This is a genomic window from Pseudomonas sp. UBA6310 (genome assembly GCF_002438225.1).
In the GTDB taxonomy this organism is placed as follows: Bacteria; Pseudomonadota; Gammaproteobacteria; order Pseudomonadales; family Pseudomonadaceae; genus Pseudomonas_O; species Pseudomonas_O kuykendallii.
In genome coordinates, this window is the sequence record NZ_DJTK01000053.1 from 5971 (window position 1) to 60856 (window position 54886).

Here is a 54886-nt window from a genome sequence, read left to right on the forward strand (position 1 = left end):
GCCTTCGTGGTGCTGCTGATGAAGCTCGAGCCCGGCGACGACAAGATCAAGCGGGTCAAACCCGAGGTCACGCAGAAAGCCGCGCAGAAGGCCGCCGCCGAAGTCGCCGGCCCGGTGAAGCCGAAGTACGACTTCTACACGCTGCTGCCCGAGTCCGAAGTGATAGTGCCGCCCGACTCGATGCCGGCCACGCCGCCCGCCACCCCGGTGACGCCCGAGCAGGCGGCGAAGATCGATACCGCGCGCGCAGAGGCAGCACTCAATGGCCGGGTGCCTCCGCCCCCCCCGCCGGTCGCCGTGCCCGCGCCGAACACGCCGGCGAACGCGACGACGGTGGCCAAGGCACCGCTGACCACGCAGTACTTCCTGCAGGCCGGCTCGTTCCGCAAGCAGGCCGATGCCGACCGGGTGCGCGCGCAGATCATCCTGCTCGGCCAGGCGGTGCAGGTGGAATCCGGCACCGTTCGCGAGGAAGTCTGGTACCGCGTGCTGGTCGGCCCGTTCGCCAGCAAGGAACAACTGGCCGGCGCGCAGAAGCAGCTCTCCGCCAGCGGCTTCGGCAACCTGCTGCTGCAACAGCGCCAGGTGCGCTGAGGCCGTAACGCTTCACGCGCGCCGAGCCGGCGCGCGGGCCGCAACGCCGTTCCCGATCGCGGGACGGCTTGAAGCCGCTGTTTCGCGCCCCCATATGAATCTCCATTCGGGCAAGAATGCCCCGCTGCGTGGAGATGTTCCCCTTGACCACCATCGTTTCAATTCGCCGCAACGGCAAAGTCGTCATGGGCGGCGACGGCCAGGTTTCCCTCGGCAACACCGTGATGAAAGGCAACGCGAAGAAGGTTCGCCGCCTCTACCACGGTGAGGTGCTGGCCGGCTTCGCCGGCGCCACCGCGGACGCCTTCACCCTCTTCGAACGCTTCGAAAGCCAGCTCGAACGGCATCAGGGGCACCTGGTGCGCGCGGCCGTCGAACTGGCCAAGGACTGGCGCACCGACCGTTCGCTGAGCCGTCTGGAAGCCATGCTGGCGGTGGCCAACAAGGATGCCTCGCTGATCATCACCGGCAACGGCGACGTCGTCGAACCCGAGGAAGGCCTGATCGCCATGGGTTCGGGCGGCGGCTTCGCCCAGGCCGCGGCCATGGCGCTGCTCAGGCACAGCGAGCTGTCGGCGCGCGAGATCGCCGAAAGCGCATTGAACATTGCCGGTTCGATCTGTGTCTTCACCAATCAGAACCTCACTCTCGAAGAGCTGGATTCGGCGATCTGACGCCTCTCCACCTCCCTCCGCCGCCCGGCCCGCGCGCCGCGCGGCCAACGTCTGTAACGAGCCAACCACTATGTCCATGACGCCCCGCGAGATCGTCCACGAACTCAACCGCCACATCATCGGCCAGGAAGATGCCAAGCGCGCCGTCGCCATCGCCCTGCGCAACCGCTGGCGGCGCATGCAGCTGCCTGCCGAGCTGCGCCCCGAGGTGACGCCGAAGAACATCCTGATGATCGGCCCGACCGGCGTCGGCAAGACCGAGATCGCCCGGCGCCTGGCCAAGCTGGCCAACGCCCCGTTCATCAAGGTGGAAGCGACCAAGTTCACCGAGGTCGGCTACGTCGGCCGCGATGTCGAATCGATCATCCGCGACCTCGCCGATGCGGCGATCAAGATGCTCCGCGAGCAGGAAATGGTCCGCGTCGCCCACCGCGCCGAAGACGCCGCCGAGGAACGCATCCTCGACGCACTGCTGCCGCCGGCACGCACCGGCTTCAACGACGACGCGGTGCCCAGCGGCGACTCGAACACCCGCCAACTGTTCCGCAAGCGCCTGCGCGAAGGCCAGCTGGACGACAAGGACATCGAGATCGAAGTGGCGGAAGCCCCGGCCGGCGTGGAAATCATGGCGCCGCCCGGCATGGAGGAAATGACCATCCAGCTGCAGAACCTCTTCTCCAACATGGGCAAGGGCAAGAAGAAGAGCCGCAAGCTGAAGGTCAAGGAAGCGCTGAAACTGGTCCGCGACGAGGAAGCCGCGCGCCTGGTCAACGAGGAAGAACTCAAGGCCAAGGCGCTGGAAGCCGTGGAGCAGAACGGCATCGTCTTCATCGACGAGATCGACAAGGTCGCCAAGCGCGCCAACGCCGGTGGCGCGGACGTCTCCCGCGAGGGCGTGCAGCGCGACCTGCTGCCGCTGATCGAGGGCAGCACGGTCAACACCAAGCTGGGCATGGTCAAGACCGACCACATCCTGTTCATCGCCTCGGGTGCCTTCCACCTGTCCAAGCCCAGCGACCTGGTGCCCGAGCTGCAGGGCCGCCTGCCGATCCGCGTCGAACTCAAGGCGCTGTCGCCGCAGGACTTCAAGCGCATCCTCACCGAGCCGCACGCCTCGCTCACCGAGCAGTACCGCGAACTGCTGAAGACCGAAGGGCTGCACATCGAATTCGTCGAGGACGGCATCAAGCGCCTCGCCGAGATCGCCTGGCAGGTCAACGAGAAGACCGAGAACATCGGTGCACGGCGCCTGCACACGCTGCTCGAACGCCTGCTAGAGGAAGTCTCGTTCAGCGCCGGCGACCTCGCCTCGCAGCAGAACGGCGCGCCGATCCGCATCGACGCCGCCTACGTCAACGGCCACCTCGGCGAACTGGCGCAGGACGAAGACCTGTCGCGCTACATTCTCTGAACCTGCCCCGCGGCGAGGGCCGATCCTTCGTCGCGGGTGAATCCGCTGGAGTTCCACCGATGCGCGTCCCCACCGCGATCAAACTGCGCAAGGCGTCGAAGACCCTGGACCTGGAATACGGCGCCGAGCGTTACAGCCTGCCCGCCGAATTCCTCCGCGTGCATTCGCCGTCGGCCGAAGTGCAGGGTCACGGCACGCCGGTCCTGCAGCACGGCAAGATCGCCGTCGGCCTGAGCAAGGTCGAGCCGGCGGGCAACTACGCGTTGAAACTGACCTTCGACGACGGCCACGACAGCGGCCTGTTCAGCTGGGACTACCTGTACCAGCTGGCTACGCACCAGGAACAACTCTGGGCCGAGTACCTGGAGCAACTCTCCGCCGCCGGGCGCTCGCGCGACCCCAGCGAATCGGTGGTCAGGCTGATGCTCTGAGCGCCAGTTCGAAGCCGAGCCGGCGTCGGCAAGGGCAACGGGCGGCGCTCAGGCCTGCCCCAGCGCCTTCTCCAGGCTACGCTCGATCTTCGCCTGGATCGGCGCCTTCATCGCGGCGAGCATCAGGCCCAGTTTCAACTCGATGCGTACCCTGTCTTCCTCGACCTGAATGCGCCCATTGGCCGCCGAGTGACTCAGCTCGAGATCGTCGCCGGCCCATTGCGAGCTGACGCCGAAGTCGCTGGCGAGCCGGGAGGCGATTGCCTCGGCCTTGCCGCGGGCGGCTTCCAGGCCGAGGGAATGTTCACGTTCGATGCGGATGGAGGACATGCAGGCTCCTTGCTGCGGCAGTTGGACGCGGCACTATATCAAGCGCGACCGGCCACGCCCCACGGCGGCGCACGCAGCGCACAGCGCGTGGCGCCTGGCGTCGGCTTTTCGGTTTAGAATGGCCGCCACTTTTATCCACCGGTGCCTGCGACATGAACGATCCGCTTAACCGCCAAGACGCCGAGCCCACCACCCACTTCGGCTACAAGAGCGTGCCGGAGAGCCAGAAGGCGCAGAAAGTCGCCGAGGTGTTCCATTCGGTGGCGGCCAAGTACGACCTGATGAACGACCTGATGTCCGGTGGCGTTCATCGCCTGTGGAAGCGCTTCACCATCGAGCTCTCCGGTGTACGCACCGGCAACCGGGTGCTCGACATCGCGGGCGGCACCGGCGACCTGACCAGGCAATTCTCGCGCCTGGTCGGCCCGACCGGCGAAGTGGTGCTGGCCGACATCAACGCCTCGATGCTCGCCGTCGGCCGCGATCGACTGATGGACAAGGGCGTCTCCGGCAACGTCAAGTTCGTCCAGGCCGACGCGGAAAAGCTGCCGTTCCCGGACAATCACTTCGACGTGGTGACCATCGCCTTCGGGCTGCGCAACGTCACCCACAAGGAAGACGCCCTGCGCTCGATGCTGCGCGTGCTCAAGCCGGGCGGCCGGCTGCTGGTGCTGGAGTTCTCCAAACCTTCCAGCGCGCTGCTGTCCAAGGCCTATGACGTCTACTCGTTCAGCCTGCTGCCGATGATGGGCAAGCTGATCACCAACGATGCCGACAGCTACCGCTACCTCGCCGAGTCGATCCGCATGCACCCGGATCAGGAAACCCTCAAGGGCATGATGGCCGATGCCGGTTTCGCCGCGGTCACTTTCCACAACATGACCGGCGGCATCGTCGCCCTGCATCGGGGAATCAAGCCCTGATGATCACCCAGGCCCTGCTCGCCGCCGCCGAAAGCGGCATCAACCGCATCCTCGCGCTGGACAGCAGCGCACAGGCGCGCCTCGCCGGGCTGTCCGGCAAGGTGATCGAGGTCGATTGCGCCTCCCCCGCGGTGCGCCTGTTCATCCTGCCGCACGCGGACGGCCTGCGCCTGGCCCGGCAATGGGCGGCGCCGGCGGACTGCGTGCTGCGCGCCCCCGCCGGCACCCTGCTGCGCCTGGCCACCAGCCGGCAGAAGACCGCCGTGCTGCATCGCCCGGACGTGCAGATCGACGGCGACAGCGGCGTGCTGATGGAACTGTCGGCGGTACTCCAGGACCTCGAGCTGGACTGGGAATACGAGCTGTCGCGCTGGATCGGACCGGTGGCCAGCCATGTCCTCGGCAGCCGCCTGCGGGGCGCGTCGAACTGGGCCGAGCAGAGCCTCGACAGCCTGCGTCTCGACCTCAAGGACTACCTGGCCGAGGAAACCGCCAGCCTGGTCGGTGCCCGCGAAGCCGAAGCACGTTTCGCCGAACTCGATGCGCTGAAACTGGCTCTCGACCGTCTTGAGGCGCGTGTCGAGCGTCTCGTCCAAGGACCCAAACCCCAAGCATGAAGCTGTTCGCCGCGCTAAGCCGCCTGCTCCGCATCCTCTTCGTGGTGATCCGCTATCGCCTCGACGACCTGGTCCTCGAACTGCCGCTGCCCTGGTACCTGCGCGTCTGCGGCTACCTGCTGCCCTGGCGCTGGCTGCCGCGGCGCACCTCACCGCACAGCCGCGGGCAGCGCCTGCGCCTGGCGCTGGAAGGCCTCGGCCCGGTGTTCATCAAGTTCGGCCAGATTCTCTCCACCCGCCGCGACCTGTTGCCCGAAGATATCGCCGACGAGCTGAGCTTCCTGCAGGACAAGGTGCCGCCGTTCCCGCCCGAACAGGCCGTGGCCCTGATCGAGTCGCAGCTCGGCGCGCCGATCGCCAGGCTGTTCGCCCGCTTTGAGCAGCAACCGCTGGCGTCGGCCTCGGTGGCACAGGTGCATACCGCGCGCCTGCACAGCGGCGAGGAAGTGGTGGTCAAGGTGGTTCGTCCGGGGCTCAAGCCGGTGATCGCCCAGGATATCGCCTGGCTGTTCCTGATCGCCCGGCTTGCCGAGCGGCTGTCCAGCGAGGCACGCCGGCTGCACCCAGTGGAAGTGGTCAGCGACTACGAGCGGGTCATCTACGACGAACTCGACCTGCTTCGCGAGGCGGCCAACTCCAGCCAGTTGAAGCGCAACTTCGCCGGCTCGCCGCTGCTCTACGTGCCGCAGGTGCACTGGGATTACTGCCGGCCGAAAGTGCTGGTGATGGAGCGCATCTACGGCGTTCCGGTCACCGACCTGGCGACCCTCGCCAGCCAGCGCACCGACATGAAGCTGCTCGCCGAGCGCGGCGTGGAGATTTTCTTCACCCAGGTGTTCCGCGACAGCTTCTTCCACGCCGACATGCACCCCGGCAACATTTTCGTCAGCACCCAGCAACCGTGGAACCCGCAATACATCGCGGTGGACTGTGGCATCGTCGGCAGCCTCACCCCGGAAGACCAGGATTACCTGGCACGCAACCTGGTGGCGTTCTTCAAGCGCGACTACCGCAAGGTGGCGCAGCTGCACATCGACTCCGGCTGGATTCCCAAGGACACCAAGGTGAACGAGTTCGAGGCGGCGATCCGTACCGTCTGCGAGCCGATATTCGAGAAGCCGCTGCGCGACATTTCCTTCGGCCAGTTGCTGCTGCGCCTGTTCCAGACCGCACGGCGCTTCAACATGGAAATCCAGCCGCAGCTGGTGCTGCTGCAGAAGACCCTGCTGAACATCGAAGGCCTCGGCCGCCAGCTCTACCCGGACCTCGACCTGTGGACCACCGCGCAACCCTTCCTCGAACGCTGGATGAAGGAGCGGATGAGCCCGAAAACCCTGCTGCGCAACCTGCAGACACAACTCGAACAGGTGCCGCACCTGGCCAACATGACCCGCGACCTGCTCGAACGGATGTCGCAACCGCATGCCGAAGACCCGCCGCCGCCCTGGCGCGAACGTCGCGACGGCGGCATCTTGCGCCTGCTCGGTGCAGCCCTGCTCGGCGGCGGTGCAGTACTCGCCGCGAACGCCGGGTCGCTGAACGCGATCGAGGCCTGGCCGATGTGGATCATGGCCGCTGCGGGTCTTTACCTGGTCGTGCGCCGATAGCCAGCCGCGTCATCGGCTGGCACACTAGGTCCCCTCCATAGACACTGGCAGTACGGCGCGAGCCCTGCGAACAGGGCGCGCCGGCGCGGAAAGACACCATGAAAGACTGGCTTGACGAGATCAACTGGAACGCCGACGGCCTGGTCGCCGCCATCGCCCAGGACCACCGTACGGGCCGGGTGCTGATGATGGCCTGGATGAACCGTGAGGCGTTGAGCCTGACCGTCGCGGAAAACCGGGCGATCTACTGGTCGCGCTCGCGCAACAAGCTCTGGCGCAAGGGCGAGGACTCCGGTCACGTGCAGAAGCTCCACGAACTGCGCCTGGACTGCGACGCCGACGTGATCATCCTGATGGTCGAGCAGGTCGGCGGCATCGCCTGCCACACCGGGCGCGAAAGCTGCTTCTACCGGGTTTACCAGGAGGGCGACTGGAAGACCGTCGAGGCGCCGCTGAAAGACCCGAAAGCCATCTACGCGGCGGGCCATCAGCATGACTGACACACTCGACCGCCTGGCCGCAGTGCTGGAGGCGCGCAAGGGCGCGTCGGCCGACAGCTCCTACGTCGCCAGCCTGTACCACAAGGGCCTGAACAAGATCCTGGAAAAACTCGGCGAGGAATCGGTGGAAACCATCCTCGCCGCCAAGGACGCCGCCAATAGCGGCGACTGCAGCGACCTGATCTACGAAACCGCCGACCTGTGGTTCCACAGCCTGGTCATGCTCGCCGCCCTCGGCCAGCATCCGCAGGCCGTGCTGGACGAACTGGACCGGCGCTTCGGCCTCTCCGGGCATGCCGAAAAGGCCGCCCGCTCCGACTCCCATTAATCACACGAGGTTCTCCATGGGCATTTTCGACTGGAAACACTGGATCGTCATTCTCATCGTCGTAGTACTGGTTTTCGGCACCAAGAAGCTCAAGGGCCTGGGCGCGGATGTCGGCGAATCGATCAAGGGCTTCCGCAAGGCGATGAACGACGACGAGCGCCCGACCGAAGAGCCGAAGGCCTCGACCACGCCGCTCGAGCAGCCGCACACCATCGACGCCCAGGCGCACAAGGTCGAAGAGCCGGCGCGCAAGGATTAATCCATGTTCGGTATCAGCTTCGGCGAACTGCTGCTGATCGCCCTGGTGGCGTTGCTGGTTCTCGGACCGGAGCGCCTGCCGGGCGCGGCGCGTACCGCCGGCCTTTGGGTGGGCCGGCTCAAGCGCAGCTTCAATGCGATCAAGCAGGAAGTGGAGCGCGAAATCGGCGCCGACGAGATTCGCCGGCAGCTGCACAACGAGAACATCCTGTCGCTGGAGCGCGAGATGAAGCGCAGCATCCAGCCGCCGACGAACACCACGCCGGAGCAGCCCAGCGCCGCTTCGCCGGAGACCGTGGAGGCCGCGCTGCATGCAGAGCCGAAGAGCGATGCCCTGTCGCCGCCGGCGGTCGATACTCCCGTCACGCCAGAGCCGCCGCGTAACCCATGAGCGAGATACCGGAACAGGACCAGGAAATGCCCCTGGTTTCGCACCTCACCGAGCTACGCACGCGCCTGCTGCGCTGCGTGGCCGCGGTCTTCCTGATTTTCATCAGCCTGCTGTACTTCTCCAAGCAGATCTACGCCTACGCCTCGGAACCGCTGCGGCGCTTTCTCCCCGAAGGCGCGACGATGATCTCCATCGATCCGGCCTCGGCGTTCCTCGCGCCATTGAAGCTGACCATGATCGTCTCGGTGCTGCTGGCGATGCCCATCATCCTCGGGCAGATCTGGGGCTTCATCGCGCCAGGCCTGTACAAGCACGAGAAGCGCATCGCCGTGCCGATGCTGGCGTCGAGCATCGTGCTGTTCTACGCCGGCATGGCCTTCGCGTATTACCTGGTGTTCCCGCTGATGTTCCACTTTTTCATCAGCCAGGCGCCGGAAGGCGTCACCACGATGACCGACGTGAACAGCTATCTGGATTTCCTGACCCTGCTGTTCGCCTTCGGCCTGACCTTCGAGATTCCGGTCGCGGTGGTCCTGCTGACGCTGATCGGCGTCGTCGACGTCGCCTACCTGAAGAAGATCCGACCCTACGTGATCATCGGCTGCTTCGTGGTCGGGATGATCCTCACCCCGCCTGACCCCATGTCGCAGACCCTGCTGGCCGTGCCGATGTGGATGCTCTTCGAGGTCGGCCTGCTGTTCTCGCGCTTCGTGCGCAAGAGCCGCGACGAGCGCGAAGAAGCCGAAAGCACCAACCAGCCGCCCGCACCACTGCCGTGAACCTGCTGTTGCTGGAAAACGCCGACTTCGTCGCGGCGGACCGGGCCATCCTGCGCGATCGCCGCCTCACCCATCTGCATGACGTGCACCGCGCCGAGGCCGGCGACAGCCTTCGCGTCGGCCGCCTGGGCGGAGCGATGGGCACGGCGCGCCTGCTGCGGCTGCAAGCCGACGAAGCGGAACTGCAGGTCGATCTCGACCAGGCACCTCCGGCCAAGCTGCCGCTGACCCTGCTGCTCGCCCTGCCGCGCCCGAAGATGCTTCGCCGCGTGCTGCAGACAGTCGCCGCCATGGGCGTTCCGCGGCTGGTCCTGCTGAACAGCTACCGGGTGGAAAAGAGCTTCTGGCAGACGCCCTTCCTCGAGCCTGCCGCGATCCGCGAACAGCTGATTCTCGGTCTGGAACAGGCGCGCGACACGGTGCTGCCGGATGTGAGTATCGAGAAGCGCTTCAAGCCCTTCGTAGAGGATCGACTGGCATCGGTCGCTGCCGACAGCCTCGGTCTGATCGCCCACCCGGGCGACTACCCTGCCTGCCCGCGCGGCATCGACGCTCCGGTGACGCTGGCGATCGGCCCGGAAGGTGGCTGGATTCCCTATGAAGTCGAGAAGATGATCGCGGCGGGACTGGCGCCCGTGCAGCTCGGCGATCGCATCCTGCGGGTCGAAACCGCCGTCACCGCCCTCCTCGCACGCCTGTACTGAACCCGCGCCCTGCGGATTTTCACGGTTCGCTTCTAAAATTGTCCTACACCTTTATAGAGTCGCGACCTGCGGCCGATAAGCGCAGCATCCCGCCCCCAGGGAATGGCCTTCTTGTCGTGGAGACACGCGATGGACTGGTTCGACAACCTTAGCGTCAAACTCAAACTCGCCCTGGGCTTCGGCCTGGTGCTGCTGCTTACCCTGCTGATCACCCTAACCGGCTGGTTCAGCCTGGGACAGACCATCGAGCGAGGAGACAAACTGGGCGCGGCCGCGCGCTTCGGCGAAATGACCAAGGACCTGAACGTCTCCCGCCTGCAGTATCTGATCAAGCAAGAGCCCGCCACAGCCGAACGGCTGCGTGGCCGCCTCAAGGACATCGACAAGATCTCCGACGACCTGGGCGCGACCCTCGACCCCGACGACATGGAACTGGTTGGCGAGCAGGACGCCACCAATGACGCCTACCAGAAAGCCATCGAGCTGCTTGGCCAGGCCTACCAGACCCGCGAGGCTGCCCGCGCCAGCCTTGGCAGCAATGCCGATCACGCCGTGCAACTGATCACCGCCCTGGAGCAGCGCGTGCTCGGTGACAGCGCGCTCGACGATGCTACCCGGCTCGCCGAGTTCCGCCTCGTCGCCCAACTGCGCCTCGCTGTGCAGCAGGCGCGCTACCAGGTGCGCGGCTACACCTACAGCAACGATCCGAGCGTGCAACAGACCGCGCTCGACGCCGTCGACGCCGCCATCGGCAGCATCACCCAACTGGGCCAGCAGACCGGCGCGGCGGATGCCAGCCTGGGCGAAATCGCCACCGCCCTGCAGGCTTACCGTAATGCTGTCGTACAGTTCCGGACCGCCAGCGATGCGGCTGCCGCTCAGTTCGCCGCCATGCAGAGCGAGGGTGAGCGCTTCCTGCAGATCGCCCAGCAGCTCTACCAGATCCAGAACGAGAAGCGCACCAGCGAAACCGGGCGTACCCGCGGGCTGCTCGCGATCAGCGCCGCGCTGGCGCTGCTGATCGGCGTGTTCGCCGCGGCGTTGATCACCCGGCAGATCACCCGCCCCCTCAACCTCACCCTGGTCGCGGCGGAACGTATCGGGGTCCGGCGACCTAGGCCAGGACATTCAGGTGCGGCGCAAGGACGAACTGGGCCAGTTACAGAAGAGCATGCAGCGCATGACCCTCAACCTGCGCGAGCTGATCGGGCATATCCGCGACGGCGTCACCCAGATCGCCAGCGCCGCCGAACAGCTGTCCGCGGTCACCGAGCAGACTAGCGCCGGGGTGAACAGCCAGAAGAGCGAGACCGACCAGGTCGCCACCGCGATGAACGAGATGGCCGCCACTGTGCAGGAAGTCGCACGCAACGCCGAGGAAGCCTCGCTCGCCGCCAGCAATGCCGATCGCCAGGCTCGTGAGGGCGAAACCGCGGTGAACGACGCGGTGGGGCAGATGGATCGCCTGGCCGCCGAAGTGAGCCGCTCCAACGACGCGGTCGGCCTGCTCAAGCAGGAAAGCGAGCGCATCGGCAGCGTGCTCGACGTAATCAAGTCAGTCGCCGAGCAGACCAACCTGCTGGCGCTCAACGCCGCCATCGAGGCCGCCCGTGCCGGGGACGCCGGACGCGGTTTCGCCGTGGTCGCCGACGAAGTACGCGGCCTGGCGCAACGCACGTAGAAATCCACCGAGGAGATCGAGGAGCTGATCGCGGGCCTGCAGAGCGGCACTCAGCGCGCCGCCAGCCTGATGGACAGCAGCCGGGCACTGACCGAAAGCACGGTCGAGCTGACCCGCAGCGCCGGCAGCCGTCTCGGCGACATCGCCCGGGCGGTGTCGACCATCCAGGCGATGAACCAGCAGCCGCCGCGGCCGAACAGCAGGGGGTGGTCGCCGAGGAGATCAACCGCAGCGTCATCAACGTGCGCGACATCTCCGAGCAGACCGCCTCGTCCAGTGAGGAGACCGCGGCCTCGAGCGTCGAGCTGGCCCGCCTGGGCGCCGAACTGCAACAGCGCGTGGCGCGCTTCCGAACCTGATCGCCCCGTCGTCGGCGCCCGCGCGAAGGGCGCCGCACGGGTCGCCGTGACTATGGTCTACTGCGGGTGGAAACCCCAGGAGGCCGACGATATGCGCGTATTGACCATCGACATGCACCGCCTGGAACGCGCACTGGACGATCCGGGCCCTCTCGAGCACTACCTCGACCTGCACAGCGGCGAGTTCATCTCACTGGATGCCGACGACCCCGACGCGCAGCCCCTCAACCAGCTGGAAAGCGATCCCGAGCGCTATGCCGGCATCCCGCCGCTGGACACCGCCGACCGCATCGACATGCGCGAGGCATTCCTCTTCGACCTGCACGACCCGCACGCCCATCCGCTGCTGGCGGCGGCCCTGCAGAGCCGGCGACCGCTGCGCACCTTCGGCTACGAGCTGGAGCAGTTTCCCGCTGCACGCCAAGCCTGGCCGATCTATGAAAAGGCCCGGCTGCACGAGCTGGCGCTGAACTGGCTGATGGAACTGGGACTGGAGCCGGCCGCGGACACGGCGGCGGATTCGGCCATGCCCGAAGGCATCCGCCGGCGTCTGCTGAGGGCCTGAACCGTCGAGAAACCGGGCGGCGATGCGATCACGCATCGCCGCTTCGGTTTCAGACCGCGGGCTGGGGAAGCCCGTCGGCCTGGAGGGTGCCCGCTGGCGGGTTGGCCGAGGCGGCGGGGAGTTTTTCCCAACCGGCCAGCCAGGGTGCCACACCGTTGCGCCAGACCTGCGCATGCAGGCGCGACAGCGCGACCGGGTCGCTGAGCAGGAACATCTTGCGTGCACCGTCCAGCGCCTTCGGCCCTTCGCTGAGGGCGCGCTCGATCTGCTGCTGACGCTGCCGCTCGATGATCTCGCTGTGGCCATGGCGAGCGGTTCCCAGCGCGCAGGCCAGCGCGTTCAGCGAGGGATCGACGACCGCTTTGCGGAAGCCGTCCTTCAACTGGTTGTCGCGGTTGAGCTGGGTGTACTCGTCGGTGGCGCTCAGCTCGCGCGGCGTGTTGCTCTCCTCGGGGATCACGAACAGCTTAGCGCGGCGCGTGGCGATACCCGGACGCGAGCGGCTGGAAAGCACCGAGACCGGAATCGACAACATCAACGACAGCACGATCGGCGACAACCACCAGAGGAACTGCGGGTTCAGCCAGGCGACCAGCGCCGTCCAGGCGGCGCCGAGCAGCGTCTGCATGCCGTGGCGACGGATCGCTTCGCTCCATGGCGTGGCGTCGTCGTCACGCTGCGGCGAATTCCACTGCACCGACCAGCCGAGGAATGCCGCCGTCACGAAGATCGTGTGGTAAAGCATGCGCACCGGCGCCAGCAGCATGGAGAAGAACATCTCCAGCAGCATCGACACCGTCACCTTGAACTTGCCGCCGTACTCCCGCGCGCCCTGGAACCAGATCAGCATCACACTGAGCAGCTTGGGCAGGAACAGCATCAGCAGCGTGGTGGAGAACAGCGCAATGGCTTCCTCCGGACGCCAGCGCGGCCACACCGGGAACAGCTGGCCCGGCTGCAGGAAGTACTGCGGCTCAAGCAACTGGTGGATCGCCAGCAGCGCGGTGGACAGCACCAGGAAGAGGAACCACAGCGGTGCCGACAGGTAGGACATCACCCCGGTGAGGAACACCGCGCGGTGCACCGGGTGCATGCCCTTAACCAGGAACAGCCGGAAGTTCATCAGGTTGCCGTGGCACCAGCGGCGGTCGCGCTTGAGCTCGTCCAGCAGGTTCGGCGGCAGTTCTTCGTAGCTGCCGGGCAGGTCGTAGGCGATCCACACGCCCCAGCCGGCACGCCGCATCAGCGCCGCCTCGACGAAGTCGTGGGAGAGGATCGCCCCGGCGAAGGAGCCGGTACCGGGCAACGGCGCCAGCGCGCAGTGCTCGATGAACGGCTGCATGCGGATGATCGCGTTGTGGCCCCAGTAGTGCGATTCGCCGAGCTGCCAGAAATGCAGGCCGGCGGTGAACAGCGGGCCGTAGACGCGCGTCGCGTACTGCTGCATGCGCGCATAGAGAGTGTCCATGCCGGACGCCTTGGGCGCGGTCTGGATGATCCCGGCGCGCGGATTGGCCTCCATCAGCTGGGTCAGGCGCACCAGGCATTCGCCACTCATCACGCTGTCGGCGTCGAGCACCACCATGTAGCGGTAGTCGCTGCCCCAGCGGCGGCAGAAGTCGTCGATGTTGCCGCTTTTGCGTTTCACGCGGCGACGCCGGCGGCGGTAGAAGATGTGGCCGAAGCCCTTCACCTCGCGGCACAGCTCGAGCCAGGCGTTCTGCTCGGCGACGCAGACGTCCGGCTGGTTGCTGTCGCTGAGCACGAAGAAATCGAAGTGCTCCAGCTGCCCGGTGGCGGCCAGCGATTCGTAGGTTGCGCGAAGACCGGCGAAGACGCGCGGCACGTCTTCGTTGGCGATCGGCATGACCAGCGCGGTACGCGCCTGCGGGTCGATCGGCTCCTCGCCGGTGGAACTGGCCGAGATGCTGTACTTGTCGCGCCCGGTGAGTAGTTGCAGGAAGCCCATCAGCGCGGTCCAGAAACCCGCCGAGACCCAGCAGCAGAGCAGCGCGAAGAGCAGCAGGATGCTGGTCTGCACCACATAGGGCAGGACCTGGCGGATCGAGGCGAGCCAGCCCTGCTGGAAGACTTCCTGCAGGTCGACCATGCCCCAGCCTTGGTACGGCAGCACCTGCTTCATGTACCAGGTCGCGACCACGGTCTGCGCCAGCATCAGGATCAGCAGGATCATCCGCCGCCAGGCGCCGACGGTGCGCCAGTGCGCGTACTCGTCGGCCTCGGCGGGCGGACGCAGGCGCTTGGGCGGCGCGCCGAACAGCTTGCGCCAGCCGCGCACCAGCGGGTTGGTCATCCAGGGTTCGGGCAGCATGCGGGTACGCCGCACCGGCGGAGTCGCCTTGAGGCAGACCCGCTGCCCGGCGTCGACGCCGATCACATCGCTGTCGCGCAGATCCGGCCAGGCCAGCTCCAGGCGACGGCCGACCGAGTCCAGCGCGGCTTCGCCGGTGGCGCCGTTCACGCGTCCCCGCGTGGCCAGCCCGCCGAGCAGCACGTCGATGTCGTCCGCAGTGGCAAGATCACCGTCCTCGGCGGAAAGTCCAAGATGGTGCCGGTAGGCCTCGACGGGCGAGGCGCTTTCATGGGGTTTATTCATCGGCGGGCAACTGGTAGCTCCAGGTTTCGCTGAGGGTGCGCTCGCCATCGACCAGCGCGGCACGTATTTCCACCGGCAGCGTGGGGTCCTTGACCTTGAAGCGCAGGGTCAGGCGCCGGCCCTTGGTCACCGCGTTGTAGCGCAGGCTGTTCTCGACCAGTTCGCCGTTGTCGCCGACGCTGACCTGGCTGCTCAGCGGCTCGCCCTCGGGGCGCGCTGCCAGCGCCGGGCCGACGAAGTCGACCAGCAGGGCGACGCTGCCGTCGGCCTGACGGATCAGGTTGGATTGCTTGACGTCGCCGGTGGAGCGGCGGGTCTGGGCGACCCAGGCGCTGTCCTGCGCATGCAGCGCCGGCTCGTTCAGCGTCCAGTGCTGGCGATAGTCCAGTTCCAGCGGCTCGCCGTTCGCGGGCAGTTCCGCCGGGGTCCAGAAGGCGACGATGTTGTCGTTGGTCTCGTCCGGCGTGGGGATTTCCACCAGTTGCACCTGGCCTTTGCCCCAGTCGCCCTTGGGCTCGATCCAGGCACTTGGACGCAGGTCGTAGCGGTCGTCGAGGTCCTCGAAGCGGGCGAACTCGCGGCCGCGCTGGAGCAGGCCGAAGCCTTTGGGATTCTCGACCGAGAAGGCGCTGACGGCGAGGTGCTTCGGATTGTTCAGCGGGCGCCATAGCCACTCGCCGTCACCGGCGTGGATCGCCAGGCCGTCGGAGTCGTGCAGTTCCGGGCGGTAGTTGAGGTGCGGCGACGGCTGGTTGGAGCCGAACAGGTACATCGAGGTCAGCGGCGCCAGGCCGATGCGATTGACGGTGTCGCGCAGGTAGACCCGCGACTTCACGTCGACCACCGCATCGTCGCCCGGACGCAGGATGAAGCGATAGGCGCCGGTGGCACGCGGCGAATCGAGCAGCGCGTAGATCACCAGGTGCTTGTCACCGGCCTTCGGACGCTCGATCCAGAATTCGCGAAAGCGCGGGAATTCTTCGCCGGACGGCAGCGCGGTATCGATGGCCAGGCCGCGCGCGGACAGGCCGTAGGTCTGGCCCTTGCCGATCACGCGGAAATAGCTGGCGCCAAGCAGGGTCATCACTTCGTCCTGCTTGTCCGCCTTGTTGATCGGATAGAGCACGCGGAAGCCGGCGTAGCCCAGGTCCTTCAGCGCTTCCGGGCTGTGATCGAGCTGCAGCGAACCGAAGCTGAAGTTGTTCGGGTCGTACTGGATTTCATGGACGCTGGTGGCGGTGACTTCGTTGAGCTTCACCGGGGTGTCGAACTGCATGCCCTGGTGATAGAAGCTCAGCTTGAAGGGGGTATCGCGCTCGGCCCAGAACAGCTTGTCGGAGCGGTACTGGATCTGCTGGTAGTCGGCGAACTTGAGGTCGCGCAGCGACTTGGGCAGGTTGTTCTTCGGTGCTTCGTAGGCCTTGTCGGCCAGATTCTTCGCTTCCGTGCCAACGTCGTCGAGGCTGAAGGCCTGGACCTGCGCGGCGCCGAAGGCGGTAAACAAGGCAAAACCCAGCAGCATCGGGCGAAGCTTTTCGGGCCAGGAAGCTGCTGCAATGGAATGAGAGACCAACGTAATCCCCTTACTCGTCAGATTGCTTCTATAAGCCGCAAGCTAGACGGCGATGACCCATAAACGACCGCGTGAGTACGCAATGATTCCCCGAAGCCGCCCTGGGCAGCCTCTTGGGGTGTGAATGATGAGGGACGACGAACGGGCTCGGCAAGCGGCTGCACGCCGCTAATTACCGGACGTTGAGGCCAATTGAGCGGCATCGATGGTTTCGCGTCGCGTTGCCGTATGAAAAAGCGCCCGGCGCCTCCCGGGACCGCCTCCGCGGAGCGCCACCGGCGGCTCGCTCCTACAGCACCTGGCGCAAAAATGCCTGCGCGCGCGGGTCTTTCGGATGGGCGAAAAACTCCGCCGGAGCGGTGTCCTCGAGCAGCTTGCCGTGATCGAAGAACAGCACCCGGTCCGCCACTTCGCGGGCGAAGCCCATCTCGTGGGTCACGCAGACCATCGTCATGCCTTCCAGCGCCAGGGTCTTCATCACGTCCAGCACCTCGCCGACCATTTCCGGGTCGAGCGCCGAGGTCGGCTCGTCGAACAGCATCACCTTCGGGTCCATGCACAGCGCCCGGGCGATGGCCACGCGCTGCTGCTGGCCGCCGGAGAGGCGCGACGGGTATTCATTGACCTTCTGCCCGATGCCCACCTTCTCCAGCAACGCCCGCGCCTTGTCTTCGCGCTCGGCCTTGCCGCGCCTGCGCACCACCTTCTGCGCCAGGCAGAGGTTCTCCAGCACAGTCATGTGCGGGAACAGGTTGAAATGCTGGAAGACCATGCCGACTTCCCGGCGATAGGCGTTGATGTCGGTCTTCGGGTTGGCCAGGTCGAGCCCGTCGATGCTCACCGAACCGGAATCGATGTCCTCCAGCCCGTTGAGGCAGCGCAGGAAGGTCGACTTGCCGGAGCCGGACGGGCCGATCACCACCAGCACCTCGCCCTTGGCCACGTCGGTGGATACATCGTCGACCGCGCGCACCACGTGGCCGCGGGTGTCGAACACCTTGGTCAGGTCGCGTACTTCAATCACTTTGCGCGAGCCTCCGCTCCAGCTTGTTGGCGATTTGTGACAACGGCAGGTTGATCACCAGATACAGCGCGGCGACGCAGAACCAGATCTCGAAGGTCGAGAACGAGGTGGTGATCGCCTCGCGGCCACTCTTGGTCAGTTCGGTGATGGCGATCACCGAAACCAGCGAGGTGTCCTTGACCAGGCTGATGAACTGCCCGGCCAGCGGTGGCAGCACGCGCTTGAACGCCTGCGGCAGGATGACGTGGCGCATCGCCTGGGCACCGTTGAGGCCCAGCGAGCGCGCCGCCTCGGTCTGCCCGCGGGCGATCGACTGCACCCCGGCGCGAACGATCTCGGCGACGTAGGCGCCGGTGAACAGCGCCAGCGCCGCCACCCCGGCGAACTCGCGGGACAGGTTGAGCACGGTGCCGATGAAGAAGTAGAAGATGAAGATCTGCACCAGCAGCGGCGTGCCGCGCACCAGTTCGACATAGACGCTGGAAAGATCGCGCAGGGTCGGGTTCGGCGACAGCCTGCAGAGGCCGGTGAACAGGCCGATGACCAGCCCGGCGGCGCCGGCGGCGACGGAAATCCACAGCGTGGTCCACAACCCCCAGAGCAGCGGACCGGCAGCCCAGTGACGGTTCACGCCCAGGCTGTCGCCTTCGCTGACGTCATCGCCCTGGGCGACCAGCAGGCTGTTGCGGGCGACTTCTACGACCTGCTGCTTGCCACTCTCGGTGGCCAGGGTGACACGGGCTCGGTCGCCGTCTTCGACGACGGACTCGACACGGCCGAAGTCGGCAGCGCGCTGCGCGTCCTCGGCCTGATAAGCGAAATACTGCGGCACACGGTTCCAGCGCCACTCGTAGGAAATCAGCGAGGTGGAATACCAGATACCGGCGGCCAGCCCGACCAGGATCAGAACGGTCAGCAGGTGCCAGGGCCAGAGGGGACGTTTCTTCTTGGTCACGGGATATCTCGGGTACAACGTGGAAGCAGACACATCGTAAAAGCGCCGAGGACCGCGCGTGGCGACCCTCGGCGACCCTTACTTATTCCATATCCTTGAGCCAGTCGGTGTTCTTGAACCACTTGGCATGGATGCGATCGTAGGTGCCGTCCTTCTTGGCCTGGGCCAGGAAGTTGTTGATCCAGTTGAGGCTGTCGTAGTCGCCTTTCTTCAGACCGAACGCCAGCGGCTCGTAGGTGAAGGGCTCTTCGATGAACAGCAGCTTGCCGGCGCCGGCCTTGGTGACCGCGACGACGTTGTACGGAGCGTCATAGATGAAGGCATCGGCCTTGCCGTTGACCACGTCCATCACCGCTTCCTGCTCGTTGTCGAAGCCGTTGTACTTGGCCTGGGCGATCAGCTTCTTGGCGACCATTTCGCCGGTGGTGCCGATCTTCGAGGTGATGCGGTACTTCGGATCGTTGAGGTCCTTGTACGACTTCACGTCGTTGGCCAGTTCCTTGCGGATCAGCAGGGTCTGGCCGACCACGATGAAGGGCTCGGAGAAGTTGATCCGCAGGTTGCGTTCCTGGGTCAGGGTCATGCCCGAACCGATCATGTCGAACTTGTCGGTCAGCAGCGCCGGGATGATGCCGTCATAGCCGGTGGAGACCAGCTCCAGCTTGACGCCCATGGCCTTCGCCATGGCCTTGAGCAGGTCGACTTCGAAGCCGATGATCTCGCCCCGTTTGTTGGTCATCTCGAAGGGCATGTAGGTCGGGTCCATGCCGACGCGCAGGGTGCCGCGCTTGACCACATCGTCGACCATGCCGGCGTGGGCCAGGCCGCTCAGGGCGCAGGCGGATAACAGCAATGACGCGAGAAATCGTTTCATTTCATCTCCAGAAGGGGGCAGTTTCCATGGAAGCTCGCCGAGCGGACCGGCCGCTCGCTGGCGGCGCATGCTAACCGCAGGCGCCGCCCAAGGCGAGCCAGGATGAGGCAAGAAAGGAGCCAATCGTCGTACGACAGATCAGCTTTCGAGCAGGAAAGTCACCGGCCCGTCGTTGACCAGATGCACCTGCATGTCCGCGCCGAAGCGGCCACTGGCGACATGCGGATGACGGGCGCCGGCCTGCGCCAGCAGATGCTCGAACAGCGCACGCCCCTGCTCCGGCGGTGCCGCGCTGGAGAAGCTCGGGCGCAGGCCGCTGCGGGTGTCGGCGACCAGGGTGAACTGGGACACCAGCAGCAGTCCGCCGCCGACGTCGCTCAGCGACAGGTTCATCTTGCCGGCGGGGTCGGAGAACACGCGGTAGTTGAGCAGCTTGTGCAGCAGGCGCTCGGCGCTGGCCGCATCGTCGTGCTTTTCGACGCCAATCAGCGCCAGCAGGCCCTGGTCGATCGCGCCGACGGTTTCGCCCTGCACCTCGACGCGTGCACCAAGCACGCGCTGCAACAGTGCCTTCACGCCTCTTCCAGAGGCAGATCGAGCAGGCGCCGGGCCATCGCGTTGGTGGCACGCACCAGCGCATCGATGATGCCCGGCTCGGAGGCGGCGTGGCCGGCTTCGCGGACGATCTGCAGTTCGCTGTTCGGCCAGGCCTGGTGCAGCTCCCAGGCGTTGTCCAGGGGCGTCACCACGTCGTAGCGGCCATGCACGATGACGCCCGGCAGGTGGGCGATCTTCGGCATGTCGCGCAGTAGCTGGTTGGGCTCGAGGTAGGCGTCGTTGACGAAGTAGTGACACTCGATCCGGGCGATGGACAACGCGCGCTCGTGGAAACGCTCGACCGTCTGCGGGTTGGGTCGCAGCGTCAGGGTGCGCCCTTCCCAGCAGGCCCAGGCCTTGGCCGCACCCATCTGGGCGATCTGGTCGCTGCCGGTGAGGCGTTTGTAGAACGCCTGGACCAGGTCGCCGCGCTCTTCCTGCGGGATCGGCGCCAGGTAATCCTGCCAGTAATCGGGGAACAGCCGGCTGGCGCCTTCCTGGTAGAACCAGGAAATCTCCTGCGGCCGGCAGAGGAAGATGCCGCGCAGGATCAGCGCGTGCACGCGCTCGGCGTGGGTCTGCGCGTAGGCCAGCGACAGCGTCGAGCCCCAGGAGCCGCCGAACAGCACCCATTTGTCGATGCCCAGGTGCTCGCGGATGCGCTCCATGTCGGCCACCAGATCCCAGGTGGTGTTGTTCTCCAGGCTCGCATGCGGGGTCGAGCGCCCGCAGCCGCGCTGGTCGAAGGTGACGATGCGGTACAGCCGCGGGTCGAAGAAGCGCCGCGACAGCGAATCGCAACCGGCGCCCGGCCCCCCATGCACGAAGAGCACCGGCAGCCCATCCGGCGAGCCGCTTTCGTCGACATAGAGCTGGTGCGTGTCATCCACCGCCAGCTCATGGCGCGCGAAAGGTTTGATCTCCGGATACAACGTTTCCATTGCTGCGCTCCCGTAGTTGACGAAGGACCCCGGCGGGTACTGCTGTGCTGTCTTGGCGGGCATCATAACCATGAATGGCCGAACTCGGGATGACCGTCGGTTCATTTATCTGCCGACCGCGATCCGCGCCATCCAGGCATCAGAAAACGTAGGGAATGAACATCCGGCTGCGCTGCATGTAGAGGCGGTAGGCCTCGCCGAAATAGGCCAGGCATTCGCTCTCGTCGCGCCGCGCCGCCCGGTGCAGCAGCACGCTGGCGACGCCGGCCAGGAGCAGCGTCAGCGGACCGATCTGCTTGCAGCAGATGCCCCAGGTCAGCAGTAGGAGGGAGCAGTAAAGCGGATGGCGGATGAAGCGGTAGATCCCGCCAGTCACCAGTTGCGAGGTTCGCTCGAAGTCGAACAGTTCGGCGTCGGTGCGCCGGCCGCGGTTGGGCCGACCGTAACGCAGCAGTTGGTAGAGGCCGAGGAACAGCACCGCCAGCGAGCCGAACAGCAGGACCCAGGACACCTTCTGATGCAGCGCGAAGCGGTCCTCGAACCACACCGGCGCGTTCACCACGAACAGCGCGAGCATCGCCTCCCAGGCGAAGAAACGGTAGAACCCATGCGAGTTCGGCCGGCGCAGGGCCTGCCACGAGACGCCTGTCAGAACCAGGCTTCCCAGCAGGAATCCCAACCATTGCTGCCACATCATCCCTATTCCTTCTCCCGCCCTGATCGTCCGGGCCCGACACCACGCGGCCGCCGACCCCTCTGTTACACTGCCAGCCCCTTCGCTGCGACCGCAAGCAATGGACCGCGATCAACTGCACACGCTGCTGCCGCATCAGGGTGAAGCCCTCTGGCTGGATCGCCTGATCGAGCACGACCCCGCGCGCATCATCGGCCTCACCGCCTGGCATCACCTCGCTGCGTTCGGCGAAGAGGCCTCGCCCTGCCTGCTGTTCGAAGCCGCCGCGCAGCTGTGTGCGGCGCATGGTGCCCTATATGGCGCCGACGATTCCATCGAGATGGCGCTGGTCGGCAAGCTCTCGCACCTCCTCCTGCATCACGAACCGCAACGCCGCGACGGAGCCCTGCAGGTCAGCGCGACGCAGGAGGCCCTGAGCCCGGCCGGTGCGCTGTACGCCTTCGCCGTGCATGCCGAGGGGCGCCTGCTGCTGGACGGCAAACTGCTGCTGGTGCTGGTCCATGCTTGAACTGGAAGGGCTCGGTTTTCGCTATCCGGGCGCCGAGTCGGCGGCGCTGGAGAACATCCACCTGCAGCTGGAACCGGGCCAATGCCTGGGGCTGCTCGGCAGCAACGGCGCCGGCAAGACCACCCTGCTCTCGCTGATCAGCGGCGTGCTGCAGCCGCAACAGGGCGAGATCCGCTGGCGCGGCCCGCGTCTCCTGGCTCTGGTGCCACAGCAACTGGCGTTCTACGCCGGCCTGAAGGTGCGCGAGAACCTCGAGCTGTTCGCCGACCTCTACCGCCTGCGCGGCGCCGAACGCCGCGACCTGATGGAACGCTGCATCGCCAACACGGCGCTGGAAGACAAGCTGTCGCGCCGCGCCGAGCGACTCTCCGGCGGCGAGCAGCGCCGCCTGAACTTCGCCATCGGATTGCTGCAACCGGCCGCGCTGTACCTCTTCGACGAAGCCACCGTGGGCGTCGACGCGCGCAGCCGCCAGTTGCTCCTGGGCGCCGTGGAGGCGCTCACCGCCAGCGGCAAGGCGGTGATCTACACCAGTCACTACCTCGAGGAAGTCGAGCGCGTGGCGCAACGCATCTTCCTGCTGCACGAAGGCCGCGTGCGCCTCGATGTGGACAAGCGGGAGTTGCTCGGCGATGAACACGGCCTGTTGCTGGAGTGGCCCCGACAGGCTCCGCCCGGCCTGGATGAGCTGCTCGCCGGGTTGCAACTGACGGCGGAGACGATCCCCAACGGAATCCGCATCGCCGCGCTGGACGGCCATCAGCTCCAGGCCATCAGCGACTTCATCGCCAGGCAGGACGAGTTGCCCAGCCTGCTGCGCTTCGGTCGCCCGTCGCTCGAGCAACTGTACCTGCGCCTCAACGGAGGAAGGCTGTGAGACTGCGCGCCCTGGTCCGCAAGGAAGGGCTGCTGCTGGCCCGCGATCCGCATGCGCTGGCGGTGCTGTTCATCATGCCGGCGCTGTTCCTGCTGCTGATGGCCTTCGCCATGTCCAGCTACCTGCAGGACCGCCCGCCGCCGCTCAGCCTGGTGCTGGAGGCGCCGCAGGCCAGCGACTCGAGCCGCTTCTTCGCCGACGCCCTGCAGGCGCAGCTGCCCGACAGCCGCCTGCTCGCCGACAGCCCCGAGGCGCTGAGCCGGGTGATCCTCCCGGCGGACTTCGACAGCACATTGCTCGATACGCCGCACCAGGGGCCGACGCTGAGCTTCCCGGCGCGGGTCGACAGCCTGTCGCGCCAGCGCGTGCGCGGCGCGGTGACCATCGCCCTGGCGCAGACCCGCCTGCTCGCCTACCTGCAGGACAGCGGCGCGCTGGACGGCGACCTCACGCCGACGCAGCGCCTGCAACTGGTTCAGGAGCGCACGCAGAGCACGATCGAGGAACAGGACCAGTTGCTCAGCGGCGAGCTCAGCGGCCGCGCCAATGCCACCCAGCTGAGCGTGCCGGCCTGGCTGATCTTCGGCATGTTCTTCGTGGTGCTGCCGATGGCGGGCGGATTCCAGCGCGAACAGGCGAGTGGCACCCTGCTGCGCTTTCGCGGCCTCGGCCTGAGCCTCGCCACGCTGGCCCTGAGCAAATTGCTGCCCTACCTGGCGATCAACCTGCTGCAGTTCGCCCTGCTTCTTGCCCTCGGTCACTACGGGCTGCCGCTGCTCGGCCTGCCCGCGCTGAGCCTGCCCGGCAGCCCGTTGGCCTATGCCGTGCTGGCGCTGAGCATCGGCCTCGCCACCGGCAGCCTCGGCTTGTTGCTGGCGGCCCTGGCGCGTAGCGCCGAACAGGCGCTGTTGCTCGGCGGCGGGCTGAATATAATCCTCGCCGCGCTCGGCGGGATCATGGTCCCGAAGAGCGTGATGCCCGCCGCGATGGCCCGACTGGCCGATCTTTCGCCGATGAGCTGGGCGCTGGACGCCTTCCTGACCCTGCTGGTGGGCCACGGCTCGCTGGCCGACGTCGCCCCCTACTGCGCGCGCCTGCTGCTCTTCGCCCTGGTGCTGGGCGCTGGCGGGTTGTTCCTGTTCCGTAAACGAGTGCAGCAAACGCAATGGACAACACACAACTAGAAGAACAGCTCAAACGTCTGCTGATCGTCGAATGCGACAAGGAAGACGATATCGACTGGCAGAGCATCACCGACGACGAGCCGCTGTTCGGCCAGAAAAGCCGGGTACAGATGGACAGCCTCGACGCCCTGCAGGTCTCGCTGGCGCTCCAGCAGCACTACAACGTGCGCATCGAAGGCGCCAAGGACGGCCGGCGCATCCTCAACAGCATCGCCAGCATCGCCGCCTTCATCAGGCAGCAGCAGTGACGCCGGTCTACCTGCAGCGCGGCGCCCTGCACTGCGCGCTGGGAAACGACCTGGCCACCGCCAGCCGGGCACTGCGTGAAGGTGAGCGGGCGACTGGCCGCGAGTTCGTGCTGCATGAAGTACAGCAGCCGCGCACCTACCTGAATGTACCGGCGAGCGAGGAAAGCCTCGACCAACGCCTGGATCGGCTGCTGGGCGAAACCCTCGGCGCCGATTGCGGCGTGCTGGACGACTGCCTGCTGATTGTCGCCAGCACCGCGCTGGATATCGTCGAGCTGGAAACCCTGGCGGCGGAGCGCGGCGGGTTCGTGCCAGACGACTCCACCTCACTGGATCGGCTTGCCGGGCAGCTGCGCGAGCGCTGGGGGTTCGCCGAGGCTTACACGCTGAACACCGCCTGCACCAGCGCCGCCAACGGCCTGCTGTATGGCGCCCGTCAGTTGGCCGCCGGGCCGTTTATCCGTGTGCTGGTACTAGCCTTTGAAACGCCGAGTGCCGTGGCCATGCAAGGCTTCGGCGCCCTCAACCTGCTGAGCCCCAGCGGCCGCTACCGTCCGTTTCACCCCGGGCGCGACGGCCTGGTGCTCGGCGAAACCTACTGCGCCGCCCTGCTCGGGCTGGAACCCGGCAGCGCGCCGCTGGCCCTCCTGCTCGGCGGCTTCAGCGCCTGCGACATCACCAGCCTGACCACCACCCGCGAAGACGGCAGCCATATCGACTGGGTGATGCGAAAAGCCCTGGCCAGCGCCGGGCGCGATGCCGGCGATATCGCCCTGATCAAACTGCACGGCACCGCCACCCAGGCCAACGACCACGCCGAAACCAACGGCATGCTCAGCCTCTATCCCGAGCGCATGCCGGCGCTGTGCGTGCTCAAACCCTGGCTCGGCCACACCCTCGGCGCCTGCGGCCTGAGCGAAACGCTGCTGTTGATGCACGCCCTGCAACAGGGGCCGTTGCCGGGGCTGGACTACGCCACCGAGGCCAGCCTGCCGCTTGGCAACCAGCCCGTGCACCTGGCCGATGACGCGTTGGTGCTGGCCAACTTCTTCGGTTTTGGCGGCAACAACGCCAGCCTGGTGCTGCAAGGCTGCGGGGGTGAGCAATGACGGTCATCGCCGCCAGTGAAATCAACGGCCTGGCCACGACCGGCGACAAGGACCTGAAAGCCGCGCTGAGCCAGCACCTGAGCAACCCGCCGCGGCGCATCGACCGGCTGATCTTTCAGGCGCTGCTGGGCGGTGCGTTGATCAAGGCAGGCATCCGCAGCGACTGCGGCCTGTACCTCGCCTCCCACCACCCCGCTCGGCCGACCATGATCGCCCTGCTGGAATCGGTGTGCGTGCAGCACAAGCAGCCCAAGCCGTTCGAGTTCGTGAACAGCGTCAGCAATGCCGCCGGCTTTCATGTGGCGCAGCAGTTGGGGCTGGAAGGACCGAATCTGTTCATCGGCGCCGGGGCGAAGGTGTGGTCGCAGCTGTCGAATCTGGCGCGGCTGGATTTGCAGGATGGGGTGGTCAGCCAGGCGCTGCTCCTGGTCGTGGATGAGCGCGGGGATTTTTGTGTGCGGGGGGTGTTGCTGGAGGGGCGCGATGTTCCGGCCGCCGATAGCTTCGAAGCGCTGACGGCGGGGGTTGAAGTGCGACGCCTCGCGCTCGGCGCCACGCTCTGACCCGCCGCCCTCTCCCCTAGCCCCTCTCCCGCAAGCGGGCGAGGGGAACTGATCGCAAATCTCCCGGCCAACGCGGCCTGGCCCCCTCTCCCGCTTGCGGGAGAGGGCGGGGGAACCGACCACCTATCTCCCAGCCAACACGGACTGGCCCTCTCCCGCTTGCGGGAGAGGCCGGGGGAACCAATCACCTATCCCCCAGCCAACGCTGGCTGGCCCCCTCTCCCGCTTGCGGGAGAGGCCGGGGGAACCGATCACCTATCTCCCAGCCAACGCGGACTGGCCCTCTCCCGCTTGCGGGAGAGGCCGGGGGAACCGATCACCTATCCCCCAGCCAACGCGGACTGGCCCCCTCTCCCGCTTGCGGGAGAGGGCGGGGGAACCGATCACCTATCCCCCAGCCAACGCGGATTGGCCCCCTCTCCCGCTTGCGGGAGAGGGCGGGGGGAGAGGGCCAGCCAACGCACGATTCGCTCGGCCATACGCCGGCATCAGCCCTTGCGCTTCGCCCACGCCCCCAGTTCTTTCATCAACGCCCGCTCCTGCAAGGCAATCCCCCGCAACGAATCGGCAATCGGCGCGAAGTTCGGCGCTTCGGTTTTGCTGCGGCTGGCCCGTACACAGGCCGAGGCAAACTGGCGCCAGTCGTCACCGATGGCGGTCAGCTGTGCCGAGGCTTCACCCAGGGTCGCGTCGCCCAGCTTCTCGCCGGCCTCCTGGAGGAAGCTGGCGTACATGAAGCGAAAACCCGCACCGCCGGTGCCGATCTCTTCCTGCATGCGCACGATGTGGGTCAGGTACAGCCGGTTGTACTTGGCCTGCGCCGGATCTAGCCGGGCGACGCGATCGGCCAGGTGCTGGATGCCGCGAATGCCGATCCACGGCAGCGGCATGCCGTCGAGGATGCGCGTAGTGGCCAGCACGCTCTTGCGGATCAGGCGATCCCAGTCCTGTTCCAGCGGCACGTCGTCGAGCCAGTACATCAGGCCCTTGGCGGCCAGCGCGCCCTTGGCGAAGCGCGCCTTCTGCAGATCCTCGGCGGCGCAGCGCATCGGCTGCTCGAACACCGGGTCGCTGATCAGGTACTCGTTGCCCTCGCGGCCGTAGGCCAGCAGGTTGTGCGCATTGAAGTGAAAGCGCATTTCCGGCGGGAAGTACGGCAGCCAGAACACCGAACTCTGCAGACCGGCGAGGCGCCCGGCGTCGAGCGCCGCGTCCAGTTCGCGGCGGCCCTGCTCCGGGTTGCCGAAGGTGCGGCTGTGCAACCGCGCGCCGAGGCGCTTGCTCAGGGTTTTGATCAGGTGACGCGGCGGCATGCGGTAGGCGATCAGCGGCATGCCGCTGAGCTTGACGATCGGCAGGTAGGCGAACGCCAGCCCGGAGGCCAGGCCGAACGCCATCGGCTCGCTCATCGGCAGCCCGGCGTGGGTCAGCAGGCTGGCCATCACGCCACTTTCGCAATGGGCGCTCTGGCGGTGTTGGAAAACGGTCATGCCAAATCCTTCTGGTAGCCCAGCAGTTCCTCGAGCGGCAGACCGAACGCCTCCGCGTAACGCGCCAGGATCGATGCCGGCAGACGGCGGTACACCTCCGCACGGAAGTGCCGGCGGATGCGCCACTGCCAGAGGCCGGTGATCTGCCCCAGCGCCGGTTCGTCCAGACGATAGCGGTACATCAGGCATTTCAGCGGCGATGCCTCGCCACGCTGCCAGGCGCCCAGCGCCTCGGCCTCGTGGGCCTCCATCTCGGCGACCGCCAGTTGCGTGGCATAGGCCTCGGGCTCCCAGCCATCGCTCTGCGCGCGCTGGTAGTGGCCGCTGGCATCCACCGCGTAGACCAGCTTGCTGTGCCCGCCGTAGGTGGAGCTGTGGTCCTGCGGGACCTCGTCAAGCTTCATCGCCGACCACCGTCAGGTGCATGAAGGCGCTGGAGAAGCGCCCGCTTTCCGGCACGTAGCAGAGCAGCCGCTCGCCGCTGCGCAGGCCGCCGCCGTTGAACAGCTCCTCGAGCATGATGAAGATCGAGGCCGCGCCGGTGTTGCCCTTGCGGGTCAGGTTGGTGAACCAGCGTTCCTGGGGGATCGGCAGATCGGCGTTGGCCAGGCCGACGGCGAGGCGCTCGCGGAAGAACTGCGAGGAGTAGTGCGGGAGGAAATGCTCGATGTCGCCGACGCGCAGTTCGCGGCGCGCCATGATCCGCTGCAACGCCTGCTCGACGGTGTACTTGACGATGTTCTCGTTGAGCAGCTTGACGTTCTGCTTGATCGCCATCACCGAGCGGCGGTTGCGTTCCTCGGCGTCGAAGCGGCTCCAGCCCGTCAGTTGGTCGTCCTGCATGTCGGCGCCGGCGTACATGCACGGCGGCATCTGGTCGGCGAAGGAGTAGATGTCGATCCAGTCGACGCGCAGGCTCAGCCCGCGCGCATTCGGCTGGCCCTGCAGGAGCACCGCGCCGGCGCCGTCGGAGAGCATCCAGCGCAGGAAGTCCTTCTCGAAGGCGATCTCCGGGTGGCTTTCCAGGTCGTCGACGCGGCTTTCGTATTCGGCGTTGAAGTTGCGCGCCTGCATCAGCGTCGAGGCCACCTCCGACCCGCAGGCCACGGCGTGGCGGCTCTCGCCGCTGGCGACGCTCATCCAGGCGTATTTCAGCGCGCTCATGCCGCACAGGCAGATACCGGCGGTGGACACCACCTCACAGGGGGGATTGCCCAGTTCGCCGTGAACCATCACCGCGTGGTTGGGCATCACCTGATCGGGCGAGGAACTGCTGGCGACCAGGCAATCGAGCGCGTCCAGCTCGAAACCCTCCCCGGCCAGGCCGCGGATCGCCTCGGCGCTGAGCTGCGCGTTGCTCATGCTTGGCTCGCCCGTGGCGGGGTCGATCACGTAATGGCGCTGGGTGATGCCGTTGCTGCGCAGGACCAGCTTGCGCGCCCGCGACGGCTTGCCGCCGACCAGGCCCAGGCGCGCCTCCATCTGCTCGTTGTCGACGGCGTCGTGGGGCAGGAAGGCACTGATGCGATTGATGAATACAGGTTGAACCACGGGATTCCTCGGTCAAGTCACTCGCCGGACGGGCCGGCGAAGTAGTCCTTTTGACGCTGCGTCCGCGCCTTGAACAGCGGCGCCAGCACCTTCTTCAGCAGTGCGCCGACGGGCACCACGGTGATGATCAGGCTGATCAGAAAGACGATATAGAGCACCAGCCCGGCGCCGCGTCGACGGCTCTGTTGCGGGCCCAGCGCGCTGAGCAGGCGGCTCCACAGCTGAAAGCTGCGGTTGCCCACGGTCTCGCTGCCGATCAGTTTCTCGTCCACCTTCACCGCACCGAGCCCACGCAACATGGGTTGTTCGAGTGGCAGCGCATCGGCCGACAGGCGCCGCGCGATGGCCTCGCCAAAACGGCTGGCCGCGCTGATCTCCGCGTCCGCGATACCGGCTTCAGGCACCCAGTGATAGGGCTTGCGGCGGCCGGTGAACATCCACAGCGGCGTGGCGAGGAAGCTGGCGGCGGTACCGCATGCATCGGTGAGGGCAACGTTGTCGAGCAGACGCGCGCCCAGCTGTGCCAGCCTGGCCTTGACCTTCTCCTGCGCCATCAGCCACATGTTGCGACAGCCGATCAGCGTCACCACGGGCCGCCCGCGCAGCAGGCGCGCCGCCTCCGGTGACGCGAGGAAGCTGGTCAGCGGTAGTGACGGCGAAAGGAACCAGACCTGGTAGGCAAGGATGATCAGGTCGTAGTCTTTCCCGGCATCCACCGCCAGAGGCCGCAGCGGCTGCGGCTTCATCAGCACGGTTTCGGGAAAGATGCGGAAAAAACCGAGAAACGGCCAGGGGAACGGGTAAGGTTGGACGGGCTCGAGCGGCAGGAAATCCACCTGGATGCCGGCATCCGCCTGCAACGGCGCGCAAACCGATTGAACCAGCCGATTCAACTGGCCGGTTTGCGAGTAATGGACCACCAGCACCTGACGCATACCCTGCCAATTCCCTGCAAAATGTTGCGAATTATGCCACAGACCTTTTTTCGAACCGTAACCCGGACGACATATTGCGCGCTGCTATGGATGGCCCTGGGCGGGACGGCGTTGGCCGGCGATATCCGCCTGGTTCTCGAGGGACGACAGAAGGCCGGCGACGTGCACGTCGCGCTGCTGCCTGGCGACAACAGCCCGGACTGGGCGGAGCAGCCCCTGCGCACGCTGCAGGGCAACGAGGCGGTTCTGGTGCTGCGCGAAGTGCCCGCCGGCCACTACGCCGTGCAGGTCTACCAGGACCTCGACGGCAACGGCCAACTGAACCTCAGTCCACGCGGCCTGCCGCTGGAGCCGGTGGGGTTTTCCGGCAACCCCTCGCTGCTAGGCGGCAAGCCCCGACCCGAGCAGTGCCTGTTCACCCACGGCGAGCGGGACACCGTGCTGAGCATCCGCCTGCAAAGTCGCCGCCAGTAGGCTACGGCTGTCGCCAGATCAGCTGGCTGACGTCGTATCCCTGCTCGCGGGCCACGCCGAGCAGGCGCTCGCGGGTGGCGGCGTCGACCTCGGGCGTGCGCGAGAGCAGCCACAGGTACTTGCGGTTCGGGTGGCCGACGAGCGCGGTGCGGTAGTCGTCGTCCAGGTAGAGCACCCAGTACTCGCCGCGGGTCAGGTTGGGGAAGAGCCTGCTGAACCAGTTGTCGAAACGCACCCAGAGCTTGTCCGTGCGCCCCTCGACCTGCGGCACGGCCTCGCCGACCGCCTCCTGCCATTCGCCACTGGCGGTCTTGCAGCGGTTGCGCACGCCGACGGCGCCATCGGCCCGCAGGCTGTAGCGGGCCTCGGACTGCACGCAATTGCGCTGGAAGAACATCGGCAGGCGCGCCAGTTCGTACCAGGTGCCCTGGTAGCGCTGCAGGTCGACCGCAGCGACGGTACGCGGCGGCGATGGCGCATCGCCGGACGCGCAGGCGCTGAGCAGCAGGGCGGCGAAGACAGCGAATAGCAGGCGCATGGCGAACTCCTTTATTTGAGGCCCTGGCCGGAGAACATCACCACCTTGCCGGCGGCGTACTGCACGCTGATGAAGGTTTTCTGGTCGCCCCAGGTGCAGCTGGACACGCCCATGGCGCCTGAACATTCGGTCGGCTCGCCGAGCAGCGCCTCGACTTCGGCCTTGCTCATGCCGGGGCCGATCTTGGCGTAGTTTTCCTGGTTGATCTTGCTGCAGCCGGCTATCAGCAGGCAGGCCAGTACGGCGGAGAAGCGCAAGGACATGGTGTGATGCTCCTGATTGGAAAGACCGCGGCTCAGAAGCGCGAACCGGGCCGACGCAGAAAGTCTTTTTCCTCCTCGGTGGACAGCCGACCGAGGATCTCGTTGCGATGGGGAAAGCGACCGAAACGGGCGACGACGTCGCGATGCTTGCGGGCGAAGGCGAGGAAGTCGTCGAAGATCGCGCGCTCCTCGTCGCGGTGCAGGTCCGCGAGTGCGGCGAACGCCACCACGCCGCGTTCCTGGCGACCGAGGTCCTCGGCGTGCTCCAGCACCAGGTAGCAGAACACCTGCCGGATCGGCGCCAACGCGCCTGCCAAACCGTGCGCCAGGCCGCGATCGAGCAGCGCCTGGGCAGCGGCGTCACCGGCGAAGGCTTCGGGCTTGCCGCGATGGATCATCCGGGGAAGCTGGTCGAGCAGGATCAGCAGCGCCAGCCAGCCGTCGGGCGTCTGCGCCCAGTCGCTCAGCCCGCCCTGCAACGCCTGGGCGGCGAGCCCGCCAAAGCGTTCGCGGGCTTCGGCATCCTGAGCCTGGCGGTAGCCGAACCACAGGCGGTTCCGCTGCGCGGCGATCTGGCTCGCCGTGCCGCCCTCGCCGAACCACCACTGCAGCAGCGGTTGCCAGGGCGCAGGCGTTCCGGAGTCAGGCCTGATGGTGATACCCGGTGACGCGCTCGACCTCTTCCTTGGAGCCGAGGTAGACGGCGACACGCTGGTGCAGCGAGGTCGGCTGGATATCGAGGATGCGCTGGTGGCCGTCGGTGGACGCGCCGCCGGCCTGCTCGATCAGCATCGACATCGGGTTGGCCTCGTACATCAGGCGCAGCTTGCCGGGCTTGGACGGATCGCGCGAATCGCGCGGGTACATGAACAGGCCGCCACGGGTCAGGATGCGATGCACGTCGGCCACCATCGAGGCGATCCAGCGCATGTTGTAGTCCTTGCCCAGCGGGCCGGCCTTGCCTTCGAGCAACTCGTTCACGTAGCGCTGCACCGGGGCTTCCCAGTGGCGCTGGTTGGACATGTTGATGGCGAACTCGGCGGTGCTTTCCGGTACGCGGATGTCGTCGTGGGTGAGCACCCAGCTGCCCATCTCGCGGTCCAGGGTGAAGCCCTTCACGCCGTCGCCCAGGGTCAGGATCAGCATGGTCTGCGGACCGTAGATGGCGTAACCGGCGGCAACCTGCTTGGTGCCGGGCTGGAGGAAGGCTTCCTCGCCCAGCGGCTCGTTCTGGCTGAAGCATTCGCCCGGGCAGCGCAGCACCGAGAAGATGGTGCCGACCGAGACGTTGACGTCGATGTTAGAGGAGCCGTCCAGCGGGTCGAACGTGAGCAGGTAGGCGCCTTTCGGATACTGGCCGGGAATCTGGTAGGCGTTGTCCATTTCTTCGGACGCCATGCCGGCCAGGGTGCCGCCCCACTCGTTGGCTTCCAGGAGGATTTCGTTGGAGAGCACGTCGAGCTTTTTCTGCACTTCGCCCTGCACGTTCTCGGTGCCCATGCTGCCCAGCACGCCGCCCAGCGCGCCCTTGGAGACCGCATGGCTGATTTCCTTGCAGGCGCGCGCCACCACCTCGATGAGGAAGCGCAGGTCAGCCGGCGTGTTGTGACTGCGGGTTTGCTCGATCAGGTAGCGGCTGAGGGAAACGCGGGACATGGAGGACTCCAGGTATGAAGGGGGGGAAAACCCGCGCAGTTTAGCGCGACTCGGCAGGCAATGCTGCGTCAGACCGGGCTACCCCCGCGGAGTTCAGCGAAGCGGCGCAGGGCGTCTCGCCCGCGGGGTTCGTCCATCACGCGCCTTATGCCCGCAGCGCGCAGCGCCAGCACCTTTTCCCGCGCCCATGAAAAAGCCCCGCCGGGGCGGGGCTTCTGCTCAACTAGAAGACAGAACCAGCTCACGATCTCGCGAGCTAGAGCCAGCCAAGGCCTGGGTGGCCCCGCGGAAATGCCTGAGGACGCGGAGTTTACGAGTTGTAAATGAGCAGTACTCGTTTCACTCGCCCTCCGGACCGCGATGAAGCGCGTTAGCCGCAAGCGGCTTACCGAAAGCATTTCCAACGCCGGATGGCCGACGCGCAGCAAATCGTGGGTTGGTTCTTACAGGCCGGCGGCGGCGCGCAGTGCCTCTGCCCGGTCGGTCTTTTCCCAGGTGAAGGTGGTGAAGGTGTCGTCGCCCAGCGTGACCTGCTCCGGCGTGCGGCCGAAGTGGCCGTAGGCGGCGGTGGCCCGGTACATCGGGTGCAGCAGGTCGAGCATCTTGGTGATCGCGTAGGGACGCAGATCGAAGTGCTCGCGGACCAGGGCGATGATCTTGTCGTCGCCGATCCTGCCGGTGCCGAAGGTGTTGATCGAGATCGAGGTCGGCTGGGCCACGCCGATGGCATAGGACACCTGGATTTCGCAGCGCTCGGCGAGGCCGGCGGCCACGATGTTCTTCGCCACGTAGCGGCCGGCGTAGGCGGCCGAGCGGTCGACCTTGGACGGGTCCTTGCCGGAGAACGCGCCACCGCCGTGACGGGCCATGCCGCCGTAGGAGTCGACGATGATCTTGCGCCCGGTCAGGCCGCAGTCGCCCACCGGCCCGCCGATGACGAAGTTGCCGGTCGGGTTGATGTGGAACTGGGTGCCCTTGTGCAGCAGCTCGGCCGGCAGCACGTGCTTGATGATCAGCTCCATCACGCCGTCGCGCAGGTCGGCCAGCGTGACGTCCGGGTTGTGTTGGGTGGACAGCACCACGGCGTCGATGCCGACCACCTTGCCGTTCTCGTACTGGCAGGTGACCTGGGATTTCGCGTCCGGGCGCAGCCACGGCAGCAGGCCCGACTTGCGCGCCTCGGCCTGGCGCTGGACCAGCGCGTGGGAGAAACGGATCGGCGCCGGCATCAGCACGTCGGTTTCGTCGCTGGCGTAGCCGAACATCAGGCCCTGGTCGCCGGCGCCCTGGTCTTCCGGCTTGGCGCGGTCGACGCCCTGATTGATGTCCGGGGACTGCTTGCCGATGATGTTCATCACGCCGCAGGTGGCGCCGTCGAAGCCGACGTCGGAGCTGGTGTAGCCGATGTCGCAGATGACGTCGCGGACGATCTGCTCCAGGTCGACCCAGGCGCTGGTGGTGACTTCGCCGGCGACGATGGCCACGCCGGTCTTGACCAGGGTTTCGACGGCCACGCGGGCGTGCTTGTCCTGGGTGATGATGGCGTCGAGGACGGCATCGGAAATCTGGTCGGCGATCTTGTCCGGATGTCCTTCGGACACCGACTCGGAGGTAAACAGGGAATATTCGCTCATCGATCGGTTCCTATTCTTTACCGGTTGATGTGGGGTGATCGGGCTTGGCGAAGTGCCGAACCTGGATCTGGAAGCCGTTTCTCAGGCCAATGTAGAGACTCTCGCCGCTGGCGAGCCCCGCGGCATCGGCCCAGCGGGCCAGGTCGTCCTGCTCGAAACCCAGCCAGAGATCGCCGCAGGCCGTCCTGGCCCAGCTCTGGTCGTGGCTGCACAGCTCGGTGATCAGTAGGCTGCCGCCCGCCTTCACCAGCCCCGCCAGGTGTTTCAGTGCATCCGCCGGCGCCGCCAGGTGATGCAGTACGAGGTTCAGCACGACGCAATCGGCCGCTGGCTGGGGCTCGGCCAGCGCGTCGGCGAGGAGCAGTTCGACATTGTCGAGGCCCTCGCGCGCGCAGCGCCCGCGGGCCAGCTCGAGCATCGCCGGGCTGTTGTCCAGCGCGGTGACGCGGCTGAAGCGGCGCGCCAGCTCCGGCAGGAAACCGCCGTCACCGGGGCCGACCTCGATGGCCGTGGCCTGCGCCGGAAAGCTCAGCGCGTCGAGCAGCGCCAGCACGCTTTCGCGGTACTGCGGCAGCCCGGCGATCAGGTCCTGCTGGGCCTGGAAGGTGTCCGCCATGCGGGCGAAGAAATCGCGACTGGCCGCCGCGCGCTGCGCGTGCACCGCGGCGATCCGCGCCAGGCAGTCTTCCGGCAGCTGCAACTGATCGGCCTCTTCGAGCAGCGCCGCGTGCAGGCGCCCGCCGAAACTGTCGGCCTGCGGCAGCGCGCGCCGGTAGAAGATCGCATTGCCCTCGCGCCGGGTCGCCACGAGGCGCGCCTGGGCCAGCACCTTGAGGTGATGGCTGATGCCGGACTGGCCGATGGCGAAGATCTGCGCCAGTTCGAGCACGCCGAAGGAGTCGTTGGCCAGGGCGCGCAGCACGTTCAGCCGCAGCGGATCGCCGCCGGCCTTGCACAGGGCAGCCAGCTCGTCGCTCGGTTCGAACCGCAGGTGCGGCATGCGCAGGTTGTTCATAGGGACCGAAGTCTAGTCGGGGGATTTACATCGGGCAACGGCAATATCAAAAAGTTTTGATATTGCCTGCCACACGTCAACCCGCGTCGGCCAGTTCGAGGAACGCCGCTGGTGCCGGGCTCAGGCTGTCGGCCTTGCGCCAGAGCACGTGGAGGTCGCGAACGATGTGCAGGTCGCGCACATCCAGGCGCACCAGCTGGCCGCTGGCCAGTTCGCTGTCCACCACCCGCTCGGACAGCCAGGCGATGCCCACGCCGCCGGAAATCAGGTGCTTGAGCGCCTCGGTGCTGCCGATGGACATCCGCGCGCGCAACTCCAGGCCATGCTCGGCGTATGCCTGCTCGATGCTCGCCCGGGCACCGGAACCGGGCTCGCGCATGTACAGCGCGTGGCCGTCGAGTTCGGCCGCCAGCAGCCCGCTGCGCCGTGCCAGCGGATGGCTCGGCCCGACCACCGGCAGCAGCGCGTCGCGGGCGAGCAGGCGGTGCGCGTAGTCCGCCTGGGCGAAGGGGCCCTCGACGAAGCCCAGGCTGATGCTGGCGTCGTCCAGCTGATCGGTGACCACCTGGGTATTGCTCACCAGCAGCTCGACGAAGACCTCCGGGTAGCAGGCGCGGAACCGGTTGATCAGCGTCGGCAGCAGGTAGGTGCCCAGGGTGGCACTCGCGCCCAGGCGCAATTCACCGGTCTCCAGGCTGGCGAAATCGCGCAGGTCGCGCTCGGCCGCCTGCTCCAGGGAGAAGATGCGCTGGGCGTACTGGCGCAGGCGCTCACCGCCTTCGGTCAGGCTCACGCCGCGCGGCTGCCGGTCGAACAGGCTCAGGCCGATGCTGGCTTCCAGCTCTCGGATTTCGCGGGTCACCGCCGGCTGGCTGATGAACAACCTGGCCGCACCGGCGCTGATGCTGCCGGCTTCGGCTACGGCGAGGAACACACGGAGATGATGAAGATTCATACGGATTAGGCATGCGATGAATGCTGAATATGTATTTTTAATATGGCACGCCGATTTATAGGCTGGCGACCTTTGCTGACCCAGCCGCCCGGAGCCGCCGCAATGCCTCGCCCCTTCACCCGCCTGCCCGAACCCTGGGCCTTCGTCCGCCACTTCACGCCCAACTGGTTCGCCATGACCATGGGCACCGGCGTGCTGGCACTGGTCATCGCCAACCTGCCATGGGCCTTCGCCGGGCGCGACGACCTGGCCTTTGCCCTCTGGCTGATCAATGCGCTGCTGTTCGTGACCTTCAGCCTGCTGTTCGCCGCCCGCTGCCTGCTGTTCCGCGACACCTTCATGCCGATGCTCACGCACCCGGTGCAGTCGATGTACCTCGGCGCGATCCCGATGGGCCTGGCGACGCTGATCAGCGGCATGACGCTGTTCGGCGCGCGGCACCTGGGCAACGGCGTCTATCCGCTGGCGCAGGCGCTGTGGTGGGTCGATGCGCTGCTGGCGATGGGCACCGCGATGCTGGTGCCGTACCTGATGTTCACCCGCCAGGACCACGCGCTGGAGAAGCTGACCGGCGTCTGGCTGCTGCCGATCGTCGCACCCGAGGTGGCCGCCAGCGCAGCCGGCGTGCTGGTGCCGCACCTGTCGGCGGAAGCCGCCCGGCAGATGCTCGCGGTGGGCTACCTGATGTGGGGCATGTCGCTGAGCCTGGCGTTCTCGCTGATCACCCTGGTGCTGCTGCGCCTGGCGCTGCACAAACTGCCGGACACCGATTTCGCCGCCACCAGCTGGCTGCCCCTGGGGCCGCTGTCCACTGGTTGCCTGGGCCTGCTGAGCATGGGCCGCGATGCCCCGCTGGCGTTCGCCGGCACGCCTCTGCAGGGCGCCGCCGAACTCGCTCGCGACATCGGCCTGATCGGCGGCCTGGCGCTGTGGGGCGCGGCGCTCTGGTGGCTGGTCGCGGCGACGCTGTTCACCCGCCACTACCTGCGCGACCGCATGGCCTTCAACCTCGGCTGGTGGGGCTTCACCTTCCCGCTCGGGGTATTCAGCCTCGCCACGTTCGAGCTCTACCGGCTGACCGCGCTGTCGCTGTTCGGCGTGATCGGCTCCGCCACGGCGCTGCAACTGATCGCCGTCTGGACGCTGGTGATGCAGCGCACGCTTCGCGGCATCTGGCACGGCGAGCTGTTCAGCGCGCCCTGTCTGCGCAGAGCCGCCTGAAGCGCCGCGCACGCCCGGCTGGCCGGCTCTGGCTCGGCGGCTCGCAGGCAGGCTCCTGGGCGAGCGCGATCGGCAGATGAGGAGGCGCGGAGAATCGCCGGTCGACCGTCCGCGCTTCCGTCATTGCCCGATCACCTCCCGCTAAGCGAAAATAGCCGCCCTTTTTCGTCAGCCGTCTTTTACAAGACCCGCAGGAGATCAGCGATGCCCAGCCGTCGTGAGCGTGCCAATGCCATTCGTGCCCTGAGCATGGATGCCGTGCAGAAAGCCAACAGCGGCCACCCCGGTGCCCCCATGGGCATGGCGGACATCGCCGAAGTGCTCTGGCGCGACTATCTCAAGCACAACCCGAGCAACCCGCACTGGGCCGACCGCGACCGTTTCGTGCTGTCCAACGGCCACGGTTCGATGCTGATCTACTCGCTGCTGCACCTCACCGGCTACGACCTGTCCATCGACGACCTGAAGAACTTCCGCCAGCTGCACAGCAAGACGCCGGGCCACCCGGAGTTCGGCTACGCGCCGGGCGTCGAGACCACCACCGGCCCGCTCGGCCAGGGCATCGCCAACGCCGTCGGCTTCGCCCTGGCGGAGAAGATCATGGCCGCCCAGTTCAACCGTGACGGCCACAGCATCGTCGACCACAACACCTACGTGTTCCTCGGCGACGGCTGCATGATGGAAGGCATCAGCCACGAAGTCTGCTCGCTGGCCGGCACCCTCGGCCTGGGCAAGCTGATCGCCTTCTACGACGACAACGGCATCTCCATCGACGGCGAAGTCCACGGCTGGTTCACCGACGACACCCCCGCGCGCTTCGAAGCCTACGGCTGGCAGGTGATCCGCAACGTCGACGGGCATGACGCCGACGAAATCAAGATGGCCATCGACACCGCGCGCAAGAGCGCGCAGCCGACGCTGATCTGCTGCAAGACCATCATCGGCTTCGGCTCGCCGAACAAGCAGGGCAAGGAAGAAAGCCACGGCGCCGCCCTCGGCGTCGACGAAATCGCCCTGACCCGCGCCGCGCTGGGCTGGAACCACGCCCCCTTCGAAATTCCCGCCGACATCTACGCCGAGTGGAATGCCAAGGAAGCCGGCGTCGCCGCCGAAGCCGAGTGGAACCAGCGTTTCGCCGCCTACTCCGCCGCCTACCCGGAACTCGCCAACGAATTCGTCCGGCGCATGGCCGGCGAGCTGCCGGCGGACTTCTCGGAAAAAGCCTCCGAGTTCATCCGCGCGGTCGCCGACAAAGGCGAGACCATCGCCAGCCGCAAGGCCAGCCAGAACTGCCTGAACGCGTTCGGCCCGCTGCTGCCGGAGCTGCTCGGCGGCTCCGCCGACCTCGCCGGTTCCAACCTGACCCTGTGGAAAGGCTGCAAGCCGGTGGTTCAGGAAGACGCCTCGGGCAACTACATGTACTACGGCGTCCGCGAATTCGGCATGAGCGCGATCATGAACGGCATCGCCCTGCACGGCGGCCTGATCCCCTACGGCGCGACCTTCCTGATGTTCATGGAATACGCGCGCAACGCCGTGCGCATGGCCGCACTGATGAAACAGCGCGTGCTCTTCGTGTTCACCCACGACTCCATCGGCCTGGGCGAAGACGGCCCGACCCACCAGCCGGTCGAGCAACTGACCAGCCTGCGCACCACGCCTAACCTGGACACCTGGCGTCCGGCCGATGCGGTGGAAGCCGCGGTAGCCTGGAAGCACGCCATCGAGCGCAAGGACGGCCCGAGCGCGCTGATCTTCTCGCGCCAGAACCTGCCGCATAACCTGCGCGACCACGAAACCGAGGCGGCCATCAGCCGTGGCGGCTATGTGCTCAAGGGCTGCGTCGGCGAGCCGGAACTGATCCTCATCGCCACCGGCTCGGAGGTCGGCCTGGCCATGGCCGCCTACGACAGGCTCACCGAGCAGGGTCGCCGGGTGCGCGTGGTGTCGATGCCATCGACCAACGTCTTCGACCAGCAGGACGCCAGCTACAAGCAGGCGGTGCTGCCGCTGGAAGTCGGTGCGCGGATCGCCATCGAAGCCGCCCACGCCGATTACTGGTACAAGTACGTCGGCCTCGAGGGCCGCGTGATCGGCATGACCGGCTACGGCGAATCGGCCCCGGCCGGCGCGCTGTTCGAGCACTTCGGTTTCACCGTCGAGAACGTCCTGGCGACGGCCGAAGAGCTGCTGGAAGACTAAAGTCGGAACGACGCCGCAGGGTGATCGGGGGCGCGGCCAGCGCCCTCGGCTACACCGGCCGGTGGATCGATAACGCGCGATCCACCCTACGGCTCCCGCCGGAATCGCCCTGCCAGGCATGTAGGATGGGTCGAGCGCCGCGACGCCCATCGCGCGTACCGATGGGCTGCACGGCTGGCCCGTCCCCCGCTCGCTTCCCCATCGAGATCGCCATGTCCAAGCCTTTCTACAAAGTCGCCCTCAACGGCTATGGCCGTATCGGCCGCTGCGTGCTGCGGGCGCTGCACGAGCGCCACGGCGAGACGAATTTCGACATCGTCGCGCTGAACGACCTCGCCGATCAGGCGAGCATCGAATACCTGACCCGCTTCGACTCCACCCACGGCCGCTTCCCCGGCGAGGTGAGCGTCGACGGTGACTGCCTGCACATCAATGGCGACTGCGTGAAGGTGCTGCGCGAGCGCACGCCGGAAGCCATCGACTGGCGTGCGCTGGAGGTGGACCTGGTGCTGGAGTGCTCGGGCGCCTACAACACGCGCCGCGAGGCGCAGCGCTTCATCGATGCCGGCGCGCCGCGCGTGCTGCTGTCGCAACCGATGGCCAGCGAGGCCGACATCGACGCCACCGTGGTCTTCGGCATCAATCAGGCGTGCCTGAGTGGCGGCGAGAAGCTGGTCTCCAACGCCTCCTGCACCACCAACTGCAGCGTGCCGTTGCTGAAACTTTTGAACGATGCCGTAGGTCTTGAATACGTTTCCATCACCACGATCCACTCCGCGATGAATGACCAGCCGGTAATCGACGCCTATCACCACGAGGACCTGCGCCGCACGCGCTCGGCCTTCCAGTCGGTGATTCCGGTGTCCACCGGCCTCGCCCGCGGTATCGAACGGCTGCTGCCGGAGCTGTCCGGGCGCATCCAGGCCAAGGCGATCCGCGTGCCGACGGTCAACGTGTCGTGCCTCGACATCACCCTGCAGACCGCTCGCGACACCTCCACGGAGGAGATCAACCGGATTCTCCGTGGTGCCTCGGAAAGCGGCCCATTGCAAGGCCTGCTGGCCTACACCGAACTGCCGCACGCCAGCTGCGACTTCAACCATGACCCTCATTCGGCCATCGTCGATGGCAGCCTGACCCGCGTTTCCGGCCCCCGGCTGGTGAACTTGCTGGCCTGGTTCGACAACGAATGGGGCTTCGCCAATCGCATGCTCGATGTGGCGGAACACTTCCTGCGTACTGCCCACCCTCACTGAACCGCTCATTCAAGGACCGACTCCATGACCACGCCCTTCATGAACATAGCGAAGATGACCGACCTGGACCTGCACGGTAAGCGCGTACTGATTCGCGAAGACCTCAACGTGCCGGTGAAAGAAGGTGTGGTGAAGAGCGATGCGCGCATCGTCGCGGCGCTGCCAACCCTCAAACTGGCCCTGGAAAAGGGCGCCGCGGTGCTGGTCTGCTCGCACCTGGGCCGTCCCGAGGAAGGCATCTACAGCGAAGAAGACAGCCTGGCGCCCGTCGCCGCCTACCTGGCCAAGGCGCTGGGCCGCGAGGTTCCGCTGATCAAGGATTATCTCGACGGCGTCGACGTCCAGCCCGGCCAGCTGGTGCTGCTGGAGAACGTGCGTTTCAACAAGGGCGAGAAGAAGAACACCGACGAGCTGGCGCAGAAGTACGCCGCGCTCTGCGACGTGTTCGTGATGGACGCCTTCGGCACCGCGCACCGCGCCCAGGGCTCGACCCACGGCGTGGCGAAGTTCGCCAAGGTCGCCGCCGCCGGCCCGCTGCTGGCCGCCGAACTCGAAGCCCTGGGCAAGGCGCTGAAGAGCCCCGAGCGTCCGCTGGCGGCCATCGTCGCCGGCTCCAAGGTCTCGACCAAACTCGACGTGCTGAATTCGCTGAGTCAGCTCTGCGACCAGTTGATCGTCGGCGGCGGTATCGCCAACACCTTCCTCGCCGCCGCCGGCTACAAGGTCGGCAAGTCGCTCTACGAAGCCGACCTGGTGGATACCGCCAAGGCCATCGCCGCCAAGGTCAGCGTGCCGCTGCCGGTGGACGTGGTGGTCGCCAAGGCCTTCGCCGAAGATGCCGAAGCCACCGTCAAGCCGATCGCCGACGTCGCCGATGACGACATGATCCTCGACATCGGCCCGCAGACCGCGGCGCAGTTCGCCGAGCTGTTGAAATCGTCGAAGACCATCCTCTGGAACGGTCCGGTCGGCGTCTTCGAGTTCGACCAGTTCGGCGAAGGCACCAAGGCGCTGGCCCTGGCGATCGCCGAAAGCCCGGCCTTCTCCATCGCCGGCGGTGGCGACACCCTGGCGGCGATCGACAAGTACGGTGTGGCCGAGAAGATCTCCTACATCTCCACCGGCGGCGGCGCCTTCCTCGAATTCGTCGAGGGCAAGGTGCTGCCGGCCGTGGAAATTCTGGAGCAGCGCGGCAACCGTTGAGGCCCAACGAAGCGGCCCCGGCAACCAACCGGTCCCGCCCGCTGTCTCTTGGTCTGGAACGGACCGATGGACGACGACCATGCGCTATTCATTGTTGCTGCTGTGCTGCCTAGGAGTCGCCGGTTGCGCCGGCGGCGGTTCGCCAAGTGCCTGCGAGGTGTTCAGCCCGCCGCCGTCGGAAAGCCCGACCAGCCGGGACGACCAGCGTGTTGAGGTGGCCAGCAGCGGCGACCCGACCCTGAGCAGCGATGCCTCGGAGCAGGATTGCCCCTGAGAGGAAACGGATTGAGAACGCTCATCGCGGTATCGCTGGCCAGCCTGCTGGCCGGCTGTTCGCATTGGCCGTCCACGGCGCAGACGCCCTGGACCCGGTGGAGCTGTGACAACGGCACCCGCCTGGACTGGCGCTACGCCGACAGCTCGCAGGACAGCGTCGAGATACGCCTCGGCGCCGACGCTGCACCGCAACGCCTGAAGAAGGAGCCGTCGACCTTCGGCAGCACCTACAGCGATGGCGTACTGACCTTCAACGACAAGGGCTCCGAAGGCCTGATCTACCGCGTAGCCGACGACGAATTGCTCGCCCACGGCTGCCGGGCACCTTGAACGCTGTAACCTGCTTAAACTTGAACCCGGCCCGCCCCTGAGGCAGGCTTTGCGCTTAACCCCCAGACCGGGAGAGAAAACCCCCATGGCACTCATCAGCATGCGCCAGATGCTGGACCACGCCGCCGAGTTCGGCTACGGCATTCCAGCTTTCAACGTCAACAACCTCGAGCAGATGCGCGCCATCATGGAAGCCGCGGACCAGACCGACTCTCCGGTAATCGTCCAGGCTTCGGCCGGTGCGCGCAAATACGCCGGTGCGCCGTTCCTGCGCCACCTGATCCTCGCGGCGGTGGAAGAATTCCCGCACATCCCGGTGGTCATGCACCAGGACCACGGCACCAGCCCGGACATCTGCCAGCGCTCGATCCAGCTGGGCTTCAGCTCGGTGATGATGGACGGCTCGCTGAAGGAAGACGGCAAGACCCCGTCCGACTACGAATACAACGTCCGCGTGACCCAGCAGACCGTCGCCTTCGCCCACGCCTGCGGCGTCTCGGTGGAAGGTGAACTGGGTTGCCTGGGCAGCCTGGAAACCGGCATGGCCGGCGAGGAAGACGGCGTCGGCGCGGAAGGCACCCTGGACCACAGCCAGTTGCTGACCGACCCGGAAGAAGCCGCCGACTTCGTCGCCAAGACCAAGGTCGATGCCCTGGCCATCGCCATCGGCACCAGCCACGGCGCCTACAAGTTCACCAAGCCGCCGACCGGGGACACCCTGTCGATCCAGCGGATCAAGGAAATCCACGCCCGCATCCCCGACACCCACCTGGTGATGCACGGCTCGTCGTCCGTTCCGCAGGAATGGCTGAAAATCATCAACGAGTACGGTGGCGACATCAAGGAAACCTACGGCGTGCCGGTCGAGGAGATCGTCGAAGGCATCAAGTACGGCGTGCGCAAGATCAACATCGACACCGACCTGCGCCTGGCCTCCACCGGCGCGATCCGCGAGTTCATGGCGAAGAACCCGAGCGAGTTCGACCCGCGCAAGTACCTGGCGAAAACCGTCTCCGCCATGCGTGACGTCTGCATCGCCCGCTACGAAGCGTTCGGCACCGCCGGCAACGCTTCGAAGATCAAGCCGATCTCGCTGGAAGACATGTACCTGCGTTACGCCAAGGGCGAGTTGAACCCGAAGGTCAACTAAGCCCGAGGCTGAGCCAGGGCCTGGCGCGCTGCTTCGCCGGCTGAAACGAAAATGCCCGTATCGCGAGATACGGGCATTTTTCGTTGCGGCACTCTTCCAATGCGCCCGCGCCGTAGGGTGGGCTTCAGCCCACCGACTGCGAATCGCTCCGCATCGCGTATCCCGCCCGGACAAGCTCGCGCCCGCCAACACCCGACCCGATTCGCTGTAAAAGTTCATAGCGATCCGTGCAACAGTCTGTCGCCGAATCCACGGATTTACATAGGTGACTAAGCAGTTCTATAAAGGATCTGCGACAACCTGTCGCACCCATCGACAGTCAGGAGACGCCGCTATGACCGTAACCGTGACCGAGCGTGACGACCAGCACAAATCCCGCGAAAGCCTGGCCCTGGGCAAACGCACCTGGGATGTGCATCAACAGGGCGAGCTGGTCGGTATCTTCCATACCGAAAGCGAAGCACTGAACTACCGCAACGAGCTGGAGCAAGGTGAACAACGCCGCCACGCCGCGGGCTGAACCGTCTTGTAGAAACGAGCGCGGGGCCGGGAATCGCTTCCTCGGCCCCGCGGCGTTTCCGGGCGACGCTGCCGGCTATTCCTCCGGTGCCATCACTTTCCAGATTTCCGTCGCGTACTGACGGATCGTCCGGTCCGACGAGAACCAGCCGGTGCGCGCGGTATTCAGGGCCGCGGCCCGCCACCAGGCCTTCTGGTCGTGCCACAGCTCTTCGACCCGGCGCTGGGCGTTCCAGTAGGCGTCGAAGTCGGCGCAGACGTGGAAGGTGTCATGCGCCATCAGCCCATCGATCAGGCCGGTGTAGCGCGCCGGATCGTCCGGCGAGAACACCCCGCTGCGGATCGCGTGGAGCACCTCGCCCAGGCGCGGCGACGCCGCCACCGAAGGCTCCGCCGAGAACTGCCCGTTCTGCTTGCGTGCCTGCACTTCGTCGGCGGTCATGCCGAAGATGAACATGTTGGCCGCGCCGATCTGCTCGGACATCTCCACGTTGGCGCCATCCAGGGTGCCGATGGTCAGCGCGCCGTTGAGCGCGAACTTCATGTTGCTGGTGCCCGACGCTTCCAGGCCGGCGGTGGAAATCTGCTCGGACAGATCCGCCGCCGGGATGATCCGCTCGGCCAGGCTGACGTTGTAGTTGGGCAGGAACACCACCTTGAGCAGGCCGCGCACGGTGGGGTCGCCGTTCACCGTCCGGGCGATGTCGTTGGCCAGCTTGATGATCAGCTTGGCCTGGTGATAGCTGGCCGCCGCCTTGCCGGCGAAGATCTTCACGCGTGGCACCCACTGGGTATGCGGCTCGGCGCGGATCGCCTGATACAGCGCCACGGTGTGCAGCAGGTTGAGCAGTTGCCGCTTGTACTCGTGGATACGCTTGATCTGCACGTCGAACAGCGCGTGCGGGTCGATGTAGAGTCCCAGGCGCTCCTGCACCAGCCCGGCGAGCAGTTGCTTGTTGTGCAGCCGCTGTTCGGCGAAGCGCTTGCGGAAGGCGGCCTTGTCGGCGAAGGGTTCGATCAGGCGCAGCGAGGTTTCCGGACTGTCCAGCAGCTTCTCGCCGACCGACTCCACCAGCAGCGCGGTGAGCTGCGGGTTGCTCTGGTACAGCCAGCGGCGGAAGGTGATGCCGTTGGTCTTGTTGCTGATCCGCTCCGGATAGAGCTTGTGCAGGTCGGCGAACACCGTGCTGCGCATCAGGTCGGTGTGCAGCGCGGAGACGCCGTTCACGCAGTGCGAGCCGAGGAACGCCAGGTTGCCCATGCGCACACGGCGTCCGTTGCCCTCCTCGATCAGCGAGATCGAACGCAGCAGGTCGAAGTCATGGATGTCCTTCGCCCGCAACGCATCAATGTGATAGGCGTTGATCAGGTAGATGATCTGCATGTGGCGCGGCAGCAGGCGATCCATCAGGCCGACCGACCAGGTCTCCAGCGCCTCGGGCAGCAACGTGTGGTTGGTGTACGAGAGAGTGCCAACGGTCAGCTCCCAGGCCTTGTCCCAGGCGATGCCGTGGATATCCACCAGCACCCGCATCAACTCCGGCACGGCGATCGCCGGGTGGGTGTCGTTGAGCTGGATCGAGGCGAACTCGGGCAGGTTGAGCAAGGTGCCGCGCTGTTTCAGGTGACGGCGGATCAGGTCCTGCAGCGACGCGGAAACGAAGAAATACTCCTGGCGCAGGCGCAGTTCCTGACCCGCTTCGGTGCTGTCGGCCGGATAAAGCACCCGCGAGATGCTTTCCGCGCGGGTTTCCTCGACCACCGCGCCGATGTGATCGCCGGCGTTGAAGCGATCCAGGTGCAGCTCGCTTTCGGCCCGCGCGCGCCACAAACGCAGGGTGTTCACGCTGACACCGCGCCAGCCGACGATCGGCGTGTCGTAGGCGATCGCGCGTACCGCCTCGCCCGGGCTCCACTTCTGCCGCTGCTCGCCGCTGTCGTCGACGATATTGGCGATGCTGCCGCCGAAGCCGATCAGATAGCTGACTTCAGGACGCTCGAATTCCCAGGGGTTGCCGAAATCCAGCCAGGTTTCGGTCTGTTCCTGCTGCCAGCCGTCGACGATGGCCTGGCGGAACAACCCGTGTTCGTAGCGGATGCCGTAGCCGTGCGCAGCCACGCCAAGGGTCGACATGCTTTCCATGAAGCACGCCGCCAACCGGCCGAGGCCGCCGTTGCCGAGCGCGGCGTCCGGCTCCAGGCTGCGAATGCGGTCGAGGTCGACGCCCAGGTCATGGAGCGCCGTGCGGGCCACTTCCAGCAGTCCGAGGTTGCTCAGGCTGTCGATCAGCAGCCGCCCGATGAGGAACTCCAGCGAGAGGTAATAGACCCGTTTCTGGCCCTGTCGGTAGATGTTGCGGGTGTGATCCATCCAGTGGTCGACCAAGCGATCGCGCGCGGCCAGGGCAATCGCCTCGAACCAGTCATGGTCGAAGGCATGTTCGGGGTCTTTGCCCACCGAATAGGTCAACTTGGACAGGACGGAGGCGCGGAAGGCGGCCACCTCGTCGGCTGAAACCTGTTTCTCCTGAGTCATCGGCTACGGACCTCACTGTGAACGTTGTGGAATGCATTCCCTGCGGCGACGGAGCCTCGGGCTTCCGTGGATTCCTTTCCCGGCACGTCCGAGCACTCTAGCTCGGACCTCGGCGCGGCGCGAACGCCATGCAGGGGGACTGGCAAAAAACCTGGGCATCGCTATGATCGCGCGCCCACCGGTACAACCCATGAGCAAGGCCATGAAACGCATCCCCATCGCCAATGCCGACGTCGATCGCCTCGAGACCTGGATCAAGTACCAGAAGGGTCTGTGCAACGACTGTCACGCGACCTGCTGCACGCTCCCGGTGGAAGCGCGCATCGGTGATCTGGTGCGCATGCAACTGGTGGACCAGTTCGAGATCGACGAGCCGCCCAGGCAGATCGCCCGGCGTCTGATGAAGGCAGGCAGCGTCGAGCACTTCAACCAGAAGAGCGGCCTGTTCACCCTCACCCGCCTGGCGAGCGGTGACTGCCTGTATCTGGATCGGCTCAGCCGGCGCTGCACGATCTACGAGCGACGCCCGGACACCTGCCGCAATCATCCGCAGGTCGGCCCGCGGCCGGGGCACTGCGCCTGGCAGGCCCGCCGCTGAGGCCGTATCAGGACCCGGTGGCGCGCGAGCCGTCCTGATCGACGCTGGGGATCGGCCCGTTGTCGTCACTGCCGGACTTGCCCGGCAGGCTCGGTGAGGTGCGGTCGCCGTTCTGAGGGTCGACGCCCGGTGCGCTGGGGCTGCCGTCCTGCGTATCGATGCCGGGCTCCGGGTAGACGCCCTGCTGGTGATCCTTGCTGTCCAGCGGGCTGCGGGCGCCGCTGTCCGGATGGGTGGGACCGGTGTTGTCGGCGAAGGCGGCGGTGGCGAACAGCCCGGCCAGGGTGAGGACCGCGATTCTGTGCATGCGCATGATGTCTCTCCGAAGGTGGCTACCTTCGTTCGAGGCGAGCGGGCGCGGGTGGTTCAGCGCGAAGGACCGGTGGATGCAGCCGCGCGCCGGGTGCGCGGGGTCAGCCACGGCGCAGAGCTTCGAGGATCAGGCCAGCCGGCTGTGCAGCGCGCGGCCGTTTTCCGGCATCGCCACCGCCTGCTGCAACGGCAGCTCGACGCTGAACAGCGAGCCCTCGCCGACGCAGCTGCGCACCGTGATGTTGCCGCCATGGGCCCTGACGATCTGTTTCGCGATGAACAGGCCCAGGCCCAGCCCGGCGACCTTGTCAGGGCTGCCGACCCGCTCGAACTGACTGAAGATACGCGCCTGGTCGGACTCCGAGATGCCGATGCCCTGATCCTCGACCTGCAGCAGCACCGAGGCTTCACCCGGGTTCACGCGGATCGTCACCGGTTTCTGCCGGCCATAGCGCATGGCGTTAGTCAGCAGGTTGGCCACCACCTGCTCGATGCGGAACTCGTCCCAGTAACCCATCACCGGCCCGCTGATCTCACGGTGAACCTCGTAGCCCGCCTGCGCCATCTGCGCCTCGAAATTGTCCGCCACCTTGTTCGCCAGCGCGGCTAGGTCGATCAAATCGGGGCGGATCGACAGCTTGCCGGTGCGGATGCGGCTGACATCGAGCATGTCGTCGATCAGACGGATCAGCGCGCGGACCTGCCGCTCGTCCTTTTCCACCATGCCGCGCAGCCGGTCGGGCTCGAAGGCGTCGAGATTGCCCCGGTCGAGGTACAGCCGGCGCAGTTGCACCTCAAGGATCAGGGTGTTCAACGGCGTCTTCAATTCGTGGGAAACCATCGACATGAAGTCGTCGCGCATGCGCACCGCGTGCTGCAGCTCGACCTGCGTCTGCCGCAATTCGCCCAGCAGCACCTCCTGCTCGTGACGGCTGCGCTCCAGCGCGCTGAGCTGGAGGCGCAGCGTCTTGCGCTGGCGGTACAGCTCGACGAAGACGTTGACCTTGCTGCGCACGGCCATCGGGTCCAGCGGCTTGTAGAGGAAATCCACCGCGCCGCTTTCGTAGCCCTTGAACGCGTAGTTCAGCTCGCGCCCGGCGGCGCTGACGAAGACGATCGGGATGTGCCGGGTGCGCTCGGCGCCGCGCATCATCTCGGCGAGCTGGAAGCCGTCCATTCCCGGCATCTGCACGTCGAGAATCGCCAGCGCGAATTCGTGGCGCAGCAGCAGCTCCAGGGCATCCTCGCCCGAATCGGCCTTGAATACCTCGATGTCTTCACTGCAGATCAACGCGTCGAGGGCCAGCAGGTTCTCCGGCAGGTCGTCGACGATCAGCAGTTTGGCTGGCTCCATTTCCGGCAGCATGTTCAGCGGTCCATTCGAAGCAGTAGTTGGCGAATGCCGGCGAGCGGCAGCACGTAATCGGGTTGGAACAGTTTGAGCGCCGAACGCGGCATGGTATCGGCGAGCGCCTCGGTGGGCTCCTGCACGACGGTCAGACCGCCGTAGCGGGCGATGCTGTGCAGGCCCTCGGCGCCGTCCGAATTGGCCCCGGTAAGGAGGATTCCGGCCAGCTGATCCCCCCAGACGTCCGCGGCGCTGTCGAACAATACGTCAATCGACGGCCTCGCGTAATGCACCCGCGGATCGACGCTGAGGCTGAAGGTGCGATCCATCTCCACCTGCAGGTGATACCCCGGCGGAGCGAAATACAGATGACCGGGCTTGGGCCGGTCCTTGTCGCGGGCCTCGTCCACCTGCAACGAGCAGAGCCGCTGAAAGATCTCGACGATCTGGCTGGGATGGTTCTCCGGCACGTGCTGGACCACGATCAGCGGCAGGCCGAAGTCCTCGGGCATGTCGCGCAGCATCTGGCTGAGGGCTTCCAGGCCACCGGCGGACATGCCGATGACGACCGCCTGCAGGCGCGTGGCGCGCTGCGAGAGGGTCGGGCTCATAGCTTGCGGAACACCCGTTCGCGCTTCGACACGGGCTCGAACTGCTCGGCGAAACTGGTGAAGTCGAGGCTCTCCTTGCTGCCCAGGCCAAGGAAACCGCGGTGCCCGAGCGACTCGTGGAACAGGCCGATGGCGCGGTCCTGGAGCGCGCGGTCGAAGTAGATCAGCACGTTGCGGCAGGAAATGAACTGGGTCTCGGCGAACACGCTGTCGGTGGCCAGGCTGTGGTCGGCGAAGGTCACGTGCTCGCGCAGCGACTTGTCCATCAGCACCGCGTCGTAGGCGGCGGTGTAGTAATCGGAGAACAGCCGCTTGCCGCCGGCCTTCTGGTAGCTCTCGGTGTAGGCGCGGATGCTGTCCAGGGTATAGACGCCCTGGCGCGCGCGCTCCAGCGACTGCGGGTTGATGTCGGTGGCGTAGATCAGGCTGCGTTCCAGCAGCCCCTCTTCCTTGAGCAGGATCGCCATCGAGTAGACCTCCTCGCCCGTGCTGCAGCCGGCGATCCAGATCTTCAGCGAGGGGTAGGTGCGCAATAGCGGCACCACCTGGGTACGCAGCGCCAGGTAATACGCCGGATCGCGGAACATCTCGCTGACCGGGATGGTGAGGTACTGCAGCAGCGCCATGAACGCCTGCGGGTCGTGCAGGATCTTGCCCTGGAGTTCGGACACGCTGCTGCAGCCGATGGTCCGCAGCGCCTGCACCACGCGCCGCTTCAGCGAGGCCATGGCGTAGTTGCGGAAGTCGTAGCTGTAACGCAGGTAGACCGCTTCGATCAGCAAGCGAAGCTCGATTTCCAGGGCGCGCTCGGGCATCGGCTAGAAGACCTCCAGCTTGGGCAGCCAGACGCGGATCAGCGAGAACAGCCGGTCCAGTTCGATGGGCTTGGCCAGGTAGTCGTTGGCACCGGCGCGCAGGCAGCGATCCTGGTCGTCCTTCATCGCCTTGGCGGTCACTGCGATGATCGGCAGGCGGGCGAAGCGCGGGTCCTTGCGGATCTCGGTCATCGCTTCGTAGCCGTCCATCTCCGGCATCATGATGTCCATCAGCACGAGGTCGATTTCCTCGTCTTCCTGCACCTTGGCCACGGCCTCGAGGCCGTTACGGGCGATTTCCACCACCGCGCCCTTCTGCTCCAGCGCGCTGCTCAGGGCGAAGATGTTGCGTACATCGTCGTCGACCAGGAGGATCTTGCGGCCCTCGAAGGCGCGGTCGCGGTTGCGCACGGTCTTGAGCATCTTCTGCCGCTCCAGCGGCATGTTCGCTTCGACCTTGTGCAGGAACAGGGTCACCTCGTCGAGCAACCGCTCCGGCGAGCGCGCACCCTTGATGATGATCGAGCGCGAGTACTTGAGCAGCTCGGTTTCCTCGTCGCGGGTCAGGCTGCGGCCGGTGTAGACGATCACCGGCGGGAAGGACTGGATATCCTCCTCGGCCATCCGCGCCAGCAGCTCGTTGCCGTCGATGTCCGGCAGCTTGAGGTCGATGATCATGCAGTCGAAGGTGTTGCGATGCAGTTCGTCGAGGGCCTCGGTGCCGCGCGCGACGGCGGTGATCTCGATGTCGTCGTCCTCGATCAGGCGGGTCACGCTTTCGCGCTGGAGGTCGTCGTCCTCCACCAGCAGGATGCGTTTGACCTTCTGCTCCAACTTGGCTTCCAGGCGCAGGAACACGTCCTTCATCTGCTCGCGCGACACCGGCTTGGTGGCATAGCCCACCGCGCCCATGTGCATCGCCGCTTCCTGGCGATCCTCGACGGAGACGATGTGCACCGGGATGTGCCGGGTATCGGGGTTCTCCTTGAGCCGCTCGAGCACGGTGAGCCCGGAATGATCGGGCAGGCGCATGTCAAGCAGGATGGCATCAGGCTGGAATTGCAGCGCCAGGTCGTAGCCGGCGTCGGCGGCATGCGCCACCAGGCAGTTGTACTTCAGCTCGTGGGCCAGATCGAAGAGGATCTTCGCGAACTGCGGTTCGTCCTCGATGATCAACACGCTGCGCCCTTCCCGGGTGAAGTCGTCGCGATCGTCGGGGAAGGTGAGCGCCGGCACCGGTGGCGGGGCGGGCTTGGCCAGCGGTTGCAGGGGCAGGCGGTCGGTGACGGGCGTACTGGCAACGCTCGGCTGCGGCGCGTTCGGCGAGTCTTCCGGGGCGCCCTGGTATTCGATCGGCAGCAGCAGGGTGAACGCGCTGCCCTTACCCTCCTCGCTCACTACGCTGACCGTGGCGCCCAGCATGCGCGCCAGCTCACGGGAGATCGAAAGGCCGAGACCGGTGCCGCCGTGGCGACGGTTGGTGGTGCCGTCGGCCTGGCGGAAGGCCTCGAAGATGATCTCCTGCTGCTCGGCGCGGATACCGATACCGCTGTCGATCACGTCGAATGCCACGTGTTCGTCGTCCTGCTTGCGAATGCGCAAGGTGACGGCGCCCTTGTCGGTGAACTTGAAGGCGTTCGACAGCAGGTTCTTGAGGATCTGCTCCAGGCGCTGCGAATCGGTGAACACGGAAGCCGGCACGCCTTCCTCGAACTGGATATGGAAATCCAGCTTCTTCTGCTCGGCCAGGGGCTGGAACAGGTTGCTGAGGTTCTCGCCGAGGCGGGCCAGCCCGGTCGGCTCGAGGTGCATGTCGAGCTTGCCGGCCTCGACCTTGGACAGGTCGAGGATATCGTTGATCAGGGTGAGCAGGTCGTTGCCGGCGGAGTAAATGGAGCTGGCGAACTTGACCTGCTCTTCGCTGAGATTGCCCTGGGCGTTGTCGGCGAGCAGCTTGGCCAGGATCAGCGAGCTGTTCAGCGGCGTGCGCAGCTCATGGGACATGTTGGCGAGGAATTCGGACTTGTAGCGGCTGGCGCGCTGCAGCTCTTCGGCACGCGTCTCCAGCAGCAGCTGGGCCTGGTGCAGGTCGCGGTTGCGCTCGTTGAGCTGGTCGCGGTGCTGCTCCAGCGCCTGGGCCTGGTCGGAAAGCTGTTCGTTGGTCTGCTCCAGCTCGGCCTGCTGGGCCTCCAGGCTGGCCTGGGATTCGCGCAGCGCGCAGGACTGTTCTTCCAGCTCCTCGTTGGCGCTGCGCAGCTCTTCCTGCTGGACCTGCAGCTCTTCGTTGAGCGACTGGGTGTCGGCCAGCGCGCGTTGCAGGCGCTGCCGGTAGTTGACGGCGGCCAGCGCCGAGCCGACGTTGCCGGCGAGCAGGGTGAGCAACTCGCTGTCCTTTTCCTCCAGCGGACGCAGGAAGCCCAGTTCGATCACGCCGTTGAGCTCGCCGCCGTCCTCCACCGGGAAGATCAGCACCGAGCGGGCGACGCTGTCGCCGAGGGACGAATTCACCCGCAGGTAATTCTCCGGCAGCGACTCGAGGGCCATCGGCTGACGATCCACCGCGACCTGGCCGACCAGACCCTCGCCGAATGCCAGCTCCTTCCTCTGTCTCGCCTGATCCTCGCTGAACGCATAGGCGGAGACGCGCTTCAGGCGCTTGTCATCGACCACGTAGAGCGCGCCGACGACCATGCCCAGGTAGCGGGCGAGGAAGCCCAGCGTGCTGTCGCCCAGCTGATTCATGCTCAACTGGCCGATCAGTTCCTCGGCGAGCAGCGTCTGCCCGGAGCGGAACCAGGCCTGCTGCTGCAGCTTCTCGGCGTGCGCCGCCTGGGTCGCCAGCACCTCGTCGTAGGTGCGCGACAGCTGCATCAGCTCGCGACGCCCCATGAAGGCGAGGAAACCGCTGATCAGCAGATTGAGCAGGATCACGCCGCCGACACCGAAGATCGTGACCTTCTGCGCCGTCTCGGTACGTTCCTGGCGCAACTGGCTCTCGGTCGCCAGGACGTCGCTGAAGTACACCCGGATGGAGTCGGTCAGGCGCTTGCCGGACAGGTCCTTGAGCTGCTGGATGTAAGAGTCGTCACCCTGCCGGCGCAGGCTGATCATGCGCGCGGAAAAATCCATCCACTGCTGCTGCAGCTGTTCGATCTTGACGATCCGGTTGACTTGCACCGGGTTGTCCGCGACCAGCTCCTTGAGCGGCGTGGACTTGCTGACGAATTCGTTGCGCGCCCGCTGATAGGGCTCGAGGAATATCTCGTCACCGGTGATGAGATAACCGCGCAGGCCGGTTTCCATGTCGATCACCAGCTTCAGCGTCTCGTTGGATTCGGCGATGACGCGGTCGGTGTGCTCGACCCAGCGGCTGACATCGAGGAGGTAGAAGATGATCGCGATGAAAAACAGCGAGCTGAGGATACCCATGCCGAGCGGCAGGGACACGTTGCGGCCGAGAATGCGGCGGAAGGCCTTCTCGTCGATGGGCGATGTTCTGTTCATTTCGCTTCCCTAGCAACTGAAATGGCACGGGAGTTCTGCGACTCCCTCTGACGCGAGGCCGGCATGGTAAACCAGCGCGCGCAACCGGACTATTCCGAATGCCGCACCGAATCAGCATTAGTCCGATGCCAGGCAGGGAAGGTTCAGTAAACGGAAATTTAAGACGATCTGCGTCACATCGCGGCAAAGCTCGTCGTTTTACCCGAAGCCGGCGCGTTGCGCGCCGGCGTCCGTGAACCGCCTCAGCGCCGCGCGATGACCCAGACGGCATGGATGATGCCGGGGATGTAGCCGAGCAGCGTGAGCAGGATGTTCAGCCAGAACGCCCCGCCAAAGCCGACCTGGAGGAAGACTCCGAGCGGCGGCAACAGGATGGCGATGATGATGCGGATAAGGTCCATTGCAGGTACTCCATGATGGGCGTTGGGCTTACCGGACAATCGACCCGAGGCGCCTGCGACGGTTCACTGCGGACTCCGCTTCGCTTCGCGCGGGCATAAAAAAACGCCCCGAAGGGCGTTCATTCGCGGCATCCGACACTCAGTTGAGCGTGCCTTCACCGGCCGACTGCATGCGCG

The 54886-nt window shown here is 66.2% G+C and carries 59 protein-coding genes and 2 pseudogenes (1 of these 61 cut by a window edge); 33 read left to right on the forward strand and 28 right to left on the reverse strand.

All coding sequences use genetic code 11. The features are described from left to right. The 4 genes from B3E91_RS12590 to B3E91_RS12605 all read left to right on the forward strand — a co-directional run. Window positions 1-594, forward strand: a 594-nt coding sequence (locus tag B3E91_RS12590; protein WP_287029749.1) for an SPOR domain-containing protein, incomplete at its 5' end; no start/stop codon positions are given. Window positions 595-737: 143 nt separating this feature from the next. Beyond that, on the forward strand, window positions 738-1268 hold the full coding sequence (gene hslV / locus B3E91_RS12595; protein WP_090225655.1) for an ATP-dependent protease subunit HslV: 531 nt from the start codon (window positions 738-740) through the stop codon (window positions 1266-1268). Between the two features lie 70 nt (window positions 1269-1338). Further along, entirely contained in the window at window positions 1339-2679 is a 1341-nt protein-coding gene (gene hslU, locus B3E91_RS12600) for an ATP-dependent protease ATPase subunit HslU (protein ID WP_287029751.1), read from the forward strand. A gap of 59 nt (window positions 2680-2738) precedes the next feature. Beyond that, entirely contained in the window at window positions 2739-3110 is a 372-nt protein-coding gene (locus B3E91_RS12605; RefSeq protein WP_286784313.1) for a DUF971 domain-containing protein, read from the forward strand. A gap of 48 nt (window positions 3111-3158) precedes the next feature. Here B3E91_RS12605 and B3E91_RS12610 read toward each other — a convergent pair whose 3' ends face one another. Next, window positions 3159-3440, reverse strand: coding sequence for a polyhydroxyalkanoic acid system family protein (locus B3E91_RS12610; protein ID WP_287029752.1), 282 nt, complete (start codon window positions 3438-3440; stop codon window positions 3159-3161). Window positions 3441-3592: 152 nt separating this feature from the next. Between B3E91_RS12610 and ubiE the strand changes: the two genes are divergently transcribed. The 13 genes and pseudogenes from ubiE (at window position 3593) to B3E91_RS12665 (ending at window position 12152) form a co-directional block, all read left to right on the forward strand. Continuing rightward, entirely contained in the window at window positions 3593-4363 is a 771-nt protein-coding gene (gene ubiE / locus B3E91_RS12615) for a bifunctional demethylmenaquinone methyltransferase/2-methoxy-6-polyprenyl-1,4-benzoquinol methylase UbiE (protein WP_090225649.1), read from the forward strand. After that, complete coding sequence (locus tag B3E91_RS12620) at window positions 4363-4980, forward strand: ubiquinone biosynthesis accessory factor UbiJ (RefSeq protein ID WP_090225648.1); 618 nt, start codon at window positions 4363-4365, stop codon at window positions 4978-4980. Before ubiE ends, B3E91_RS12620 begins: the two co-directional genes overlap by 1 nt. Then, window positions 4977-6587: a ubiquinone biosynthesis regulatory protein kinase UbiB gene (gene ubiB, locus B3E91_RS12625; RefSeq protein ID WP_282342702.1), complete on the forward strand. Its 1611-nt coding sequence runs from the start codon at window positions 4977-4979 to the stop codon at window positions 6585-6587. The genes B3E91_RS12620 and ubiB overlap by 4 nt, the downstream gene beginning before the upstream one ends. A 98-nt stretch (window positions 6588-6685) precedes the next feature. Next, the gene (gene hisI, locus B3E91_RS12630) at window positions 6686-7087 is read left to right on the forward strand and encodes a phosphoribosyl-AMP cyclohydrolase (RefSeq protein WP_273232682.1); all 402 of its coding nucleotides are present in this window, start codon (window positions 6686-6688) and stop codon (window positions 7085-7087) included. Further along, window positions 7080-7415, forward strand: a complete 336-nt coding sequence (locus tag B3E91_RS12635; RefSeq protein ID WP_273232681.1) for a phosphoribosyl-ATP diphosphatase — start codon at window positions 7080-7082, stop codon at window positions 7413-7415. The genes hisI and B3E91_RS12635 overlap by 8 nt, the downstream gene beginning before the upstream one ends. Window positions 7416-7431: 16 nt before the next feature. After that, window positions 7432-7674: a twin-arginine translocase TatA/TatE family subunit gene (locus tag B3E91_RS12640; protein WP_090225641.1), complete on the forward strand. Its 243-nt coding sequence runs from the start codon at window positions 7432-7434 to the stop codon at window positions 7672-7674. A 3-nt stretch (window positions 7675-7677) separates the two neighbouring features. Beyond that, window positions 7678-8064 carry a Sec-independent protein translocase protein TatB gene (gene tatB / locus B3E91_RS12645; RefSeq protein WP_273232680.1) on the forward strand — a complete coding sequence of 129 codons (387 nt, stop codon included), beginning with the start codon at window positions 7678-7680 and terminating at the stop codon, window positions 8062-8064. Beyond that, a complete protein-coding gene (gene tatC, locus B3E91_RS12650) occupies window positions 8061-8843 on the forward strand; it encodes a twin-arginine translocase subunit TatC (protein ID WP_287029760.1) in 783 nt (260 codons plus the stop codon). The genes tatB and tatC overlap by 4 nt, the downstream gene beginning before the upstream one ends. Then, window positions 8840-9547, forward strand: coding sequence for a 16S rRNA (uracil(1498)-N(3))-methyltransferase (locus B3E91_RS12655; protein WP_287029762.1), 708 nt, complete (start codon window positions 8840-8842; stop codon window positions 9545-9547). The genes tatC and B3E91_RS12655 overlap by 4 nt, the downstream gene beginning before the upstream one ends. A 129-nt stretch (window positions 9548-9676) precedes the next feature. Further along, window positions 9677-10462: pseudogene (locus B3E91_RS22290) on the forward strand (methyl-accepting chemotaxis protein); the annotation flags it as partial. A 217-nt stretch (window positions 10463-10679) separates the two neighbouring features. Continuing rightward, window positions 10680-11225 (forward strand): annotated as a pseudogene (locus B3E91_RS22295) (methyl-accepting chemotaxis protein); the annotation flags it as partial. 209 nt (window positions 11226-11434) lie between these two features. Beyond that, on the forward strand, window positions 11435-11587 hold the full coding sequence (locus B3E91_RS22300) for a hypothetical protein (protein WP_414708255.1): 153 nt from the start codon (window positions 11435-11437) through the stop codon (window positions 11585-11587). 91 nt (window positions 11588-11678) lie between these two features. Next, a complete protein-coding gene (locus tag B3E91_RS12665; RefSeq protein WP_287029764.1) occupies window positions 11679-12152 on the forward strand; it encodes a UPF0158 family protein in 474 nt (157 codons plus the stop codon). Between the two features lie 49 nt (window positions 12153-12201). Here the strand turns inward: B3E91_RS12665 and mdoH are convergent, their stop codons facing one another. The 8 genes from mdoH to B3E91_RS12705 form a co-directional block, all read right to left on the reverse strand. Further along, on the reverse strand, window positions 12202-14769 hold the full coding sequence (mdoH, locus tag B3E91_RS12670) for a glucans biosynthesis glucosyltransferase MdoH (protein WP_287029766.1): 2568 nt from the start codon (window positions 14767-14769) through the stop codon (window positions 12202-12204). Continuing rightward, on the reverse strand, window positions 14762-16291 hold the full coding sequence (locus B3E91_RS12675; RefSeq protein ID WP_287029769.1) for a glucan biosynthesis protein G: 1530 nt from the start codon (window positions 16289-16291) through the stop codon (window positions 14762-14764). Before B3E91_RS12675 ends, mdoH begins: the two co-directional genes overlap by 8 nt. Window positions 16292-16631: 340 nt before the next feature. Continuing rightward, window positions 16632-17366 (reverse strand): amino acid ABC transporter ATP-binding protein, encoded by a 735-nt coding sequence (locus B3E91_RS12680; RefSeq protein ID WP_273232673.1) that lies wholly within the window; start codon window positions 17364-17366, stop codon window positions 16632-16634. Continuing rightward, window positions 17359-18321: an amino acid ABC transporter permease gene (locus B3E91_RS12685; protein ID WP_287029771.1), complete on the reverse strand. Its 963-nt coding sequence runs from the start codon at window positions 18319-18321 to the stop codon at window positions 17359-17361. The genes B3E91_RS12680 and B3E91_RS12685 overlap by 8 nt, the downstream gene beginning before the upstream one ends. Window positions 18322-18403: 82 nt before the next feature. Then, window positions 18404-19195 carry a transporter substrate-binding domain-containing protein gene (locus B3E91_RS12690; protein WP_090225625.1) on the reverse strand — a complete coding sequence of 264 codons (792 nt, stop codon included), beginning with the start codon at window positions 19193-19195 and terminating at the stop codon, window positions 18404-18406. A 138-nt stretch (window positions 19196-19333) separates the two neighbouring features. Further along, on the reverse strand, window positions 19334-19771 hold the full coding sequence (dtd, locus tag B3E91_RS12695; protein WP_273232671.1) for a D-aminoacyl-tRNA deacylase: 438 nt from the start codon (window positions 19769-19771) through the stop codon (window positions 19334-19336). Next, window positions 19768-20733, reverse strand: coding sequence for a prolyl aminopeptidase (gene pip, locus B3E91_RS12700; protein WP_273232670.1), 966 nt, complete (start codon window positions 20731-20733; stop codon window positions 19768-19770). The genes dtd and pip overlap by 4 nt, the downstream gene beginning before the upstream one ends. Before the next feature lie 139 nt (window positions 20734-20872). Beyond that, window positions 20873-21430, reverse strand: coding sequence for a methyltransferase family protein (locus B3E91_RS12705; protein ID WP_273232669.1), 558 nt, complete (start codon window positions 21428-21430; stop codon window positions 20873-20875). 97 nt (window positions 21431-21527) lie between these two features. Between B3E91_RS12705 and B3E91_RS12710 the strand changes: the two genes are divergently transcribed. The 6 genes from B3E91_RS12710 to B3E91_RS12735 are packed head-to-tail and all read left to right on the forward strand — an operon-like array spanning window position 21528 to window position 25916. Further along, the gene (locus B3E91_RS12710; protein WP_090225622.1) at window positions 21528-21935 is read left to right on the forward strand and encodes a beta-hydroxyacyl-ACP dehydratase; all 408 of its coding nucleotides are present in this window, start codon (window positions 21528-21530) and stop codon (window positions 21933-21935) included. Then, window positions 21928-22812 (forward strand): ABC transporter ATP-binding protein, encoded by an 885-nt coding sequence (locus B3E91_RS12715; RefSeq protein WP_287029773.1) that lies wholly within the window; start codon window positions 21928-21930, stop codon window positions 22810-22812. Before B3E91_RS12710 ends, B3E91_RS12715 begins: the two co-directional genes overlap by 8 nt. Next, complete coding sequence (locus tag B3E91_RS12720) at window positions 22809-23996, forward strand: ABC transporter permease (protein ID WP_287029774.1); 1188 nt, start codon at window positions 22809-22811, stop codon at window positions 23994-23996. The genes B3E91_RS12715 and B3E91_RS12720 overlap by 4 nt, the downstream gene beginning before the upstream one ends. Next, window positions 23978-24244: an acyl carrier protein gene (locus tag B3E91_RS12725; protein ID WP_090225617.1), complete on the forward strand. Its 267-nt coding sequence runs from the start codon at window positions 23978-23980 to the stop codon at window positions 24242-24244. Before B3E91_RS12720 ends, B3E91_RS12725 begins: the two co-directional genes overlap by 19 nt. Next, a complete protein-coding gene (locus tag B3E91_RS12730; RefSeq protein ID WP_287029776.1) occupies window positions 24241-25353 on the forward strand; it encodes a beta-ketoacyl synthase N-terminal-like domain-containing protein in 1113 nt (370 codons plus the stop codon). The genes B3E91_RS12725 and B3E91_RS12730 overlap by 4 nt, the downstream gene beginning before the upstream one ends. Then, the gene (locus tag B3E91_RS12735; RefSeq protein ID WP_287029777.1) at window positions 25350-25916 is read left to right on the forward strand and encodes a hypothetical protein; all 567 of its coding nucleotides are present in this window, start codon (window positions 25350-25352) and stop codon (window positions 25914-25916) included. The genes B3E91_RS12730 and B3E91_RS12735 overlap by 4 nt, the downstream gene beginning before the upstream one ends. A 488-nt stretch (window positions 25917-26404) precedes the next feature. Here the strand turns inward: B3E91_RS12735 and B3E91_RS12740 are convergent, their stop codons facing one another. From B3E91_RS12740 to B3E91_RS12755, 4 genes are read right to left on the reverse strand one after another with little or no spacing between them, the layout of a single operon-like run. Then, window positions 26405-27406, reverse strand: coding sequence for a BtrH N-terminal domain-containing protein (locus B3E91_RS12740; RefSeq protein ID WP_287029779.1), 1002 nt, complete (start codon window positions 27404-27406; stop codon window positions 26405-26407). After that, the gene (locus B3E91_RS12745) at window positions 27403-27810 is read right to left on the reverse strand and encodes a hypothetical protein (RefSeq protein WP_287029781.1); all 408 of its coding nucleotides are present in this window, start codon (window positions 27808-27810) and stop codon (window positions 27403-27405) included. Before B3E91_RS12745 ends, B3E91_RS12740 begins: the two co-directional genes overlap by 4 nt. Then, window positions 27800-28957 (reverse strand): beta-ketoacyl-ACP synthase III, encoded by a 1158-nt coding sequence (locus B3E91_RS12750; RefSeq protein ID WP_287029782.1) that lies wholly within the window; start codon window positions 28955-28957, stop codon window positions 27800-27802. Before B3E91_RS12750 ends, B3E91_RS12745 begins: the two co-directional genes overlap by 11 nt. 17 nt (window positions 28958-28974) lie before the next feature. Next, complete coding sequence (locus B3E91_RS12755; protein WP_287029783.1) at window positions 28975-29892, reverse strand: dialkylrecorsinol condensing enzyme; 918 nt, start codon at window positions 29890-29892, stop codon at window positions 28975-28977. 90 nt (window positions 29893-29982) lie between these two features. Here B3E91_RS12755 and B3E91_RS12760 point away from each other — a divergent pair, with 90 nt between their 5' ends. Continuing rightward, window positions 29983-30366: a DUF2141 domain-containing protein gene (locus B3E91_RS12760; RefSeq protein ID WP_287029785.1), complete on the forward strand. Its 384-nt coding sequence runs from the start codon at window positions 29983-29985 to the stop codon at window positions 30364-30366. Window position 30367: 1 nt separating this feature from the next. Here the strand turns inward: B3E91_RS12760 and B3E91_RS12765 are convergent, their stop codons facing one another. The 7 genes from B3E91_RS12765 to B3E91_RS12795 all read right to left on the reverse strand — a co-directional run bounded on the left by B3E91_RS12765 (window position 30368) and on the right by B3E91_RS12795 (window position 36427). Beyond that, window positions 30368-30904: a lipocalin family protein gene (locus B3E91_RS12765; protein ID WP_287029786.1), complete on the reverse strand. Its 537-nt coding sequence runs from the start codon at window positions 30902-30904 to the stop codon at window positions 30368-30370. An 11-nt stretch (window positions 30905-30915) separates the two neighbouring features. Further along, window positions 30916-31167, reverse strand: a complete 252-nt coding sequence (bamE, locus tag B3E91_RS12770; RefSeq protein WP_282341027.1) for an outer membrane protein assembly factor BamE domain-containing protein — start codon at window positions 31165-31167, stop codon at window positions 30916-30918. Window positions 31168-31199: 32 nt separating this feature from the next. Next, window positions 31200-31820, reverse strand: coding sequence for a DUF924 family protein (locus tag B3E91_RS12775; protein WP_287029827.1), 621 nt, complete (start codon window positions 31818-31820; stop codon window positions 31200-31202). Continuing rightward, window positions 31810-32823 (reverse strand): class 1 fructose-bisphosphatase, encoded by a 1014-nt coding sequence (locus B3E91_RS12780; protein ID WP_090225601.1) that lies wholly within the window; start codon window positions 32821-32823, stop codon window positions 31810-31812. Before B3E91_RS12780 ends, B3E91_RS12775 begins: the two co-directional genes overlap by 11 nt. A 443-nt stretch (window positions 32824-33266) precedes the next feature. Beyond that, entirely contained in the window at window positions 33267-34457 is a 1191-nt protein-coding gene (metK, locus tag B3E91_RS12785; protein WP_287029787.1) for a methionine adenosyltransferase, read from the reverse strand. A gap of 10 nt (window positions 34458-34467) precedes the next feature. Continuing rightward, window positions 34468-35472: an ArsR/SmtB family transcription factor gene (locus tag B3E91_RS12790; RefSeq protein ID WP_090225597.1), complete on the reverse strand. Its 1005-nt coding sequence runs from the start codon at window positions 35470-35472 to the stop codon at window positions 34468-34470. A gap of 76 nt (window positions 35473-35548) precedes the next feature. Then, window positions 35549-36427, reverse strand: a complete 879-nt coding sequence (locus B3E91_RS12795) for a LysR family transcriptional regulator (protein WP_273232651.1) — start codon at window positions 36425-36427, stop codon at window positions 35549-35551. 102 nt (window positions 36428-36529) lie between these two features. Between B3E91_RS12795 and B3E91_RS12800 the strand changes: the two genes are divergently transcribed. The 8 genes from B3E91_RS12800 (at window position 36530) to B3E91_RS12835 (ending at window position 44585) form a co-directional block, all read left to right on the forward strand. Beyond that, window positions 36530-37648 (forward strand): TDT family transporter, encoded by a 1119-nt coding sequence (locus tag B3E91_RS12800; protein ID WP_287029791.1) that lies wholly within the window; start codon window positions 36530-36532, stop codon window positions 37646-37648. Between the two features lie 204 nt (window positions 37649-37852). Continuing rightward, window positions 37853-39850 carry a transketolase gene (tkt, locus tag B3E91_RS12805; protein WP_287029792.1) on the forward strand — a complete coding sequence of 666 codons (1998 nt, stop codon included), beginning with the start codon at window positions 37853-37855 and terminating at the stop codon, window positions 39848-39850. A gap of 212 nt (window positions 39851-40062) precedes the next feature. Then, on the forward strand, window positions 40063-41106 hold the full coding sequence (gene epd, locus B3E91_RS12810) for an erythrose-4-phosphate dehydrogenase (protein ID WP_287029794.1): 1044 nt from the start codon (window positions 40063-40065) through the stop codon (window positions 41104-41106). Between the two features lie 39 nt (window positions 41107-41145). Continuing rightward, complete coding sequence (locus B3E91_RS12815; RefSeq protein WP_273232708.1) at window positions 41146-42309, forward strand: phosphoglycerate kinase; 1164 nt, start codon at window positions 41146-41148, stop codon at window positions 42307-42309. 79 nt (window positions 42310-42388) lie between these two features. Next, the gene (locus B3E91_RS12820; protein ID WP_090225591.1) at window positions 42389-42583 is read left to right on the forward strand and encodes a hypothetical protein; all 195 of its coding nucleotides are present in this window, start codon (window positions 42389-42391) and stop codon (window positions 42581-42583) included. Between the two features lie 11 nt (window positions 42584-42594). Beyond that, window positions 42595-42915, forward strand: coding sequence for an MliC family protein (locus B3E91_RS12825; RefSeq protein WP_287029795.1), 321 nt, complete (start codon window positions 42595-42597; stop codon window positions 42913-42915). 85 nt (window positions 42916-43000) lie between these two features. Beyond that, window positions 43001-44065 (forward strand): class II fructose-bisphosphate aldolase, encoded by a 1065-nt coding sequence (fba, locus tag B3E91_RS12830; RefSeq protein ID WP_090225587.1) that lies wholly within the window; start codon window positions 43001-43003, stop codon window positions 44063-44065. Window positions 44066-44399: 334 nt separating this feature from the next. Continuing rightward, window positions 44400-44585 (forward strand): hypothetical protein, encoded by a 186-nt coding sequence (locus tag B3E91_RS12835; protein WP_273232637.1) that lies wholly within the window; start codon window positions 44400-44402, stop codon window positions 44583-44585. Between the two features lie 75 nt (window positions 44586-44660). On the opposite strand, the gene B3E91_RS12840 is transcribed toward B3E91_RS12835, so the two are convergent. Further along, on the reverse strand, window positions 44661-47120 hold the full coding sequence (locus B3E91_RS12840; protein WP_287029796.1) for a glycogen/starch/alpha-glucan phosphorylase: 2460 nt from the start codon (window positions 47118-47120) through the stop codon (window positions 44661-44663). Window positions 47121-47322: 202 nt separating this feature from the next. Here B3E91_RS12840 and B3E91_RS12845 point away from each other — a divergent pair, with 202 nt between their 5' ends. Beyond that, window positions 47323-47718 carry a YkgJ family cysteine cluster protein gene (locus B3E91_RS12845; RefSeq protein ID WP_287029797.1) on the forward strand — a complete coding sequence of 132 codons (396 nt, stop codon included), beginning with the start codon at window positions 47323-47325 and terminating at the stop codon, window positions 47716-47718. A gap of 7 nt (window positions 47719-47725) precedes the next feature. On the opposite strand, the gene B3E91_RS12850 is transcribed toward B3E91_RS12845, so the two are convergent. The 7 genes from B3E91_RS12850 to secB all read right to left on the reverse strand — a co-directional run. Next, window positions 47726-48031: a hypothetical protein gene (locus B3E91_RS12850; protein ID WP_273232632.1), complete on the reverse strand. Its 306-nt coding sequence runs from the start codon at window positions 48029-48031 to the stop codon at window positions 47726-47728. A gap of 126 nt (window positions 48032-48157) precedes the next feature. Beyond that, the gene (locus B3E91_RS12855; protein WP_287029800.1) at window positions 48158-49396 is read right to left on the reverse strand and encodes a hybrid sensor histidine kinase/response regulator; all 1239 of its coding nucleotides are present in this window, start codon (window positions 49394-49396) and stop codon (window positions 48158-48160) included. Window positions 49397-49398: 2 nt separating this feature from the next. Continuing rightward, the gene (locus B3E91_RS12860; protein WP_090225576.1) at window positions 49399-49989 is read right to left on the reverse strand and encodes a chemotaxis protein CheB; all 591 of its coding nucleotides are present in this window, start codon (window positions 49987-49989) and stop codon (window positions 49399-49401) included. After that, the gene (locus tag B3E91_RS12865) at window positions 49986-50804 is read right to left on the reverse strand and encodes a CheR family methyltransferase (protein ID WP_090225574.1); all 819 of its coding nucleotides are present in this window, start codon (window positions 50802-50804) and stop codon (window positions 49986-49988) included. Before B3E91_RS12865 ends, B3E91_RS12860 begins: the two co-directional genes overlap by 4 nt. A 3-nt stretch (window positions 50805-50807) precedes the next feature. Then, window positions 50808-54308 (reverse strand): response regulator, encoded by a 3501-nt coding sequence (locus B3E91_RS12870; protein WP_287029801.1) that lies wholly within the window; start codon window positions 54306-54308, stop codon window positions 50808-50810. 242 nt (window positions 54309-54550) lie between these two features. Next, entirely contained in the window at window positions 54551-54709 is a 159-nt protein-coding gene (locus tag B3E91_RS12875) for a YqaE/Pmp3 family membrane protein (RefSeq protein ID WP_090225571.1), read from the reverse strand. 139 nt (window positions 54710-54848) lie between these two features. Continuing rightward, on the reverse strand, window positions 54849-54886 hold the 3' end of the coding sequence (secB, locus tag B3E91_RS12880; protein ID WP_090225569.1) for a protein-export chaperone SecB. The gene runs 445 nt beyond the window's last position; the window shows 38 of its 483 coding nt (coding positions 446-483); its start codon lies off the right edge, out of view — the gene reads right to left on this strand; its stop codon occupies window positions 54849-54851.

Coding starts and splice junctions, on each gene's coding strand:
- hslU (WP_287029751.1), top strand. CDS start 1,339: ATGTCCATGACGCCCCGCGAGATCGTCCACGAACTCAACCGCCACATC.
- B3E91_RS12605 (WP_286784313.1), top strand. CDS start 2,739: ATGCGCGTCCCCACCGCGATCAAACTGCGCAAGGCGTCGAAGACCCTG.
- B3E91_RS12610 (WP_287029752.1), bottom strand. CDS start 3,440: ATGTCCTCCATCCGCATCGAACGTGAACATTCCCTCGGCCTGGAAGCC.
- ubiE (WP_090225649.1), top strand. CDS start 3,593: ATGAACGATCCGCTTAACCGCCAAGACGCCGAGCCCACCACCCACTTC.
- B3E91_RS12620 (WP_090225648.1), top strand. CDS start 4,363: ATGATCACCCAGGCCCTGCTCGCCGCCGCCGAAAGCGGCATCAACCGC.
- ubiB (WP_282342702.1), top strand. CDS start 4,977: ATGAAGCTGTTCGCCGCGCTAAGCCGCCTGCTCCGCATCCTCTTCGTG.
- hisI (WP_273232682.1), top strand. CDS start 6,686: ATGAAAGACTGGCTTGACGAGATCAACTGGAACGCCGACGGCCTGGTC.
- B3E91_RS12635 (WP_273232681.1), top strand. CDS start 7,080: ATGACTGACACACTCGACCGCCTGGCCGCAGTGCTGGAGGCGCGCAAG.
- B3E91_RS12640 (WP_090225641.1), top strand. CDS start 7,432: ATGGGCATTTTCGACTGGAAACACTGGATCGTCATTCTCATCGTCGTA.
- tatB (WP_273232680.1), top strand. CDS start 7,678: ATGTTCGGTATCAGCTTCGGCGAACTGCTGCTGATCGCCCTGGTGGCG.
- tatC (WP_287029760.1), top strand. CDS start 8,061: ATGAGCGAGATACCGGAACAGGACCAGGAAATGCCCCTGGTTTCGCAC.
- B3E91_RS12665 (WP_287029764.1), top strand. CDS start 11,679: ATGCGCGTATTGACCATCGACATGCACCGCCTGGAACGCGCACTGGAC.
- mdoH (WP_287029766.1), bottom strand. CDS start 14,769: ATGAATAAACCCCATGAAAGCGCCTCGCCCGTCGAGGCCTACCGGCAC.
- B3E91_RS12675 (WP_287029769.1), bottom strand. CDS start 16,291: ATGCTGCTGGGTTTTGCCTTGTTTACCGCCTTCGGCGCCGCGCAGGTC.
- B3E91_RS12690 (WP_090225625.1), bottom strand. CDS start 19,195: ATGAAACGATTTCTCGCGTCATTGCTGTTATCCGCCTGCGCCCTGAGC.
- pip (WP_273232670.1), bottom strand. CDS start 20,733: ATGGAAACGTTGTATCCGGAGATCAAACCTTTCGCGCGCCATGAGCTG.
- B3E91_RS12705 (WP_273232669.1), bottom strand. CDS start 21,430: ATGATGTGGCAGCAATGGTTGGGATTCCTGCTGGGAAGCCTGGTTCTG.
- B3E91_RS12710 (WP_090225622.1), top strand. CDS start 21,528: ATGGACCGCGATCAACTGCACACGCTGCTGCCGCATCAGGGTGAAGCC.
- B3E91_RS12715 (WP_287029773.1), top strand. CDS start 21,928: ATGCTTGAACTGGAAGGGCTCGGTTTTCGCTATCCGGGCGCCGAGTCG.
- B3E91_RS12725 (WP_090225617.1), top strand. CDS start 23,978: ATGGACAACACACAACTAGAAGAACAGCTCAAACGTCTGCTGATCGTC.
- B3E91_RS12735 (WP_287029777.1), top strand. CDS start 25,350: ATGACGGTCATCGCCGCCAGTGAAATCAACGGCCTGGCCACGACCGGC.
- B3E91_RS12740 (WP_287029779.1), bottom strand. CDS start 27,406: ATGACCGTTTTCCAACACCGCCAGAGCGCCCATTGCGAAAGTGGCGTG.
- B3E91_RS12745 (WP_287029781.1), bottom strand. CDS start 27,810: ATGAAGCTTGACGAGGTCCCGCAGGACCACAGCTCCACCTACGGCGGG.
- B3E91_RS12755 (WP_287029783.1), bottom strand. CDS start 29,892: ATGCGTCAGGTGCTGGTGGTCCATTACTCGCAAACCGGCCAGTTGAAT.
- B3E91_RS12760 (WP_287029785.1), top strand. CDS start 29,983: ATGGCCCTGGGCGGGACGGCGTTGGCCGGCGATATCCGCCTGGTTCTC.
- B3E91_RS12765 (WP_287029786.1), bottom strand. CDS start 30,904: ATGCGCCTGCTATTCGCTGTCTTCGCCGCCCTGCTGCTCAGCGCCTGC.
- bamE (WP_282341027.1), bottom strand. CDS start 31,167: ATGTCCTTGCGCTTCTCCGCCGTACTGGCCTGCCTGCTGATAGCCGGC.
- B3E91_RS12780 (WP_090225601.1), bottom strand. CDS start 32,823: ATGTCCCGCGTTTCCCTCAGCCGCTACCTGATCGAGCAAACCCGCAGT.
- metK (WP_287029787.1), bottom strand. CDS start 34,457: ATGAGCGAATATTCCCTGTTTACCTCCGAGTCGGTGTCCGAAGGACAT.
- B3E91_RS12790 (WP_090225597.1), bottom strand. CDS start 35,472: ATGAACAACCTGCGCATGCCGCACCTGCGGTTCGAACCGAGCGACGAG.
- B3E91_RS12795 (WP_273232651.1), bottom strand. CDS start 36,427: ATGAATCTTCATCATCTCCGTGTGTTCCTCGCCGTAGCCGAAGCCGGC.
- B3E91_RS12800 (WP_287029791.1), top strand. CDS start 36,530: ATGCCTCGCCCCTTCACCCGCCTGCCCGAACCCTGGGCCTTCGTCCGC.
- tkt (WP_287029792.1), top strand. CDS start 37,853: ATGCCCAGCCGTCGTGAGCGTGCCAATGCCATTCGTGCCCTGAGCATG.
- epd (WP_287029794.1), top strand. CDS start 40,063: ATGTCCAAGCCTTTCTACAAAGTCGCCCTCAACGGCTATGGCCGTATC.
- B3E91_RS12815 (WP_273232708.1), top strand. CDS start 41,146: ATGAACATAGCGAAGATGACCGACCTGGACCTGCACGGTAAGCGCGTA.
- B3E91_RS12820 (WP_090225591.1), top strand. CDS start 42,389: ATGCGCTATTCATTGTTGCTGCTGTGCTGCCTAGGAGTCGCCGGTTGC.
- fba (WP_090225587.1), top strand. CDS start 43,001: ATGGCACTCATCAGCATGCGCCAGATGCTGGACCACGCCGCCGAGTTC.
- B3E91_RS12835 (WP_273232637.1), top strand. CDS start 44,400: ATGACCGTAACCGTGACCGAGCGTGACGACCAGCACAAATCCCGCGAA.
- B3E91_RS12840 (WP_287029796.1), bottom strand. CDS start 47,120: ATGACTCAGGAGAAACAGGTTTCAGCCGACGAGGTGGCCGCCTTCCGC.
- B3E91_RS12845 (WP_287029797.1), top strand. CDS start 47,323: ATGAAACGCATCCCCATCGCCAATGCCGACGTCGATCGCCTCGAGACC.
- B3E91_RS12850 (WP_273232632.1), bottom strand. CDS start 48,031: ATGCGCATGCACAGAATCGCGGTCCTCACCCTGGCCGGGCTGTTCGCC.
- B3E91_RS12855 (WP_287029800.1), bottom strand. CDS start 49,396: ATGCTGCCGGAAATGGAGCCAGCCAAACTGCTGATCGTCGACGACCTG.
- B3E91_RS12860 (WP_090225576.1), bottom strand. CDS start 49,989: ATGAGCCCGACCCTCTCGCAGCGCGCCACGCGCCTGCAGGCGGTCGTC.
- B3E91_RS12865 (WP_090225574.1), bottom strand. CDS start 50,804: ATGCCCGAGCGCGCCCTGGAAATCGAGCTTCGCTTGCTGATCGAAGCG.
- B3E91_RS12870 (WP_287029801.1), bottom strand. CDS start 54,308: ATGAACAGAACATCGCCCATCGACGAGAAGGCCTTCCGCCGCATTCTC.
- B3E91_RS12875 (WP_090225571.1), bottom strand. CDS start 54,709: ATGGACCTTATCCGCATCATCATCGCCATCCTGTTGCCGCCGCTCGGA.